This is a genomic window from Blastococcus sp. Marseille-P5729, from assembly GCF_900292035.1.
Lineage (GTDB): Bacteria > Actinomycetota > Actinomycetes > Mycobacteriales > Antricoccaceae > Cumulibacter.
This window is the reverse complement of record NZ_OMPO01000001.1, coordinates 963588-1021258: the sequence shown is the minus strand read 5'-3', so window position 1 is coordinate 1021258 and position 57671 is coordinate 963588. Positions and strand designations below refer to the sequence as shown.

General features: G+C 68.0%; 49 protein-coding genes, 4 tRNA genes and 1 pseudogene (2 of these 54 cut by a window edge). 37 read left to right on the top strand and 17 right to left on the bottom strand.

Annotation, left to right across the window (positions count from 1 at the left end; genetic code table 11):
- The 4 genes in view from nuoL to DAA40_RS05025 are tightly spaced (at most 3 nt apart) and all read left to right on the top strand, a layout consistent with a single transcriptional unit that may run on beyond the window.
- Positions 1 to 932, top strand: the end of a protein-coding gene (gene nuoL / locus DAA40_RS05040; RefSeq protein ID WP_106848564.1) for an NADH-quinone oxidoreductase subunit L. 1003 nt of this gene lie to the left of the window's left edge; only the last 932 of its 1935 coding nucleotides appear in the window; the start codon falls outside the window, past its left edge; the stop codon is at positions 930 to 932.
- Complete coding sequence (locus DAA40_RS05035; RefSeq protein ID WP_106848563.1) at positions 929 to 2668, top strand: NADH-quinone oxidoreductase subunit M; 1740 nt, start codon at positions 929 to 931, stop codon at positions 2666 to 2668. Before nuoL ends, DAA40_RS05035 begins: the two co-directional genes overlap by 4 nt.
- A complete protein-coding gene (nuoN, locus tag DAA40_RS05030) occupies positions 2665 to 4218 on the top strand; it encodes an NADH-quinone oxidoreductase subunit NuoN (protein ID WP_106848562.1) in 1554 nt (517 codons plus the stop codon). The genes DAA40_RS05035 and nuoN overlap by 4 nt, the downstream gene beginning before the upstream one ends.
- Positions 4219 to 4221: 3 nt before the next feature.
- Positions 4222 to 5238: a polyprenyl synthetase family protein gene (locus tag DAA40_RS05025; RefSeq protein WP_106848561.1), complete on the top strand. Its 1017-nt coding sequence runs from the start codon at positions 4222 to 4224 to the stop codon at positions 5236 to 5238.
- A gap of 7 nt (positions 5239 to 5245) precedes the next feature.
- Here the strand turns inward: DAA40_RS05025 and DAA40_RS05020 are convergent, their stop codons facing one another.
- The 3 genes from DAA40_RS05020 to DAA40_RS05010 form a co-directional block, all read right to left on the bottom strand.
- The gene (locus tag DAA40_RS05020; protein WP_106848560.1) at positions 5246 to 5677 is read right to left on the bottom strand and encodes a hypothetical protein; all 432 of its coding nucleotides are present in this window, start codon (positions 5675 to 5677) and stop codon (positions 5246 to 5248) included.
- Between the two features lie 234 nt (positions 5678 to 5911).
- A complete protein-coding gene (locus tag DAA40_RS05015) occupies positions 5912 to 6976 on the bottom strand; it encodes a 2-oxoacid:ferredoxin oxidoreductase subunit beta (protein ID WP_106848559.1) in 1065 nt (354 codons plus the stop codon).
- The gene (locus tag DAA40_RS05010) at positions 6973 to 8832 is read right to left on the bottom strand and encodes a 2-oxoacid:acceptor oxidoreductase subunit alpha (RefSeq protein ID WP_106848558.1); all 1860 of its coding nucleotides are present in this window, start codon (positions 8830 to 8832) and stop codon (positions 6973 to 6975) included. The genes DAA40_RS05015 and DAA40_RS05010 overlap by 4 nt, the downstream gene beginning before the upstream one ends.
- Before the next feature lie 258 nt (positions 8833 to 9090).
- Between DAA40_RS05010 and DAA40_RS05005 the strand changes: the two genes are divergently transcribed.
- The 5 genes from DAA40_RS05005 (at position 9091) to DAA40_RS04985 (ending at position 14670) form a co-directional block, all read left to right on the top strand.
- Positions 9091 to 10482, top strand: a complete 1392-nt coding sequence (locus tag DAA40_RS05005) for an ammonium transporter (RefSeq protein ID WP_199849519.1) — start codon at positions 9091 to 9093, stop codon at positions 10480 to 10482.
- Entirely contained in the window at positions 10479 to 10817 is a 339-nt protein-coding gene (locus tag DAA40_RS05000; RefSeq protein WP_106848556.1) for a P-II family nitrogen regulator, read from the top strand. The genes DAA40_RS05005 and DAA40_RS05000 overlap by 4 nt, the downstream gene beginning before the upstream one ends.
- Before the next feature lie 43 nt (positions 10818 to 10860).
- Positions 10861 to 13122 (top strand): [protein-PII] uridylyltransferase, encoded by a 2262-nt coding sequence (locus DAA40_RS04995; RefSeq protein WP_234356241.1) that lies wholly within the window; start codon positions 10861 to 10863, stop codon positions 13120 to 13122.
- A gap of 284 nt (positions 13123 to 13406) precedes the next feature.
- The gene (locus DAA40_RS04990; protein WP_199849518.1) at positions 13407 to 14048 is read left to right on the top strand and encodes a TetR/AcrR family transcriptional regulator; all 642 of its coding nucleotides are present in this window, start codon (positions 13407 to 13409) and stop codon (positions 14046 to 14048) included.
- 31 nt (positions 14049 to 14079) lie between these two features.
- Positions 14080 to 14670 (top strand): YdhR family protein, encoded by a 591-nt coding sequence (locus DAA40_RS04985; protein ID WP_106848553.1) that lies wholly within the window; start codon positions 14080 to 14082, stop codon positions 14668 to 14670.
- Positions 14671 to 14744: 74 nt separating this feature from the next.
- Here the strand turns inward: DAA40_RS04985 and DAA40_RS04980 are convergent, their stop codons facing one another.
- From DAA40_RS04980 to DAA40_RS04960, 5 genes are all read right to left on the bottom strand, one after another.
- Positions 14745 to 15488: a succinate dehydrogenase/fumarate reductase iron-sulfur subunit gene (locus DAA40_RS04980; protein ID WP_106848552.1), complete on the bottom strand. Its 744-nt coding sequence runs from the start codon at positions 15486 to 15488 to the stop codon at positions 14745 to 14747.
- 70 nt (positions 15489 to 15558) lie between these two features.
- The gene (locus DAA40_RS04975; RefSeq protein ID WP_106848551.1) at positions 15559 to 17700 is read right to left on the bottom strand and encodes a fumarate reductase/succinate dehydrogenase flavoprotein subunit; all 2142 of its coding nucleotides are present in this window, start codon (positions 17698 to 17700) and stop codon (positions 15559 to 15561) included.
- A gap of 21 nt (positions 17701 to 17721) precedes the next feature.
- Entirely contained in the window at positions 17722 to 18384 is a 663-nt protein-coding gene (locus tag DAA40_RS04970; protein ID WP_199849517.1) for a succinate dehydrogenase cytochrome b subunit, read from the bottom strand.
- Between the two features lie 334 nt (positions 18385 to 18718).
- On the bottom strand, positions 18719 to 19603 hold the full coding sequence (gene rfbA, locus DAA40_RS04965; protein WP_106848550.1) for a glucose-1-phosphate thymidylyltransferase RfbA: 885 nt from the start codon (positions 19601 to 19603) through the stop codon (positions 18719 to 18721).
- A 336-nt stretch (positions 19604 to 19939) separates the two neighbouring features.
- On the bottom strand, positions 19940 to 20431 hold the full coding sequence (locus DAA40_RS04960) for a YajQ family cyclic di-GMP-binding protein (RefSeq protein WP_106848549.1): 492 nt from the start codon (positions 20429 to 20431) through the stop codon (positions 19940 to 19942).
- An 80-nt stretch (positions 20432 to 20511) separates the two neighbouring features.
- Here DAA40_RS04960 and DAA40_RS04955 point away from each other — a divergent pair.
- Positions 20512 to 20592 (top strand) — tRNA-Tyr (locus DAA40_RS04955).
- A gap of 56 nt (positions 20593 to 20648) precedes the next feature.
- On the opposite strand, the gene DAA40_RS04950 is transcribed toward DAA40_RS04955, so the two are convergent.
- Positions 20649 to 21935, bottom strand: coding sequence for a hypothetical protein (locus DAA40_RS04950; RefSeq protein ID WP_106848548.1), 1287 nt, complete (start codon positions 21933 to 21935; stop codon positions 20649 to 20651).
- A 288-nt stretch (positions 21936 to 22223) separates the two neighbouring features.
- Here DAA40_RS04950 and DAA40_RS04945 point away from each other — a divergent pair.
- The 5 genes from DAA40_RS04945 to DAA40_RS04925 all read left to right on the top strand — a co-directional run bounded on the left by DAA40_RS04945 (position 22224) and on the right by DAA40_RS04925 (position 23577).
- A tRNA-Thr gene (locus DAA40_RS04945) sits at positions 22224 to 22296 on the top strand.
- Positions 22297 to 22338: 42 nt separating this feature from the next.
- Positions 22339 to 22414 (top strand) — tRNA-Met (locus DAA40_RS04940).
- 38 nt (positions 22415 to 22452) lie between these two features.
- Positions 22453 to 22617, top strand: a complete 165-nt coding sequence (gene rpmG / locus DAA40_RS04935; protein WP_158716244.1) for a 50S ribosomal protein L33 — start codon at positions 22453 to 22455, stop codon at positions 22615 to 22617.
- A gap of 79 nt (positions 22618 to 22696) precedes the next feature.
- Positions 22697 to 23155: a MaoC family dehydratase N-terminal domain-containing protein gene (locus DAA40_RS04930; protein WP_106848546.1), complete on the top strand. Its 459-nt coding sequence runs from the start codon at positions 22697 to 22699 to the stop codon at positions 23153 to 23155.
- On the top strand, positions 23152 to 23577 hold the full coding sequence (locus DAA40_RS04925; RefSeq protein ID WP_106848545.1) for a MaoC family dehydratase: 426 nt from the start codon (positions 23152 to 23154) through the stop codon (positions 23575 to 23577). The genes DAA40_RS04930 and DAA40_RS04925 overlap by 4 nt, the downstream gene beginning before the upstream one ends.
- 16 nt (positions 23578 to 23593) lie before the next feature.
- On the opposite strand, the gene DAA40_RS04920 is transcribed toward DAA40_RS04925, so the two are convergent.
- On the bottom strand, positions 23594 to 24628 hold the full coding sequence (locus DAA40_RS04920) for a PAS domain-containing sensor histidine kinase (RefSeq protein ID WP_158716243.1): 1035 nt from the start codon (positions 24626 to 24628) through the stop codon (positions 23594 to 23596).
- Positions 24629 to 24737: 109 nt separating this feature from the next.
- On the opposite strand from DAA40_RS04920, the gene DAA40_RS04915 reads away from it, so the two are divergent.
- The 13 genes and pseudogenes from DAA40_RS04915 to DAA40_RS04855 all read left to right on the top strand — a co-directional run bounded on the left by DAA40_RS04915 (position 24738) and on the right by DAA40_RS04855 (position 36492).
- Positions 24738 to 26489, top strand: a complete 1752-nt coding sequence (locus DAA40_RS04915) for an acyl-CoA dehydrogenase (protein WP_106848543.1) — start codon at positions 24738 to 24740, stop codon at positions 26487 to 26489.
- A gap of 3 nt (positions 26490 to 26492) precedes the next feature.
- Positions 26493 to 28202 (top strand): AMP-binding protein, encoded by a 1710-nt coding sequence (locus DAA40_RS04910; RefSeq protein ID WP_106848542.1) that lies wholly within the window; start codon positions 26493 to 26495, stop codon positions 28200 to 28202.
- Positions 28199 to 28981, top strand: a complete 783-nt coding sequence (locus tag DAA40_RS04905) for an SDR family oxidoreductase (protein WP_106848541.1) — start codon at positions 28199 to 28201, stop codon at positions 28979 to 28981. The genes DAA40_RS04910 and DAA40_RS04905 overlap by 4 nt, the downstream gene beginning before the upstream one ends.
- A gap of 43 nt (positions 28982 to 29024) precedes the next feature.
- Complete coding sequence (locus DAA40_RS04900; RefSeq protein ID WP_106848540.1) at positions 29025 to 29810, top strand: crotonase/enoyl-CoA hydratase family protein; 786 nt, start codon at positions 29025 to 29027, stop codon at positions 29808 to 29810.
- A 35-nt stretch (positions 29811 to 29845) separates the two neighbouring features.
- Positions 29846 to 30481 (top strand): response regulator transcription factor, encoded by a 636-nt coding sequence (locus tag DAA40_RS04895; RefSeq protein WP_106848539.1) that lies wholly within the window; start codon positions 29846 to 29848, stop codon positions 30479 to 30481.
- A gap of 146 nt (positions 30482 to 30627) precedes the next feature.
- Positions 30628 to 31044: pseudogene (locus tag DAA40_RS04890) on the top strand (integrase core domain-containing protein); the annotation flags it as partial.
- 131 nt (positions 31045 to 31175) lie between these two features.
- Positions 31176 to 31251 (top strand) — tRNA-Trp (locus DAA40_RS04885).
- A gap of 38 nt (positions 31252 to 31289) precedes the next feature.
- On the top strand, positions 31290 to 31853 hold the full coding sequence (gene secE / locus DAA40_RS04880; RefSeq protein WP_106848538.1) for a preprotein translocase subunit SecE: 564 nt from the start codon (positions 31290 to 31292) through the stop codon (positions 31851 to 31853).
- 70 nt (positions 31854 to 31923) lie between these two features.
- Positions 31924 to 32844: a transcription termination/antitermination protein NusG gene (gene nusG / locus DAA40_RS04875; RefSeq protein WP_234356240.1), complete on the top strand. Its 921-nt coding sequence runs from the start codon at positions 31924 to 31926 to the stop codon at positions 32842 to 32844.
- 170 nt (positions 32845 to 33014) lie between these two features.
- A complete protein-coding gene (gene rplK, locus DAA40_RS04870) occupies positions 33015 to 33446 on the top strand; it encodes a 50S ribosomal protein L11 (RefSeq protein ID WP_106848537.1) in 432 nt (143 codons plus the stop codon).
- Between the two features lie 109 nt (positions 33447 to 33555).
- Positions 33556 to 34269: a 50S ribosomal protein L1 gene (gene rplA, locus DAA40_RS04865; RefSeq protein WP_106848536.1), complete on the top strand. Its 714-nt coding sequence runs from the start codon at positions 33556 to 33558 to the stop codon at positions 34267 to 34269.
- Positions 34270 to 34401: 132 nt separating this feature from the next.
- A complete protein-coding gene (locus DAA40_RS04860) occupies positions 34402 to 35796 on the top strand; it encodes a sialidase family protein (RefSeq protein WP_106848535.1) in 1395 nt (464 codons plus the stop codon).
- 9 nt (positions 35797 to 35805) lie between these two features.
- Positions 35806 to 36492 (top strand): CoA pyrophosphatase, encoded by a 687-nt coding sequence (locus tag DAA40_RS04855; RefSeq protein WP_199849516.1) that lies wholly within the window; start codon positions 35806 to 35808, stop codon positions 36490 to 36492.
- Here the strand turns inward: DAA40_RS04855 and DAA40_RS04850 are convergent.
- On the bottom strand, positions 36489 to 38060 hold the full coding sequence (locus DAA40_RS04850) for a long-chain-fatty-acid--CoA ligase (protein ID WP_199849515.1): 1572 nt from the start codon (positions 38058 to 38060) through the stop codon (positions 36489 to 36491). The genes DAA40_RS04855 and DAA40_RS04850 overlap by 4 nt on opposite strands.
- Positions 38061 to 38263: 203 nt before the next feature.
- On the bottom strand, positions 38264 to 38728 hold the full coding sequence (locus DAA40_RS04845; RefSeq protein ID WP_106848533.1) for an SRPBCC family protein: 465 nt from the start codon (positions 38726 to 38728) through the stop codon (positions 38264 to 38266).
- A gap of 60 nt (positions 38729 to 38788) precedes the next feature.
- Between DAA40_RS04845 and DAA40_RS04840 the strand changes: the two genes are divergently transcribed.
- Positions 38789 to 40060, top strand: coding sequence for a CaiB/BaiF CoA-transferase family protein (locus DAA40_RS04840; RefSeq protein ID WP_199849514.1), 1272 nt, complete (start codon positions 38789 to 38791; stop codon positions 40058 to 40060).
- A 43-nt stretch (positions 40061 to 40103) separates the two neighbouring features.
- Here the strand turns inward: DAA40_RS04840 and DAA40_RS04835 are convergent, their stop codons facing one another.
- Positions 40104 to 41510 (bottom strand): M20/M25/M40 family metallo-hydrolase, encoded by a 1407-nt coding sequence (locus DAA40_RS04835; RefSeq protein ID WP_106848532.1) that lies wholly within the window; start codon positions 41508 to 41510, stop codon positions 40104 to 40106.
- A 15-nt stretch (positions 41511 to 41525) separates the two neighbouring features.
- On the bottom strand, positions 41526 to 41756 hold the full coding sequence (locus DAA40_RS04830; RefSeq protein WP_106848531.1) for a hypothetical protein: 231 nt from the start codon (positions 41754 to 41756) through the stop codon (positions 41526 to 41528).
- Positions 41757 to 42109: 353 nt separating this feature from the next.
- Between DAA40_RS04830 and rplJ the strand changes: the two genes are divergently transcribed.
- From rplJ to DAA40_RS04800, 6 genes are all read left to right on the top strand, one after another.
- Complete coding sequence (rplJ, locus tag DAA40_RS04825; protein ID WP_106848530.1) at positions 42110 to 42727, top strand: 50S ribosomal protein L10; 618 nt, start codon at positions 42110 to 42112, stop codon at positions 42725 to 42727.
- Between the two features lie 77 nt (positions 42728 to 42804).
- Complete coding sequence (gene rplL, locus DAA40_RS04820; protein WP_106848529.1) at positions 42805 to 43200, top strand: 50S ribosomal protein L7/L12; 396 nt, start codon at positions 42805 to 42807, stop codon at positions 43198 to 43200.
- Between the two features lie 179 nt (positions 43201 to 43379).
- Positions 43380 to 44306, top strand: coding sequence for a hypothetical protein (locus tag DAA40_RS04815; RefSeq protein ID WP_158716242.1), 927 nt, complete (start codon positions 43380 to 43382; stop codon positions 44304 to 44306).
- Positions 44307 to 44605: 299 nt separating this feature from the next.
- Positions 44606 to 44911, top strand: a complete 306-nt coding sequence (locus DAA40_RS04810) for a CoA transferase (RefSeq protein WP_199849513.1) — start codon at positions 44606 to 44608, stop codon at positions 44909 to 44911.
- Positions 44912 to 45351: 440 nt separating this feature from the next.
- Entirely contained in the window at positions 45352 to 48720 is a 3369-nt protein-coding gene (gene rpoB / locus DAA40_RS04805) for a DNA-directed RNA polymerase subunit beta (RefSeq protein WP_234356239.1), read from the top strand.
- Between the two features lie 35 nt (positions 48721 to 48755).
- Positions 48756 to 52658: a DNA-directed RNA polymerase subunit beta' gene (locus DAA40_RS04800; protein ID WP_106848525.1), complete on the top strand. Its 3903-nt coding sequence runs from the start codon at positions 48756 to 48758 to the stop codon at positions 52656 to 52658.
- Positions 52659 to 52932: 274 nt separating this feature from the next.
- Here the strand turns inward: DAA40_RS04800 and DAA40_RS04795 are convergent, their stop codons facing one another.
- Positions 52933 to 53619 (bottom strand): hypothetical protein, encoded by a 687-nt coding sequence (locus tag DAA40_RS04795; RefSeq protein ID WP_106848524.1) that lies wholly within the window; start codon positions 53617 to 53619, stop codon positions 52933 to 52935.
- A complete protein-coding gene (locus tag DAA40_RS04790) occupies positions 53620 to 54534 on the bottom strand; it encodes a hydroxymethylglutaryl-CoA lyase (protein WP_106849265.1) in 915 nt (304 codons plus the stop codon). It lies immediately after the preceding gene.
- A gap of 173 nt (positions 54535 to 54707) precedes the next feature.
- Here DAA40_RS04790 and DAA40_RS04785 point away from each other — a divergent pair, with 173 nt between their 5' ends.
- Entirely contained in the window at positions 54708 to 56048 is a 1341-nt protein-coding gene (locus DAA40_RS04785) for a PhoH family protein (protein WP_106848523.1), read from the top strand.
- A 23-nt stretch (positions 56049 to 56071) separates the two neighbouring features.
- Here the strand turns inward: DAA40_RS04785 and glpX are convergent, their stop codons facing one another.
- A complete protein-coding gene (gene glpX / locus DAA40_RS04780) occupies positions 56072 to 57088 on the bottom strand; it encodes a class II fructose-bisphosphatase (protein ID WP_106848522.1) in 1017 nt (338 codons plus the stop codon).
- An 86-nt stretch (positions 57089 to 57174) separates the two neighbouring features.
- Between glpX and DAA40_RS04775 the strand changes: the two genes are divergently transcribed.
- Positions 57175 to 57671: the 5' portion of a DUF4245 domain-containing protein gene (locus DAA40_RS04775; RefSeq protein ID WP_158716241.1), read on the top strand. The gene runs 61 nt beyond the window's last position; 497 of the gene's 558 nt are visible here — the first part of the coding sequence; it begins with the start codon at positions 57175 to 57177; the stop codon falls past the right edge of the window.

Below are 57671 nucleotides of genomic sequence, written 5' to 3'. Positions count from 1 at the left end.
CCGGGCTCGGCGCCGGCGTGTACGCGCTGGCGATCGTGCACCTGGTCGCGCACGGCTTCTTCAAGGCCGGGCTGTTCCTCGGCGCCGGATCGGTCATGCACGGCATGAACGACGAGGTCGACATGCGCAAGTTCGGTGGTCTGTGGAAGCACATGAAGATCACCTTCGTCACCTTCCTGCTGGGCTACCTGGCGCTGATCGGCATCCCGCCGCTGTCCGGCTACTTCTCCAAGGACCCGATCATCGAGGCCGCGTTCGCCGAGGGTGGTCTGAAGGGCTGGTTGCTCGGCGGCGCCGCGCTGCTGGCCGCGGGCCTCACCGCCTTCTACATGAGCCGCCTGGTGTTCATGACCTTCTTCGGCAAGCCGCGCTGGGACGAGGACGTGCACCCGCACGAGTCCCCGGCGTCGATGACCGTGCCGATGATCCTGCTGGCGATCGGCTCGATCGGCGGCGGCTGGTTCCTGGCCAACAACCTCCCGGGGTGGCTGGAGCCCTCGCTCGGCGCCGAGATTGACCTGCATCACGCGATGGAGGCCAGCCCTATCCCGGCCGCGGTGCTGGTGGTGCTGACGATCGTCGTCATCCTGCTCGGCGTCGCCGCTGCCTGGTTCTTCGTCGGCCGGCGCGACGTGCCGCGTCAGGCCCCGGCCACGGTCAACCCGATCGTCACGGCCGCCCGCGCCAACCTGTACGGCGACAAGTTCAACGAGACCGTCTTCGAGAAGCCCGGCCTGGCGCTCACCCGCGCATCGCTGTGGCTCGAGGAGCGCGGTGTCGACGGCGCGGTGAACGGCCTGTCGGGCGGCATCATGGCCGGCTCGATACGGGCCCGGCGCGTCCAGAACGGCGCCGTACGTAGTTATGCCCTGTCCATGCTCGGGGGCGTGATCCTGGTGGTCATCGCGCTGCTGGCGGTGAGGTACTCGTGAGTGACTTTCCCTTCCTCTTCCTGCTGATCGTCCTGCCGCTGCTGGGCGCGATCGTCGTGGCCATCATCGGGCGCGACGAGACCGGTCAGGACATCGCCAAGAAGGCCGCAGTGGGCTTCGCGCTGGCCGAGCTGCTGGTAGCGGTGGTCATGCTGGTGGCCTTCGAGCCCGACGGCGAGCGGTTGCAGTTCACCACGAGCGTCAGCTGGATCAAGTCGCTCGGGGTCAGCTTCTCGCTCGGCGCCGACGGCATCGCGCTGCTGATGATCGTGCTGACTGCGCTGCTCGTTCCGATCGTGATGATCGCGTCCTGGCGACGCGAGTCGCTCGGCGATGACATCAACGAGCCCGGCTCCGACGACCCGGACCGTCCCGCCAGCGGATCGCGCGCCCGGTACTTCGCGTGGATCCTGCTGCTCGAGGTCTTCATGATCGGCGTGTTCGCCGCCACCGATGTGTTCTTGTTCTACGTCTTCTTCGAGGCGATGCTGATCCCGACGTACTTCCTGATTGGCGGGTACGGGTCCTCGCGGCGCCGTCCGGCCGCGATGAAGTTCATCATCTACAGCCTCGTCGGCGGCCTGGTCATGCTCGGCAGCGTCATCGGCCTCTACGTCGTCAGCCGCAGCGAGGGCGCCGCCACCTTCTCGTGGGACGCCCTGCGCCAGATGGACATCGACTCCGGCACCCAGACCTGGCTGTTCCTCGGCTTCTTCATCGCGTTCGCGATCAAGGCGCCGCTGGTGCCGCTGCACACCTGGCTGCCCGCCTCCGGTGCCGAGGCACCCATCGGCACCACCGTGCTGCTGGTGGGCGTGCTCGACAAGGTCGGCACCTTCGGGTTCCTGCGCTACTGCCTGCCGCTGTTCCCCGACGCCTCGCGTGATCTGGCACCACTGGTGCTGGTGCTGGCGGTCATCGGCATCATCTACGCGGCCCTGCAGGCGATCGGTGCGGACGACGTCAAGCGGCTGGTCACCTACACCTCGATCGCGCACTTCGGCTACATCGCGCTGGGCATCTTCGCCTTCACCACCCAGGCCGGCGCGGGCGCGGTGCTCTACATGTTCAACCACGGCATCGCCACCGGCCTGCTGTTGCTGACTGTCGGCATGATCATCGCCCGCGGCCGCAGCCGCCGCGTCACCGACTACGGCGGCGTGATCCGAGTGGCGCCGTGGCTGGCCGGGATCACCTTCATCGCCGGCATGGCGGGTCTGGCGTTGCCCGGCACGAACTCGTTCGTCTCAGAGTTCATGGTGCTGCTCGGCTCGTACGGTCGTGAGCCGGTGTTCACGATCATCGCCAGCATCGGCATCGTGTTCGCCGCGCTGTACGTCCTGTGGCTGATCCAGCGCATGCTGATGGGTCCGGCCCGGGGCGTGGTCCCGATGCCCGAGGGCGGTTATGGCGGGCACGCCGACCACTCCAGCAGCACCCACGACGCGGACGCCGACGAGGACGCGGAGGTGCACGGACGAGGCGCGACAGCCGTGAAGCAGCGCGCCGCGACCCGCACCGCACGGTCGGTGCGTGAGCGCGTCTTCGGCGACCTGACCACGCGCGAGGCCGGCGTGCTGGCCCCGCTGGTCGTGCTGGTGTTCGTGCTCGGCTTCTACCCACAACCGGTCCTGGACATCATCAACCCAGCTGTGGAGCAGACATTGCAGATCGATGTCGGAATCGACGATCCGGGCGCACCGGTTGACTCGTCCGCGAACGGAGCCGGCAAGTGAACCACCTCGCTCTTGACGCCCCCTCGATCGCGTACACCTCGCTGTCGCCGATCCTGGTCATCCTGATCGCCGCGTTGATCGGAGTCCTCGTCGAGGCGTTCGTCCCTCGCACCGCGCGATTCCCCTCGCAGGTCGGCCTGTCGGTCGTCGCGATCTTCGGCGCACTGATCGCGGTGTACGCCGAGCGCAACACCCGTGAGATCACCGCCGGCGGCGCGATCACGATCGACGCTCCCGGACTCTTCGCGATGGCCGCGCTGCTGGTGTTCGGTCTGCTGGCCACGATGCTGTACGGCGACCGCAGCCTGGACGCGGTCGGCGGTACGAAGGTCAGCCACTTCGTCGCCGAGGGCGCGCTGCCGGCCGGCTCGCGGGCCGACCGCGCGCTACTGCCCTCGGACCGGGTGCAGACCGAGGTCTTCCCGCTGGCATTGTTCGTGCTCGCGGGCATGATGGTCTTCGTCTCCACGAACAACCTCCTGGTCATGTTCGTGGCGCTCGAGGTCTTCTCCCTGGCGCTGTACGTCATCGTCGGACTGAACCGGCGCCGCCGCCTGCTGTCGCAGGAGGCCGCGCTGAAGTACTTCCTGCTCGGCTCGTTCGGCTCAGGATTCTTCGTCTTCGGCGTCGCGCTGATCTACGGCTTCTCCGGTTCGGTCGACCTCCGTGGCGTGTTCGAGGCCACGACCAGCGAGTTCGCCAACGACTCGCTGATGCTGCTGGGCCTCGGCCTGATCCTGGTGGGCCTATTCTTCAAGGCCGGCATCGCGCCCTTCCACCAGTGGACGCCGGACGTATACCAGGGCTCGCCGACGCCCTTGACCGCGTTCATGGCGGCCGCCACCAAGCTCGCGGCGTTCGTCGCGCTGTTGCGCGTGCTGTACATCGGGTTCACCGCGGTCGGCAGCAGCTGGCAGCCGGTGCTGGCCGGGTTCGCGCTGATCTCGATGGCTACCGGTGCGCTGTACGGCCTGTCGCAGGTCAACCTCAAGCGGATGCTGGCGTACTCGTCGATCGCGCACGCGGGCTTCATCATGGTCGCGGTACTGGCCAACACCCAGCACGGCGTCACCGCGTCACTGTTCTACCTGGTCACCTACGGCCTGAGCACGGTCGCGGCATTCGCCTGCGTGAGCCTGATTCGTCGCCCGGACGGGGAGGCCGCCCGGTTCGAGGACTGGAAGGGGATGGGCCGCCGCAAGCCCGTCCTCGCGGCGATCATGACGATCCTGATGCTGTCGATGACCGGCATCCCGCTGACCGCCGGGTTCATCGGCAAGTTCCAGGCATTCAGCGCCGCCATCGACGCCGGCTACACCTGGGTCGTGGTCATCGCGCTGCTGCTGAGCGCCGTCACGGCCGTCTTCTACCTGCGCCTGGTCGTGCTGATGTACTTCCACGAGCCGGAGGAGGACGCCGCCGACGTCGTCGATCCCGGGACGTCGACCGACGTCGTCATCTGGATCACCACGGCATTGACGGTCTTGTTCGGCATCATTCCCGGACCCCTGCTCGACCTCGTGGCCAAGGCCACCCCGTTCATCGGCTGACGGATGGGACGATTCACCGCCGAGCGGTCACTGCGGGTGGCCGGGATCGACTTCCCTGACGCGCAGATCGCCAGTGACCTGCGGGCCGGGCTCGAGCGGGTCGAGCAGCGGTTGATGGATGCCTGCCACAGCGACGAGCTGACCGTCCGGGATGCTGCCAAGCACCTGGCGCAGGCCGGCGGAAAGCGCTTTCGTCCGTTGCTGGTGCTGCTGGCATCCCACCTGGGCGAGCCCGGGCGGGACGAGGTGGACAAGGCGGCGGTCGTGGTCGAGCTGACCCACCTGGCCACGCTCTACCACGACGACGTGATGGACGAGGCGGAGATCCGCCGCGGCGCCGAGAGCGCGAACTCGCGCTGGACCAACAGCATCGCGATCCTCGCGGGGGACTACCTGTTCGCGGCAGCGTCGTTGCTCGTTGCACAGCTCGGCCCGGAGGCGGTGCGGATCCAGGCTGAGACCTTCCAGCGGCTGGTCACCGGCCAGATCCAGGAGACCGTCGATCCGCCGCCAGGCACCGACCCCGTCGAGCGCTACCTGGAGGTGCTCGCCGGCAAGACCGGCTCGCTGATCGCGACCTCGGGACGGTTCGGCGCGATGTTCGCGGGGGCCGCGCCCGAGGTGATCGCCGCGATGACCGATTTCGGCGAGGCGATCGGCATGGCATTCCAGCTGTCGGACGACCTGATCGACATCACCTCCGAGGAGGAGGATCTGGGCAAGGCCACCGGCACCGATCTGCGCGAGGGCGTACGGACCCTGCCGATGCTCTTCGCGCTGGCCGACGAACAGACCGACCCCCGGCTGCGTGAGCTGCTGGAGGCCGGTCCGTTGACCGACGATGCACAGCACCGCGAGGCGCTGCTGCTGCTACGTCAGTCCACCGGCATGGACCGGGCGCGTGAGGTGCTGGGGCAGTACGTCGACCGCGCCCGTGCGCATCTTGCCGCGCTGCCGAACGGGGCGGCTCGCGAGGCGCTGGATGCCCTCGTGGACTTCATGCAGGTGCGGTCGAGCTGAGCCCGTGCTAGATCGCCTGGGCGATCTGCGAGTCGGTCAGCAGCGGGCGATGCTCCCGTGCCGCGATCGTGGCGTCCTCGTGGACCCCGCGCAGCGAGAAGGCCAGGCCGGCGAGGGCGATGGCGACGAGCGGCCCGGCGACTGGGCTCAGTGCGGCGAGACCGCACAGCGCGGCGATCGCCAGGAAGCCGGCGCGGCCCAGGCGCATGCGGCGCGCGAGGGGCGGGTCGATCGAGCGGTGATCGCGGGCGTACCAGGCGTTGAAGGCGAGGAAGCCGGCGGCTGCCACGATCAGCAGGAAGGCAAGCACGCTGGAGACAGCGGGGCCGGTCAGGCGATCGATCGTCCCGGACGCGTGCATGAGCGCGAGCAGGGCGAGCAGGGCGAAGACGATTGAGCGCACAGGCGCGCGCACGACACGATAGGCGATCGGGTTCATTGGGACTCCTAAGTGGTGAAGCGCTCCCTATTTTCTGAGGGAAATCGGCCGCGAATGGCGGGTTTTCCCTAGCCTACACTCAATTTCGATGAATTGCAGGGAAACGACCGGTTAACGAGATGCAGCGGTGACCGAATTGTGATCCAGGTCGCTGAGGCGTCGCGACCTCAGCGGCCTGGAGAGCGAGAACGGCGGCCACCCCGGGTGGGGCGGCCGCCGTCCGGCTGGAAGGGCCTAGGCGATGGTCCAGGTGTCGTGCCCGCGCAGCAGCGCGTCGACGTCCGACGGGCCCGCCTCGACCTGCTGCTGCAGCTGGGCCTGCGCCGCCGAGTCGTAGGTCGGCCGCTGCACCTGTCGGAAGATGCCCATCGGGGTGTGCGACAGGTCCGAACCCGACAGCCTGGACAGCGCGAACGCGTACGACGGGTCGTCGCAGTGCGCATCATGGGTGAGGATCTCGGACTCCGCGACGCTGGCTGCGTCGACGACCTTCATCGAGAAGCCGTCGCGCACCACGGCGCGGGGCTGCTGCTTGCCGAACACCAGCGGCTGACCGTGCTCGATCGGGATGATCGCCTCATCCCGGGTATCCGGGTTCTTTAGGATGTCGAACGCGCCGTCGTTGAAGATGTTGCAGTTCTGGTAGATCTCCACCAGCGCCGAGCCGTTGTGGGCAGCCGCGGCGGTGAGCACCGAAGTCAGGTGCGCACGGTCGGAGTCCAGCGTCCGGGCGACGAACGACGCCTCGGCGCCCAGGGCCAGCGACACCGGGTTGAAGGGCCGGTCCAGTGAGCCAGCCGGCGTCGACTTGGTGACCTTGCCTATCTCGGACGTCGGAGAGTACTGGCCCTTCGTCAGGCCGTAGATCCGGTTGTTGAACAGCAGGATCTTGATGTTGACGTTGCGGCGCAGGGCGTGGATGAGATGGTTGCCGCCGATCGACAGCGCGTCACCGTCGCCGGTGATGACCCAGACCGACAGGTCGGGACGAGCGGTGGCCAGGCCGGTCGCGATCGCCGGCGCGCGGCCATGGATCGAGTGCATGCCGTAGGTGTCGACGTAGTAGGGGAACCGCGACGAGCAACCGATCCCCGAGACCATCACGACGTTCTCGCGCTTGACGCCCAACTCGGGTAGGAACCCCTGAAAGGCCGCGAGGATGGCGTAGTCGCCACAGCCGGGGCACCAGCGCACCTCGGACGACGAGGTGAACTCCTTGCGCGACAGCGGCGCATCCGCCAGCGGTACGCCGTCCATGCCGCCGACCTTGGGCATTCCGAGCATCACCTGCTCGCTCATGAGCCATCGACCTCCTTCACGATTGCGCCGAGCACGTCGGCGAGCTCCGCGGGGCCGAAGGGCAGGCCGCGGACCTTGTTGTATCCCTCGGCGTCCACCAGGTAGCGCGCGCGGATCAACGTGCGCAGCTGACCGAGGTTCATCTCGGGGATGATGATGCGTTCGTAGCGCTGCAGGATCTCGCCCAGATCCTCCGGCAACGGGTTGACGTGGCGCAGGTGCACCTGGGCGATGCGCGCGCCCTCGGCGCGGACCCGGCGTACTCCAGCGGTGATCGGGCCGTAGGTCGACCCCCAGCCGAGCACCAGGACCTTGGCCGACTCAGAGGGGTCGTCGACCTCGGTCGGGGCGTAGGTGGCCGCGACGCGGTCGATCTTCTCCTGGCGCAGCCGCACCATCAGGTCGTGGTTGTCCGGATCGTAGGAGATGTCACCGGTCTCGTTGGCCTTCTCGATGCCGCCGATGCGGTGCTCGAGCCCGGCGGAGCCGGGGATCGCCCACGCGCGGGCTAGGGTCTGCTCGTCGCGCTTGTACGGCAGGAAGGCGCCGTCCGGCCCGTTCGGCTCGGTGGCGCGGTTGAGCTCGATCGGGTCGATGTCGGCCACCGACGGGACCTTCCACGGCTCGCTGCCGTTGGCGATGTAGCCATCGGACAGCAGGATCACTGGCGTCCGGTAGGTGATCGCGATGCGGGCCGCCTCGATCGCCGTGGTGAAGCAGTCCGACGGTGACTGCGCCGCGATGACCGGGACCGGGGACTCACCGTTGCGTCCGTAGAGCGCCTGCAGCAGGTCGGCCTGCTCTGTCTTGGTCGGCAGGCCGGTCGACGGGCCGCCGCGCTGGACGTCGATGATCAGCAGCGGCAGCTCGAGCGAGACCGCCAGGCCGATGGTCTCGGACTTCAGTGCGACACCGGGCCCGGAGGTGGTCGTGACGCCCAGGTGGCCGCCGAAGGCGGCGCCGAGCGCCGAGGCGATGCCGGCGATCTCGTCCTCGGCCTGGAAGGTCAGCACGCCGAAGGACTTCAGCGCCGACAGCTCGTGCAGGATGTCCGAGGCCGGCGTGATCGGGTAGCTGCCGAGGAACACCGGCAGGCCGGCGCGCTCGCCGGCGGCGACCAGCCCGTACGCGAGAGCCTTGTTGCCGGTGATGGTGCGGTAGACGCCCGGCTGCAGGGTGGCCGGAGCGACCTCGTAGTTGACCGCGAAGGACTCGGTGGTCTCGCCGTACGCCCAGCCTGCCTTGAAGGCGGCGATGTTGGCCTCGGCGATCACCGGGCTCTTGGCGAACTTCTTGCGCAGGAAGTCGTCGGTGCCCTCAGTCGGCCGGTTGTACATCCAGCACAGCAGGCCGAGCGCGAACATGTTCTTGCTGCGCTGAGCCTCCTTCTTGCCGATCTCGAAGTCCTTCAGCGCCTCGACCGTCAGCGAGGTCAGCTGGATGGGGTGCACGCGGACCCGTTCCAGCGAGCCGTCCTCGAGAGGGTTCGAGCCGTAGCCCACCTTCTGCAGGTTGCGCTTGGTGAACTCGTCGGTGTTGACGATGACGTCCTTGCCGTCCGGGACGTCCCGGATGTTGGCCTTCAGGGCGGCGGGGTTCATCGCGACCAGGACGTCGGGGGCATCGCCCGGCGTCACGATGTCGTAGTCGGCGAAGTGCAACTGGAAGCTGGAGACGCCCGCCAGCGTGCCGGCGGGCGCGCGGATCTCGGCGGGAAAGTTGGGGAGGGTCGACAGGTCGTTGCCGAAAGCGGCCGTCTCGGTGGTGAACCGGTCGCCGGTCAGCTGCATTCCGTCTCCTGAGTCTCCGGCGATCCGAATGACTACGCGCTGCAGCTGCTGGGTTTCCTTCGCCATTGGCGAGTGTCCTTCTTCCTGGGGTGTGGCTACGCCGGGCGCGATGACGCGCGATGCTACGGCGTATTTACCATTGTGTCACTTGCCCGGCTCTCCGGGGGTGTGGCCCGCTTGACGCCCACCACCCAAGCCCGTAACCGAATGCTCACACGGCGGCGCCGACGGTTACGTCGTCGAAACACCGAGGGCCGGACGCTGAAACACGCGGTCTGCAGGATGAGGCCATCAACAAACCCATCATTGCGAAGGAGAGGTCGGATGACGCCCTCAATCCTCGCCGCGCCAGCGGACCCCGCGGGATTCGACACCGGGTCGATCGCGTGGGTGCTCGTCAGCGCGGCACTCGTGTTCCTCATGACGCCAGGACTGGCGTTCTTCTACGGCGGGATGGTGCGTGCGAAGCACGTGCTCGCCATGCTCATGCAGAACTTCACGGCGATCGCGATCGGCGCGATCGTGTGGGTCACGGTCGGCTTCTCGCTGGCCTTCGGTGAAGGCAATGCGTTCATCGGAGACCTCAGCTTCGTCGGCCTGACCAGCCCGTCGGAGGCGATCCCAGGTCTGGAGACCCTGGCCGTGCCGCCGATCGTGTTCGTCGTCTTCCAGATGACCTTCGCGATCATCACGCTCGCGCTGGTCACCGGAGCCACGGCGGACCGCTGGAAGTTCGGGGCGTACGTGCTGTTCGGTGTTCTGTGGCTGATCCTCATCTATGCGCCGATGGCGCACTGGGTGTGGTCGGCGTCCGGCTGGATCTTCAACCTGGGCGCGTTGGACTTCGCCGGCGGCACCGTCGTACACATCAACGCTGGCACCGCGGGCCTCGCGATGGCCATGCTGCTCGGCAAGCGGCGCGGCTGGGGCAAGGCTCCGATGCGCGGACACAACATCCCGTTCGTGCTGCTGGGTGCAGGCCTGCTGTGGTTCGGCTGGTTCGGGTTCAATGCGGGATCGGCTCTGGCGCTCAATGACGGCAACACCCAGCTTGCGGCGATCGCGTTCGCCAACACCGCGGTCGCTCCGGCCGCAGCGCTGCTGGGCTGGATCGGCTACGAGAAGATGCGCCACGGAAACTCCACCACCCTGGGTGCGGCGTCCGGTGCGATCGCCGGTCTGGTCGCGATCACCCCGTGCGCCGGCTTCGTGACGCCGCTGGCCGCGATCGCCATCGGACTGGTCGCCGGCGTCCTCTGCGCCGCCTGCCTCGGGCTGAAGGAGAAGGCGCGGATCGATGACGCTCTCGACGTCGTCGCGGTCCACCTGATCGGCGGCATCTGGGGCTCCATCGCGGTCGGCCTGTTCGCCACGTCGTCGATCAACGCGGTCGTCGAGGAGCCGGGGCTGCTGGTCGGTGGTGGCCTGGGGCTGCTGGGCAAGCAGGTCCTCGCGGTCGTCGCGGCCATGGCCTTCTCGTTCATCGGTACATTCATCGTGGGCAAGCTCGTCGGTCTCATCGTGGGCGGCAACCGGGTCGATGTCGAGACCGAGGTCACCGGCCTGGACCAGGCGATGCACAGCGAGACAGCCTATGAGTTCTCGGACTCAGGTTCGGGTGCCCACACTCGCGGCGCCGCCCTCGACGTCGCTGCTGAGTCGATGGTGGAACCCCAGGTTCCCGCCGCAGAACTCAGGAAGGAAGAGAAGGTATGAAGCTCATCACCGCCATCATCAAGCCCTTCATGCTCGGCGACGTGAAGGAGGCACTGGAGTCGCTCGGCGTCACCGGCATGACGATCAGCGAGGTCTCCGGCTACGGCCGACAGAAGGGGCACACGGAGATCTACCGAGGGTCCGAGTACGAGGTGGACCTGGTCCCGAAGATCAAGCTCGAGGTCATCGCCGACGAGATGGACGTCGACGGGATCGTGAACGAGATCGTCCGCGCTGCCAACACCGGGAAGATTGGTGACGGCAAGGTCTGGGTGACCAGCGTGGACGCCGTGGTCAGGGTGCGTACGGGTGAGCGTGACTCCGACGCAGTCTGAGACAGTCCGCGCAGCTCGGGACCGGCTCATTGCTGATGGGTCGATGGTCGGTTCCGAGCTGCGTGCCAGGCTCACCGCTCAGTGTGACCGCTGGCTGGCGAGCCTGATTCCGCAGGACCAATTCATCGCCCTGGTGGCCGTCGGCGGCCTCGGCCGCGAGGAGCCCGCGCCGTACAGCGATCTGGATCTCGTGCTGCTGCACGACCTTTCGCCAAAGAAGGTGCGTGCGGTCGCCGACTCGATCTGGTACCCGATCTGGGACAGCGGGATCGGATTGGACCACTCCGTACGTACCGTTGCGGAAACGGCCAGGCTCGCGGCGTCCGACGTGAAGGTCTCCCTCGGGCTGCTCGATGCGCGGTTCATCGCCGGCAACGAGCAGCTCGCGGGGGAGGCCCGCGCCCGGATCGCGGCGGCATGGCGGGTCAACGCGGCCACGCGCGCCGAGGAGCTGCAGCGCGCGGCGTTCGACCGGGCAGCCGCCTTCGGGCACGTGGCCTACCTGCTGCAGCCCAATCTCAAGCAGTCCTACGGCGGGCTGCGTGATGCGATGGTGCTGCGGGCGCTGGCGCGGGCCCAGCTGATCGACGTCCGACCCGAGGCCCGCGCGGCGATCGAGACGCTGCTCGACGTCCGCGGCGAGGTTCAGCGGCACGCCCGCAGGGCGACCGACGTGCTGCGGGCCCAGGAACGCGCGGCGATCGCCGCGTCCCTCGGGCATGAGGACGGGACGGCGCTGCTGCGCTCGGTCAACGGTGCGGGTCGGACGATCGCCCACGCCGTCGACACCGCCTTCCGGCGCGCCGCGACCCGGCGCGAGGAGGACGGCGGCGGTGGGCTGCGGGCGCGGCTGCGGCGCCCCTCCCGGCTGGGGCCAGTGCGTGAGGGCTTGGCCAAGGACGTCGTGAGGCATGCGGGGTTCGTCGTCCTCGCCCGCAATGCCCAGCCGCAGCATGATCCGGGTCTACTGATGCGCGTCGCGCGGGCGGCGGCGTACGCCGACCTACCCATCTCGTCGTTCACGCTCGATCGCCTGCGGATCGAGACCCCCGAGGAGCTCGACCGGTGGACCGACGAGATGCGGCACGACTTCGGTGCGCTGCTCGCGGCCGGACCGCCACTGCTGCGCGTATGGGAGTCGCTCGATCAGCATGGCTTGCTGACCCGGTTGCTGCCGGAGTGGGACCACGTACGCTCCCTGGCCCAGCACAATGCCATCCATACCTTCACCGTCGACCGGCACCTGCTGCAGACGGCCATCGAGGCGGGGGTCAACGACATCGTCGTCAGCCGCCCCGACCTGCTGCGCGTCGGGGCGCTGCTGCACGACATCGGCAAGGGGCTCGGCGGCGACCACAGCGAGATCGGCGCGGGCATCGCTCGCGGGATCGCCTGTCGCATGGGGTTCCGGGAGGCGGACTGCGATCTCATTGAGCTGCTCGTGCGCCACCACCTGCTACTGCCGGTGACCGCTCAGCGGCGGGATCTGACTGACCCGAGAACCGTGGAGACGGTGATCGAAAAGGTGGGCTCCTCACCGGTGACGATCGATCTGCTGCACGCACTGTCGATCGCCGACTCGAAGGCGACCGGACCGGCGGCGTACTCGCAGTGGAAGGCCGATCTGATTGCCGAGCTCGTCACTCGGGTCCGAGCTGCCCAGGCCGGGGAGACCATCGACGAGCTCGACATGATCGACGATCTGGCCACTGACCTGATCTCTGCCGAGCCCGATGAGATGGTCTCGGTAGCGATCGGCCGAGCCCCGGGCGCGTACCAGCGGCTGCTCGTCGTACTCCGCGACGACATGGCCACCTCACAGGTCGCCGGGACACTCGCGTTGTCGTCCTTGGGCATCCGCCGGGCGCGGTTGGTCGAGGTGGACGGGTGCCGCCTGCTCGACCACATCGTCGAGCCTCGATTTGGCTCCATGCCGGGGGTCGACGAGCTGACCGACTCGTTGAACCGAGTGCATTCCGGTGCTCTGGATCTGCGCGAGCGGCTGAGGCGCAAGGCTGTGTCGTACGACCGCGGTGCGACCGACCTCCCGCGTGTGAGATGGATTGCCGACGCCGCGACGAATGCCTCGGTGCTCGAGGTTCAGGCCGCCGACCGGACTGCGCTGCTCTATCACCTGATGTGTGCCTTTGAGCGTGCCGGTGCGCAGGTGCGCTCGGCGGTGATCGAGTCCTACGGGCCGTCCGTGGTCGACACCTTCTACCTGCAGACTGCGGACGAAACTGTTCTGGGTGCGGACTGCAGGCATGCAGTCGAGATGGAGCTGCAACGGCTGGGCTGGTCGTGATCGACATGGTCCCCGTCGCGCGTGATGGCATCGAGTCATAGGACGCCGTCGGGGGTTACGCACCCATCACCGGAACCCGCCGTCGAACGAGCCAGGCCGTGGCGTCGTTCATCATCCTCTGCGCGTTCATGTGTCTACTCTCAACGATGTGAGCACTGCTCTCGGGCTGCATTTCTGGCACTCGTGTCGACCTATAACAAGAACGGTGCTCTCTATTGATCGAGCTGTGATTGGGGCATGATCGGAGCATGGTGGGAACCGCACGTGCCTTGGCGCGCGAGAGAATGCAGACACAGATCCTCGACATAGCCAAAAAGCAGCTAGCGGATGTCGGGCCCGCTGCGCTCTCTCTCCGCGCCGTCGCTCGTGAGCTCGGTGTCGCTTCGTCGGCCGTCTATCGATACGTCGCCAGTCGAGATGAGCTGCTCACTCGGCTCATCGTCGCGGCGTACGACGAGCTAGGCGAGGCGGCAGAGGCAGCTGAGTCTGCGCGCCGGCGAACCGATCTCAAGGGTCGGCTGCGCGCGGTCTGCAGCTCCGTCCGCGACTGGGCGCGGGACAACCCGCACGACTGGGCGCTCGTCTACGGGTCTCCGGTGCCCGGGTACGCCGCGCCGCAGGAGACGATCGAGCCCGCCGCACGCGTGGTGGCGATCCTGGCCCGCGTGGTCCAGGACGCCGGGGGAGTGCCTGCCGAGCAGGCAGTGCGCCCGGTGGCGTTGCGCACGCAGCTCCAGGGCGTCGCGCAGCAGCTGGAGGTCGATCTCTCACCCGGTGCGGTCGTGGCCATCGCAGAATCCTGGACGCTGCTCGTCGGCGCGGTCTCGATGGAGCTGTTCGGGCATTATGCGCGCACCCTGGATCCCGCCGAAGGCTACTTCGGCTGGCTGACCGAGCGGATCGCGACGCGGCTCGGCATAGGGTGAGGCAACCACCACCGGACACCAGGAGGACGCCATGAACATCCTCGTCATTCGGTTCGAGACCCCGTTGCAGGGCGATGATCGAGTCGCCATCCGAGAAGGCAGCGTGGAGAAGTTCCGGGCACTCGACGGGCTGGAGGAGAAGTACTACCTCGGGGACCTGGAGCAGCCGTCGGCCGGGGGCATCTACCTGTTCGACACGGACGAGCAGCTGCAGGCCTATCTCGACGGCCCGATCGTCTCCGGCATTCAGGGGCGCTATCAGACCGAGCAGCCGCCGTCCGCCGAGCAGCTGACGGTCCGCCGGCGTTTCGATGCCAAAGAGCCTGCCGGGCCGGGGCGCCGGCTTCACGTCGGCAACGTCCGCTTCGACGGAATCCCCGCCGTACCCGCTGACCAGGACGTCGAGGAGTACGCCGAGCGCAGCGGGCTCCAGCAGCTGTTCTGGGTCCACGACACGCACAGCGACCGGTACGGCGTGCTCGGGGTGTGGGCGGACGTCGACGACCTGGACACCGAGTTGCGCGGCGACGAGCTTGCCGCGCTCAGCGGCGCGGCGAATGCCAAGGGCGAGGTCGAGTACCGCGTAGATCCGGTTGCCCGAGTGCTGCGCGAGGACGCCTGAGCGCCTCCCGCGCCGGCCACTGACGCAGAAGGCCCGCGACGTTCCTGGTCGCGGGCCTTCTGTCGTGCTGGTTGCTATGCCTTGCGGCTCAGCGAACGCCGGAGGTCGGCGTTCAATGTCGAGATCACGTCCTGCGGGATGTCCTTCGGGCAGGCGATGGAGCACTCGCCGATGTTGGTGCAGCCGCCGAAGCCGTCGTGGTCGTGCTGGCTGACCATGTCGACCACGCGCGAGTAGCGCTCGGGCTGGCCCTGCGGAAGCTCGCCCAGGTGGGTGACCTTCGCGCCCATGAACAGCATCGCTGAGGCGTTCGGGCAGGCCGCGACGCAGGCGCCGCAGCCGATGCACTCGGCGGCCTCGAAGGCGCGGTCGGCCTTCACCTTGGGGACCGGCACCGAGTGCGCCTCGGGGGCAGCACCGGTGTTGACCGAGATGAAACCGCCGGCCTGGATGATCCGGTCGAACGCCGAACGGTCGACCACAAGATCGCGGATCACCGGGAAGGCCTCCGCGCGCCACGGCTCGATCGTGATCGTCTCGCCGTCGCTGAAGCTGCGCATGTGCAGCTGACAGGTCGTGGTCTTCTCCGGGCCGTGCGCCTCGCCGGAGATCATCAGACCGCACATGCCGCAGATGCCCTCGCGACAGTCCGAGTCGAACGCGATCGGCTCCTCGCCCGCGTCGTTGAGCTGCTCGTTGAGGACGTCCAGCATCTCCAGGAAGGACATGTCGGGCGAGATGTCGGTGACCTTGTAGGTAACCATCTGCCCCTTGGCCTTAGGGCCGTTCTGGCGCCAGATGTTGAGGGTGAGATTCATTGAATAAGTCCCTTTTTGGATGTGGAGCCGAGTAAGGCACGGGGGTCCACGGGGGCGGAGCCCCCGTGCGTCACTTGTAGCTCCGTTGCTTCATCTCGATCGCCTCGTAGACGAGGTCTTCCTTGTGGAGGATCGGGGCGCCGTCGTCGCCGCCCCACTCCCACGCGGCGACGTATGCGAACTCATCGTCGTGACGCAGCGCCTCGCCGTCCTCGGTCTGTGACTCGCCACGGAAGTGACCGCCACAGGACTCGCGACGATGCAGCGCGTCGATACACATCAGCTCGCCGAGCTCGAGGAAGTCGGCCACCCGGCCGGCCTTCTCCAGGCTCTGGTTGAGCTGCTCATTGGCGCCGAGCACGCGCACGTTCTGCCAGAAGTCGGCGCGCAGCTCACGGATCATGTCGATCGCCTTCTTCAGGCCGGCCTCGGTGCGCTCCATGCCGCAGTACTCCCACATGATCGTGCCCAGCTCCTTGTGGTAGCTGTCCACGCTGCGGGTGCCCTGGATCGACAGGAAGCGGCTGATGCGGTCCTGCACGCTCTGCTGTGCCTCGACGACCTCGGGAGCGTCGGAGGAGACCTTCTCGAACGGGCCCTTCGCCAGGTAGTCGCGGATGGTGTTCGGCAGCACGAAGTAGCCGTCGGCCAGGCCCTGCATAAGCGCCGAGGCGCCGAGGCGGTTCGCGCCGTGATCGGAGAAGTTCGCCTCGCCGGTCACGAACAGGCCGGGGATCGTCGACTCGAGATCGTAGTCGACCCACAGGCCGCCCATGGTGTAGTGCACCGCGGGATAGATGCGCATCGGCACCTCGTATGGGTTCTCGCCCGTGATCCGCTGGTACATGTCGAAGAGGTTGCCGTACTTGGCCTCCACCGCAGGCTTTCCGAGGCGCGAGATGGCGTCGGCGAAGTCGAGGTAGACGCCGCGGCGGACCATCTTCGTGGAGCCGTCGGGCTGCCGCTCCTCGACCGCGGGACCCACGCCCTTGCCGTCGTCGCACTGGTACTTCGCGGCGCGCGAGGCGATGTCGCGGGGCACCAGGTTGCCGAAACTGGGGTAGATCCGCTCCAGGTAGTAGTCTCGGGCCTCCTCGGGGATCTGGCGCGGATCCTTGTCGGCGTCCGCGGGATCCTTCGGCACCCAGATGCGGCCGTCGTTGCGCAGCGATTCCGACATCAGGGTCAGTTTCGACTGGTGCCCGCCCGACACCGGGATGCAGGTCGGGTGGATCTGCGTATAGCAGGGGTTGCCGAAGTAGGCGCCCTTGCGGTGCGCACGCCACGAGGCGGTGACGTTCGAGCCCATCGCGTTGGTCGACAGGAAGAACACGTTTCCGTACCCGCCCGAGGCGAGGACGACGGCGTCCGCCATGTGGGTCTGGATCTCTCCGGTGACCATGTCGCGGGCGATGATGCCCCGAGCGCGACCGTCGACGACGATCAGCTCGAGCATCTCGTGGCGAGTGAACGCCTCGACGTTCCCGGCGGCCACCTGACGCTCCAGCGCCTGGTAGGCACCGATCAGCAGCTGCTGGCCGGTCTGGCCGCGCGCGTAGAACGTGCGCGACACCTGCACGCCGCCGAACGAGCGGTTGTCCAGCAGACCGCCGTACTCGCGAGCGAACGGAACGCCCTGGGCGACACACTGGTCGATGATGTTCGCCGACACCTCGGCAAGACGGTAGACATTGGTCTCGCGAGCGCGGTAGTCACCGCCCTTGACCGTGTCGTAGAAGAGGCGGTGTACCGAGTCGCCGTCCTCCTTGTAGTTCTTGGCCGCGTTGATTCCGCCCTGCGCCGCGATGGAGTGCGCCCGGCGCGGGGAGTCCTGGTAGCAGAAGGACTTCACGTGGTAGCCGGCCTCACCGAGGGTCGCGCCGGCGGACGCGCCGGCCAGACCGGTGCCCACGATGATGACGCTCAGCTTGCGGCGGTTGGCCGGGTTGACCAGCGCAGCCTCGAAGGTGCGGGTATCCCACTTCTTGTCGATCGGGCCAGCGGGCGCCTTCGTGTCGGCGATCGGCTCACCCATGATGAAGTAGCCGTCGGCGTCGTTTTCGCCGGCGCTGCGCGAGGGGGCCTCCGGCGTGGGGGACGGCGGGTTGATCTGCTCGGACCCGTCCGCGCGGTCCGGGCTGGGAGAGCGGTCTTCGGCGAATGCCTCTGCCTGGTTCTCCGCGGCCTTCTGGGCCTTGTTCTTGTCAGTCATTTGTCTTCTTTGGTCCCTTGCCTAGAGCAGCCCGGCGATGATGGCGATCGGCGGAATGATGAAGCCGATGGTGACGACGGCGGCGATGACGTTTGCGATCGTCTTCCAGGTGCGTCGGGCGGACGCCGTCTGGGTCCAGCCAAGGGTCTGCGCCATGCTCCACACGCCGTGGAACAGGTGCATCGCCAGCGCGATCATCGCGAGCACGTAGATGAGCACCACCCACCACACCGAGAAGGCGGCGTGCACGAGCTGGTAGGGGTTGTCCTCGACGACGGTGTTCGAGACGTCGCCGTTGACGTTGAACTTCACGATCGTGAACTGCAGCAGATGCCAGATCAGGAACAGCAGTAGCGCCACGCCACCCCAGCGCATCATCTTGGACCTCAGGCCGGCCTTGGCCGCGCGGGCCGCGGCGTACCGGTCCGGGCGCGCGTTGTTGGCGCGGGCCCACAGCCGGAAGGCGCTGTAGATGTGCGCGATCACCGCGACGATCAGCAGCAGCCGGAACAGCCAGAGGAATCCGCCCTCGGGCAGGATCGGCATGAGCAGCGTTCGCAGCGAGTGCGCGTAGTCGTTGAACGGCTCCTCGCCCCACAGGATCTTGAGGTTGCCGTACATGTGCATGAGGACGTAGAACACGAACAGGGCGCCGGACAGTGCCATCAACAGCTTGAGGAACACCGTCGTGCGACTGGCCGAGTTCGGTCGCTGAGAAATCGTTGGAGTGGCCACGAATCCCAACGCTATCGTCCGTGCGCCGCGCACCGAAGGCCCGTGGCGCAAAATGCGTGTGAGATTGCGAACCGATCGTTACCGGCGTGTGACTTCCGACGGTCCGCCGTCGCGTAGCCGGTACGCGCGTGGCTGCCGAACTCCTCGACCTGCCGCATGATGTTCCGGTTCCATCGTCGCCGCTACCGGCGCTGACACGGTGAGCGCCGACAGCGAGCTGACGCCGTCCCGGCGCCGCGCGCTCGAGATCAGCAAATCCTCATCTTCGCCCCGCGCCGGCTCCTCAGGTCGCCCGGGCGCCAAAGGTCTCGGCGACGCGCATGAGGTATTTGCCGTAGTCGGACTTCGCAAGCTCGGTGCCCAGCCGGTAGCAGGTCTGCGCGTCGATGTAGTCCATGCGTAGCGCGACTTCCTCGGGGCAGGCGATCCGCACGCCCGTGCGGTGCTCGAGCACCTGCACGAACTGACCTGCCTCGAGTAGTGAGTCGTGGGTGCCGGTGTCCAGCCAGGCGAACCCACGCCCGAGATCGACCAGGCGGGCGGCGTCCCACTCGAGATACTGCTTGTTGACGTCGGTGATCTCGAGCTCCCCGCGATCGGAGGGCTTCAAGCCCGCAGCGATGTCCAGGACCCGGTTGTCGTAGAAGTACAGGCCGGTGATCGCCCGGTTGGACCTTGGCCGGGCCGGCTTCTCCTCGATCGAGATCAGCTTGCCGGAATCGTCGGCCTCTCCGACGCCGTACCGCTCCGGATCCTTGACCTGGTAGCCGAACAGCGTACAACCGGCGAGGTCTGACGCCTCCCGCTGCAGCATGCTGGAAAAGCCCTGTCCGTAGAAGATGTTGTCGCCGAGGACGAGCGCCACCGAGTCGCCGCCGACGTGCTCGCGGCCCAGGATGAAGGCCTCCGCGAGGCCGTTCGGGTGTGCTTGCTCGGCGTAGGTGAGGTTGATTCCCCACTGCGACCCGTCGCCCAGGAGCCGCTGGAAGCTCGGTAGGTCGGCCGGGGTCGAGATGAGCAGGATGTCGCGGATGTCGGCCAGCATCAGCGCGGACAGCGGGTAGTAGACCATCGGCTTGTCGAAGACCGGCAGTAGCTGCTTGCTGGTGGCCTTGGTGATCGGGTGCAGCCGCGTACCGCTACCGCCCGCCAGGATGATGCCCTTCATCGGTCCCTCTCGGACGATTGATCGCATGGTCGTTCTCGTCCGACTCTAGCGGCCGCCACCTGCCGTGGCCTCTAGCGTTGCGGCCTGCGGATGCTGTTCATGCACGGCGCAGGTGGTTACGAGGAGGACTGCTCGCTCGCCGACGCACTCGGCCCTGGCGGGACGACGACGTCGTTGCGTTCGCGCACCCTGCACTCAATGCTGCAGACCTGCCGTCGGCCACGGTCTGCGGCCACGAGACCGGAGGCCACCAGATGGAGGGCTCGCCGAGACGATCGCCGCCGGCATCCGCTCGTAGCCACCCCACGGCAGGCCCTCGTAGGTGTACCGGCGGGACTAGCGGTAGTTGGTGAACTGCAGGGCGACGCCGAAGTCCTCGTTCTTCAGCAGCGAGATGACCTCCTGCAGGTGGTCCTTCTTCTTGCCCGACACCCGCAGCTGGTCGCCCTGGATCTGCGCCTGGACGCCCTTCAGGCCCGCGTCGCGGATGAACTTGGAGATCTTCTTGGCCTTCTCCGAGTCGATGCCCTCGATGATCTTGCCGGCCAGCTTGTAGCCCTTGCCGGAGGACTGCGGCTCGCCGGCCTCGAACGCCTTCAGGCTGATGCCGCGCTTGACGAGCTTCTCCTTGAAGACCTCGAGGGCAGCCTTGATGCGATCGTCCGTGGAGGAGGTCAGCACGATGGCCTCATTGCCCGACCACTCGATGGTCGTGTCGGTGCCGCGGAAGTCGAAGCGCTGCGAGAGCTCCTTCGATGCCTGCTGGAGGGCGTTGTCGACCTCCTGGTGATCGACCTTGCTCACGACGTCGAACGACGGGTCTGCCATCTTGAAATCGTCTCCTGTACTATTCCTCTTCGGACTGCAAGAGCCAAGTCTACCGAGGTAGACCGCTGGAGCGGGTCCACGGCAGGTTGCCCGAGTGGCCAAAGGGAGCTGACTGTAAATCAGCCGCGCAAGCTTCAGAGGTTCAAATCCTCTACCTGCCACAGCGAAGGGCCCCGATCCATCAGGATCGGGGCCCTTCGAGTTGCGGCGCTGAGGGTTAGGGCTGTCCCTCGACCCACTGGCCGGTCGACGGGTCGACGTACGCCGACTCGATGACGTTGCCCTGACCGTCGGTCAGCACGGCCTGGTCGGCGGTGCCGTCCTCGTCGATGTCCGCCACGACCACGTAGTTTCCGTCGGAGGTCTCCACGACCGCGGTGTCGTTGCTGCCATCGCCGTCCAGGTCATAGTTGGCGTCGAACTCGTAGCTCTTGCCGTTGACCTCGGCAGTGATGGTCTCGCTGCCACCCGAGGTGACCTGGTCGTCGCCGTAGTAGGAGTCCGCGGCACTCGCCGACGACGCGCCGTACGCCGAGCCGGACTCGGCCGCCGAGTCGCCGCCGTAGTACGAGTCCGACGCGCTGGAGTCGTTCGAGGCGTAGTCCGACGAGCTCGAGTCGCCGTACGCGCCGGTGGATCCGGCGTCGTAGTCGTCGTAGCTGGACGAGCTGCTGGCGTCCGACTTGCCGTACTCCGTGGTCGTGGTGGTGGTCGTCGTGGTCGTCTCCTGCTTGTAGTACTCGTCGGAGGCGCTGTCCGACGACGAGGAGGACGTGCCCGAGGCGTGATCGTCGTACTGGCCGTAGCTGCTGCTGGCATCCGAGCCCGAGGACGACGAGGAGTCGGACGCCGAGTCGCCGCCGTAGTAGGAGTCGGCCTGGCCGCTGTACTCCGCGCCGTACGCCTGATCGGAGGTCGCCGCGGCGCTGCCGCCGTAGCTCGAGCTGGCCGCGACGTCACCGCTGCTGCCGGAGTTCGGGTCGAACGACTCGCTGCCGGACGACGAGGGTGCGCTGGTGCTCGTGGTCGAGGGGGAGTCGTCCCACGAGACCGACTGGACCATCGTGTCGACCTCGCCGTCGCCGTCGGTGTCGGTCGGGGTGTTGACGACATCGCCGGAGGCGTAGTCCGAGGAGTCGATCTGCCCGTCGCCGTCGGTGTCGACGCCGTAGCTCATCTCGACCTGGTCGGCGAACCCGTCGCCGTCGGTGTCGTAGGCGTCCATGACGATGACGGTGTCGGCCTGCCCGTCGCCGTCGGTGTCGGCATTGACGGTGATCGTGGCGTGGTCGTCCTGGCCGTCGCCGTCCAGGTCGCTGTAGGTGACCTCCGCCTGACCGTCGGCGATGCCGTCGCCGTCGAGGTCGACCGACTGGCCGTCCTCGACGCCGGCGTCGAAGCCGCCCTCGGCGGTGTACGTCGTGCTGTCGGTGTAGTCGTTGGTGTCGGGCGCGTCGTAGCTGTCGCCGCTGTCGAAGTCGGTATTCGGCTCGAAGGTGTCCATGGTGCTGTCCTTTGCAAAAGAAATTCGATGTTGAGTAGTCAGCCGGTCGAGGACCGGGTTCATGCCGGTGCCGAGCACCGACAGCAGTACGACGTAGGCCGGGCGGGGGCGGATCCGTGGGCGGCGGAGAATTCCGCCGTCCGACGCCCCCATCCTGGCAAACCGGGCCCCTCCCGTCGAGGGCTGGACATAACGGGGATCACAGCCGGCTCAGGTGTTGCGCTGCAAGGACTTCCGTGTAACCTCTTAGGGTCTGCCTCGCCCCGGAAGGTGCGGGGTCAGGGCAAGGCCCCTTTAGCTCAGTCGGCAGAGCGTCTCCATGGTAAGGAGAAGGTCTACGGTTCGATTCCGTAAAGGGGCTCGGGCATAACCCGATCTGCCAGGCGCCTGCGCCCGGTGTCGCGGCCGTGTAGCTCAGTTGGTAGAGCGCACGACTCATAATCGTGTGGTCACCGGTTCAAGTCCGGTCACGGCTACCACAACCTCGCAACGACTTCTGTATGAAAGAGGCACTGACGTGGCTTCCACCGACGTACGACCGAAGATCACCCTGGCTTGCCAGGAGTGCAAGAACCGCAACTACATCACCAACAAGAACCGCCGGAACGATCCCGATCGTCTCGAGTTGAAGAAGTACTGCAACACCTGCCGCAAGCAGCAGGTACACCGCGAGACCCGCTAGTCTCGCCCACTGCCCACGCGAGGGGCCGCACGCCGATGAGGTGTGCGGCCCCTCGTCGCATGTGTCCTAGGCTGGATGGATGCCCTTAGATGCCAGCTTCATCGGCCGTGAGTATCCGCCCATGCCGGCGTACGAGGTCGGTCGCGAGAAAATCCGCGAGTTCGCCGACGCGATCGGCGATGACAACCCCGCCTACCGTGATCCCGAGGCTGCGCGTGCCCTCGGCCACCGCGACGTGATCGCGCCGCCGACCTTCGCGATCGTCGTCTCGATGCCGGTGATCAACCAGGCCGCCTTCGATCCTGAGCTCGGCCTGGACTACACCAAGGTCGTGCACGGCGAGCAGAAGTTCGCCTACTCGCGCCCGATCCACCCTGGCGACCGGCTGGTCGGCGTCCTGCACATCGACAACATCCGCGCCGCGGCCGGCAACGACATCCTCACCGTGCGGGCCGAGCTCAGCACCGAGGACGGCGAGCACGTCGTCACCGCGACCGGGATGCTCGTGGCGCGCGGCACCGCTGGGTCAGCGGCATGAGCGCGCCGAGGTATGAGGAGATCGAGGCCGGCCACCAGCTGCCCGACCAGGACGTCGCGATCACCCGGGCCGATCTGGTCCGTTACGCCGGCGCCTCTGGCGACTTCAACATCATCCACTGGAACGAGCGGACGGCCCGCGAGGTCGGCCTTCCCGACGTCATCGCCCACGGCATGCTCACCATGGCCAAGGGCGCGAATCTCGTCGTCGCGTGGGTCGGCGATCCCGCTCGGGTGGAGGAGTACGGCGTCCGCTTCGCCAAGCCGGTGCCGGTCCCGGACGACGCCGACGGCGCGACCGTCCGCTTCTCGGCGAAGGTGGCCAAGAAGCTCGAGGACGGCCGGGTACGCATCGACGTCGAGGCTCGCTGCGACGGTGAGAAGGTGCTGTCGATGGCGCGCGCGGTCGTTCGCTTGGATTAGCGCCCGCGCCGCGCAGTCACTCGCCGGGCCACGACACTCGCCCCTCGGCCAGCAGCCCGCCCCCGGGGGCCGGCGAGGTCTCGAAGGTCCCGCCGTTGCGGCGGGCCCGCTCGGCGATCCCGAACAGCCCGAAGCCCTCGCCCGGCTCGTCCGGCAGGCCGCGACCGTCGTCGCTCACCCGCAGCCGCAGCTGCTGCCCGTCGCGGTCGAGCTGGACCCGCACCCGGGTCGCCGCCGCGTGCCGCGCCACATTGGTCAGCAGCTCCTGGGTCATACGGAAGAGGTCACGCGTCATCGTGTCGTCGAGCGCGTCGGGGACCTCGCCGATCCGTACCGTGACCGGCACGCCGTAGCGCGCCTCGTGCGCGCGACCGAGTTCGCGCAGCGCCTCGGCGAGCCCGAGATGGATGAGCCCTGTCGGGCTGAGGTCGTTGGAGATCCGCCGGGTCGCGTCGATGGCCTGCTGCACCAGCGCGACGGTGTCCGCAGCCAGCCCCGCGAGCTCGGTGCCCCGCTCGTCCGCGCTGGCGATGCGCGCCAGCCGGCTGAGGTCGAACTTGATGGCGGGGAGGGTCCCGCCGAGGTCATCGTGCAGTTCCATGGCGATGCGCTGCCGCTCGCGGTCCTGGATCGTTTCGACCACCTCGTTGAGCGCGCGCAATCGCTCGGTCGCCTGCTCGCGGATCGTCACGTCGACGCCCATGCCGACCACCGCCGGCCGCCCGTCGTACTCGACCCTGGAGCCATGGATCTCGATGATCCGCTCGCTGCCGCGCACCTTCGTGCGGATCTGGAAGCGTGAGTGCGGGTCGCTGCCGCTGATCCGGCGGTCGTACTGCGCGAGCAGTGACTCGCGCTGCTCGAGCGGCGCGACCTCCGCGAGCGGACGGCCGACGAGCCGCTCCGGGACGGTGCCGAAGAGCTCCGCGTAGGTCGCGTTGACATAGCTCAGGACGCCGTCCTGGATCAGGTAGATCCCGGCCACCGACTGCTCGACGATGCCGTGGAAGAGGCGGGCGAGGCCCTCGGCGTCGCCGTCCGAGATCGCCAAGAGCGCCTCCTCGTGTCGGACGAGTCCTACGCTACGTCGTCCTGTTGTCCGACAGATCTGCGGGGGCTCGCTGGCTAGCGTCGAGGGTACGCAACAGCAAGGAGCTGACATGGCCTACCGGGCACCCCTCGAGGACATCACATTCGCTGCGCACGACGTGCTCGACATCACCGGTGACCTGTCGCGCGCAGGGGTCGTGATCGACGCCGAGACGATCGACGAGGTCATCAGCGGGCTCGCCGGCTTCTGCACCGGCGTTGCCGCACCGCTGAACGCGATCGGCGACCGCGAGGGCTGCAGCGTCGTGGACGGCGCCGTCCGGACGCCGTCCGGCTTCGTCGACGCGGCCCGCTCCTATGTCGCCGACGGCTGGCCGGCGCTGACCGCCGCGGAGGAGCACGGCGGGGCGGGTCTGCCGCACGTCGTGGGCACGATCGCCGGTGAGATCCTCGCTGCGACCAATCCCGCGTGGTCGCTGTACTTCGGGCTGACCGGCGGCGCGTACCGGCTGCTCAAGGCCCGCGGCAATGCCGACCAGCAGGCCCGCTTCCTCCCGCAGCTCGCCGCCGGGCGGTGGACCGGGACGATGTGCCTCACCGAGCCGCATTGCGGCACCGACCTCGGCCTGCTCACCACGAAGGCCACGCGACAGGACGACGGCACCTACCGCATCGACGGCACCAAGATGTTCATCTCCGGTGGCGACAACGACTTCGCCGAGAATGTCGTGCACCTCGTGCTCGCTCGCATCGAGGGCGCACCGGCTGGTACCGCCGGCATCAGCCTGTTCATCGTGCCGCGCAACCGGATCGCCGACGACGGGACCGTCGTGGAGAACAACGGCGTCCAGGTCGACTCGATCGAGCACAAGATGGGCATGCGCGGCAACGCGACCTGCGTGCTGCGCTTCGAGGACGCGATCGGCGAGATCGTCGGCGAGGAGAACCGCGGCCTGGCCGCCATGTTCGTGATGATGAACGGCGCCCGCCTGGGCAGCGCCTCGCAGGCGCTCGGCATCATCGAGAACGCTCAGCAGCAGGCCACGGCGTACGCCCGGGATCGTGTGCAGTCACGCGCGCCGGGCACCCTGCACGACCCGAACCGCGCCGCTGACCCGATCATCGACCAGCCCGACGTCCGCCGGATGCTGCTGACCCAGAAGACCTGGGCAGCCGGATTTCGGATGCTGCTGATCTGGCTCGCCTCGCGGATCGACGTCGAGGCGCACTCGCAGGACGCCGACGAGGCCAAGCGCGCCGGCGACCTGCTGGCGCTGCTCACCCCGGTGGCCAAGGCCTTCGTGACCGACCGGGCCGTGGAGTCCAGCACGCTCGCCATGCAGACCTTCGGCGGCGCGGGCTACATCGTCGAGTCCGGCATCGAGCAGACCTACCGCGACGGCCGCATCCTGGCCATCTACGAAGGTACGAACGGCGTGCAGGCCTTCGATTTGCTCGCCCGCAAGACGCTTTCCGACGACGGGGCTCGGCTGCGGACCTTCACCGGCATGGTGCGCGAGCTCGACTCCGAGCCGCACGGCGCCCGGCTCGCGGCGCTCGCCGACCGCATCGAAGCAGTCGTGCCGGTCATCGCCGAGGACCGCACCGACGACCCGGCGCGCGTGGGCGCCAGCGCCTTCGACTTCCTGGTGAGCGTCGGTCATCTGGCCGTCGGCTACTTCCTGGCTCGCGCCGCCGCGGTCGCCGATGCCGCGGGCGAGGAGGCCTCCGCGGTCGCCCGCAAGCACCGGGCCCTGGCGGCCTACTTCTTCGATCGGCTACTGCCGGACGCCGAGGCGGCGCTCGCCCGTAGCGAGTGCGGCACCGGCAGCCTCATGGACCCCGCCGCGCTCGGAGCCTGAGCGATGACCGCCCGCGCCCCGTACTGGATCGAGGCGGACCTAAGCTCCGCGGTGGCCATCGGCGAGTTCGAGTGCGTCCCGTTGGGCGACCGCGGCCTGCCGGCGGACACCACGACGATGCTTCGCGATGCCGCGGCCACCGATCCGAGCGGGCCCGCGATCGTCTACCTACCGGAGGTCGACGGCGATCCCACAGTGTTGAGCAAGGCCGAGCTGCTCGAACGGGTGGTCGCGCTCGGTGGCTACCTGCACGCCAATGGAGTGGGCGTCGACGACCGGGTCGCGCTCCTGATGCCGACCGTCCCGGAGGCCTATTTCGCCACCTGGGGCGTGCAGGCGGCCGCGATCGCGCTCCCGGTCAACTGGATGCTCGAGCCGTTCGCCGTCGCCGAGTTGCTGCGCGCCGCAGGCGTCAGCGTCGTCATCGCCCATGCCGGCCCCGAGGAGCCGCAGATCGCCGCGACGACGGTCGCGGCGATCCGGGAGGTGCCCGGCGTCCGCCTGGTGCTCACAGTCGGCGGCACCCTCGACGACCTGCCGGAGGGCGTCGAGCAGGTCGCGTTCGAGGAGGCGCTCGCGGCCGGGCACGACCGGCTGCCGCCGAGCGACCCCGCCCGCATCGCCGCGCTGCTCATGACCGGTGGCACCACCGGCCTGCCCAAGCTTGCCAGGCACACGCACGCCGGCTGGGTCTTCAGCGCGTGGAGCAGCGCGCTGATGGTCGGCTTTGGGCCCGGTGACGTCCGGCTGTGCGCCACGCCGACCTTCCATGTCCTCGGCATCCTCAACGGCCCGTTCGCGAGCATCGCCGCCGGTGGCAGCATCGTGCTGCCCTCGGCCCACGGCTGGCGGGGCCGCGGCGTGATCGAGGGTGTGTTCCGGCTCGTCGAACGGCACCGCATCACCCACCTGCCGCTGCTGCCGACGATCATCGGGCAGGTCGCAGCCGGTGCCCGCCCGGACGCCGATCTCGCCGTCCTGCGCGTGGTGTCGTCGGGCTCGGCGCCGCTGTCGGTAGCCGTGGCGAAGCGCTTCGAGGACCTGGTCGGCGCTCCCGTCGTCGAGGGCTACGGGCTGACCGAGACCTACGGCGTGACGACGATGAATCCCTACGACGGCATCGTCAAGCACGGCTCGGTCGGCATCCGCTTCCCGTACCAGCAGGTTCGCGTGCTGCGCGACCGGACCGACCCAGCCTCGCCCGCGGTTCCGGGTGAGACCGGCGAGATCGTCTTCCGGGGACCGGGTGTCTTCGACGGCTACGACGGCCGCGCGAGCGACACGCTGCCCGGGGACTGGATCGCGACAGGCGACCTCGGATCCCTCGACGACGACGGCTACCTGTGGATCACCGGCCGCAGCAAGGACCTCATCATCCGCGGAGGGCACAACATCGACCCCGCGCCGATCGAGGAGGCCTTCCACACGCACCCGCAGGTCATCGCCGCCGCGGTCGTCGGGCAGCCGGACCCCTACGCCGGCGAGCTCCCGGTCGCGTTCGTGCAGCTGGCCGAGCCGGTCGGTGTCGACGAGCTGCTCGCCCACGTGGCGGCACGCACGCCCGAGCGGGCCGCGATCCCCAAGGCCATCTACGTCGTCGACGAGATCCCGCGCTCAAGCGTCGGGAAGATGCGCAAGGACCAGCTGCGCGCCCGCGCAGCCGAGATAGCGACCGAATCGGCGTCCCACCGTAGCCCCAAGGAGAACTCGTGAGCACCGTTCCTGAGCTGTTCGACCTCACCGGCCGCACGGCCTTCGTCACCGGCGGCTCCCGCGGGCTCGGGCTGCAGATCGCCACCGCCCTCGGCGAGCAGGGCGCGCGCGTCTTCCTCACCTCTCGCAAGGAGGCCGACCTCAAGGAGGCGGTCGACTTCCTCGCCGGGCGCGGCATCGACGCCGGGCACATCGCCGCCGACTTCGCCGACGATGCGCAGATCGTGCGCGCCTCCGAGGCCGCGCTCGAGGCGCTCGGCAACGTCGACATCCTCGTCAACAACGCGGGCGCGACCTGGGGCGCGAACGCCGAGGATCACCCCGCCGAGGCCTGGGACAAGGTCATGAACCTCAACACCCGGGCGATCTTCCGGACCTGCCAGGAGATCGGACGGCGCTCGATGATCCCGGCGTCGTACGGCAGGATCATCAACGTGGCCTCCATCGCCGGTCTCCGTGGCAACAAGCTCGACGCCACCAAGACGATCGCCTACAACACGAGCAAGGCGGCGGTCATCAACTTCACCCGCGCGCTCGGCGCCGAGTGGGGCCGGCACAGCATCACCGTCAACGCCATCGCGCCGGGCTTCTTCCCGTCGAAGATGACGGCCGGAACCATCGCCGCGCGCGGCGAGCAGGCGATGGCGGCAGGGACGCCGCTCGGGCGCATCGGCTCGGGCGACGACCTCAAGGGCGCGGCCGTGCTGTTCGCCTCGGCCGCCGGGGCACATCTCACCGGCCAGACGCTGGCCATCGACGGCGGCTCCAGCATCATCTAGACCACCGGCAAGGCACCATCCCACCACTGGAAAGAGGAGCACCATGAGCGATCAGCCAGCAGGCGAGGTCACGATGGAGATCGACGGCCACATCGCCGTCATCACCGTGCGCAATGAGGCCAAGAAGAATTCCTACAACCCCGAGATGGTCGAGCAGCTGGTCGATCACCTCACCCGCGTGGACGACGACCCGGAGATCTGGGCAGCCGTCTTCTGCTCCGCCGGCGAGCACACGACCGCCGGTCTCGACATGCCGAAGTTCTTCGGCCCCAAGGCCACCGCGAAGCCGCGCGACCCGAACAAGGTCGATCCCTTCGGCCTCGGACGACGCTGCATGAAGCCGGTCGTCGCCGCCGTCCAGGGCATCACCTTCACCGTCGGCATCGAGTTCATGCTGGCCTGCGACATCGTCGTCGCTGCCGACACCGCGGTCTTCCAGCAGCTGGAGTCCAAGCGAGGCATCGCTCCGCTGGGTGGCGCGCACTTCCGGTACCTGACCCGCACCGGCTGGGGCAACGCGATGTACCACCTGTTCCTGTGCGACAAGTTCGACGCGCAGCGGGCGCTGCAGCTCGGCTTCGTGCAGGAGGTCGTGCCGGCGGGACAGCAGATCGACCGCGCGATCGAGCTGGCCAAGGAGATCTGCAAGAACGCGCCGCTGGGCATCCAGGCCACCAAGGAGGCCGCGCTCACCTACATCGAGCACGGCGAGCGGGCAGCAGTCGATGCGATCGGGCAGATCCGTGACAAGGTGATGAGCAGCGAGGACATGAAGGAAGGCATCCAGTCCTTCGTCGAGCGCCGCGAGGCCAACTTCCAGGGCCGCTGAGCGAGGGCCGGGTGCAGGCCGCAAGGGAGACGAGCGTGGACGGCCACGAGCTGCTGCTGGTCGACGACCACACGATCTTCCGCGCCGGCCTGATCCGGCTGCTGCAGCACGAGAGCGATCTGCGGGTGGTGGCCGAGGCGGCCACCGCCGCAGACGCGCTGGAGCTGCTCGAGCAGCGGCGCTTCGACGCCGTCCTGCTCGACATCAACCTGCCCGTCCGCAGCGGGCTCGACCTGCTGCGCACCATGCAGCGGCGCTGGCCCGAGCTACCGGTGGTCGTGCTCAGCATGTACCCGGCGCGGCAGTACGCCGTCCGCGCCTTCGAGGCCGGCGCGCGCGGCTATGTATCGAAGGACATGGATGCCCAAGAGCTCGTCATGTCGGTGCGGCGCGTCGCCAACGGAGGCCGCTACATCACCGGTGAGGTCGCCGGCGAGTTGATCGGCGCCGGCCGCGAAAGCAGCGAGGACCTGCACCTCGACCTCTCGCCGCGGGAGTTCGAGGTGCTCGTCGCGCTCGCGCGAGGCGACCGGGTCACCGACATCGCCGACGCGGGCCATCTGAGCGTGAAGACCGTCAGCACCTACCGCAGCAGGCTGCTGGCCAAGCTCGGGCTCAGCTCGACGGCCGACCTGGTCCGCTATGCCATCGACCACGGGCTCGTCGACTAACTGTGATGTCCAGGGAGGTTGTACCGCCCGGCATCGGTGAGTTTGTGTGACAGACGAAGGCCTCCGGTTGTGAAGTGGAGCTGTCTAGTTCACCGCTTCACTGACCGGAGGTCTTCGTGTCCCACGCTAATGCTGCCCTGCCCCCGGACCACTCCCGGATGGCCTATGCCGAGATCTGCACCGATGAGAAGGCCCAGACCGCTATCGGCGTCTTGCGGCGAGCGGTGGCGTGGTTGGCCGAGCACGGTGTCACTGTCGAGCGAGTACTGTCCGACAATGGCAGCTGCTACCGCTCATTCGCTTGGCGCGACGCGTGCAACGACCTCAGCATCGTCCACAAACGAACCCGACCGTACCGGCCGCAGACCAACGGCAAGATCGAGCGCTTCCACCGAACACTGGCCGACGGTTGGGCCTTCGCCCGGCTGTACGAGTCAACCCAGGACCGCAACGCCGCACTGCCCGCTTGGCTCCACTTCTACAATCACCACCGCGCCCACTCCGCAATCGGCGGCCGGCCCCCGATCACCCGGCTGACCAATGTCCCTGGACATCACAACTAGCCCGCGAGGGCGTGCGAGGCCGGCGCGCTGCGGAACCCGTTGCACGCCGGGGGCCCGGCGTGGGTACACTGGCAGGCCGGGAGTCGAGATTGGCTCCTGACCTGGCGTGCCCGAAGGGGCGCAGCAGGCATAGGGGTGTGGCTCAATTGGTAGAGCAGCGGTCTCCAAAACCGCAGGTTGCAGGTTCGAGTCCTGTCACCCCTGCCAGCAAGGCAGTGCACAGTCGGTCAACGGAAGGCTAGCGAGTGGCCAAGCGATCCAAGCGCGATTCGTCGTCGGATGACGAGCGCGAGCTGGACGACGTCGTGGCAGGCCGCGACGAGATCGCAGATGACCCCGACGAGTCCGCCGCCGAGGAGGATGTCGATCTCTACGAGGACGACGAGGATCTCGAGGGCGACGCCGGCGACGCGGACCTCGACGACGAGGATGACGACCTCGCGGACGAAGACCGGGACGACGAGGACCTTGAGGACCTTGACGAGGATGACGCCGCAGAGGTAGCGGCGGGCGCGACTGCCGCCGGCAAGGGCAAGCCGAAGAAGAAGGCCGCTGCCAAGGAGTCCCGCAAGGGTACGAAGACCGCGAAGCGGCCGGCGAAGGCCGAGCAGCGGAGCACGGTGCCCGGTGCGGCGCCGGGGAACTTCCTGCAGCAGGTTGGCTCCGAGCTGCAGAAGGTCGTCTGGCCGACCCGCAAGCAGATGATCACCTACACGTCGGTCGTGATCGTGTTCGTGGTGATCCTCGTGACCGCCGTCTGGGGCTTCGACCTCGGTCTGGGCAAGCTGATGGAGTGGGTCTTCGCCTAGCCGGCGAGCACGATCCACCAGCGACATACGCCGCCCACGAGGCGGCCGAAGACAAGGAAGTGAGCTACCCGTGGTGAACGAAGACCTCCAGCCCCAGGAGACCGGCGAGCAGCCGGAGCCCGAGGTGACCGTCGACGGCACCAGCGCCGACGAGGTGGAGCCCGCCGAGCTGTCCCAGGGATCGGTCGCCGCCGCGGAGGCCGCCGAGGAGCGCGCCGTCCTCGAGGGCATCGCCGACGAGCCCGAGGTCGAGCGCGTCGAGGGCGACGGCCAGCAGCTGGGCGAGGACGAGCAGCAGGCCGTGGAAGCCGCGGAGAAGGCGCAGTCCGAGCCGCCGCTGCCCGCCCAGCCGGCCGAGGCCGCCATCGACGCGCCGGTCGATGAGGAAGCCGAGCTGCGCGAGCGCTCGAAGATCGGCGACTGGTACGTCGTCCACTCCTACGCCGGCTACGAGAACCGGGTGAAGACGAACATCGAGTCGCGCCTGGAGACCTTCGACATGGAGGACTACATCTTCGAGGTGGCGGTGCCCTCCGAGGAGGTCACCGAGATCAAGAACGGCAAGAAGGTCAAGGTCAACCGCAAGCCGTACCCCGGCTACGTGCTCGTGCGGATGGATCTCACCGACGAGTCCTGGAACGTCGTCCGCAACACGCCGAACGTGACCGGCTTCGTCGGCGGCATGTCCCGCCCCTCGCCGGTCCCGGTGGACGACGTCGTGAAGATGATCATCCGTACGCCGGCGCAGCCGGCCGCGCCCGCGACCGCGAGCTCGGTGGGCGAGGCGGCTCTGACCGGTCAGCCGGCCCCGACGATCGAGGTCGACTTCGAGATCGGCGAGTCGGTGACCGTCATGGACGGACCGTTCGCGACCCTCCCGGCATCGATCAGCGAGGTTATGCCCGAGCAGCAGAAGCTCAAGGTGCTTGTGTCGATCTTCGGCCGCGAGACGCCCGTCGAGCTGGGCTTCAACCAGGTCTCGAAGATCTAGCGCCTGTGATCTTCCCGGCGGGGGCTCGCCCGCGTCGGGGTGCAGCGCGTAGTCTTAGAAGGTTGCCGTGCGCCTACCGGCGCACGTCTCGGCCGAACCCTTCCCGACGTGCCGTCCCAGGTCGGGCTTCGGCCACCACCACACCACCAACACCAGAGGACTGGAAAGACATGCCTCCCAAGAAGAAGGTCGCTGGTCTGATCAAGCTTCAGATCCAGGCCGGCCAGGCAAACCCGGCGCCGCCGGTCGGCCCCGCGCTCGGCCAGCACGGCGTCAACATCATGGAGTTCTGCAAGGCGTACAACGCCGCGACCGAGTCGCAGCGCGGCAACGTCATCCCCGTCGAGATCACCGTCTACGAGGATCGCTCCTTCACCTTCATCACCAAGACGCCGCCAGCTGCGAAGTTGCTGTTGAAGGCCGCGGGCGTGCAGAAGGGCTCGGGCGAGCCGCACACCAACAAGGTCGCGAAGGTCACCCGCGACCAGGTTCGCGAGATCGCTGAGATGAAGATGGCCGACCTGAACGCCAACGACGTCGACCAGGCCGAGAAGATCATCGCGGGCACCGCCCGCTCGATGGGCATCGAGGTCAAGGGCTAGGCCGCTGCCTACCCCTCCGTGGGAGAGCCACGCGCTGGCTCGCTGACCACACCTACAAGCGACGTCCGGTCCCGCCGGCGTCGACATCACACACACGCTTGGAGAAGAAATGAAGCGCAGCAAGGCTTACCGCAGCGCAGCGGAGAAGGTCGATCGCTCGAAGCTCTACAGCCCGCTTGAGGCAGCGGGTCTGGCCAAGGAGACCTCGACGACGAAGTACGACGCAACGGTCGAGGTCGCCATGGTCCTCGGCGTCGACCCGCGCAAGGCCGACCAGATGGTCCGCGGAACGGTCAACCTGCCGCACGGCACCGGCAAGACCGCCCGCGTCATCGTGTTCGCCGTCGGTGAGAAGGCCGCCGAGGCCGAGGCCGCCGGCGCGGACGTCGTCGGCTCGGACGACCTGATCGAGAAGATCAACGGCGGGTTCCTGGACTTCGACGCCGCCATCGCCACGCCCGATCAGATGGCCAAGGTCGGCCGCGTCGCCCGCGTGCTGGGCCCCCGCGGCCTGATGCCGAACCCGAAGACCGGCACCGTCACCCCGGACGTCGCCAAGGCCGTCGCCGACATCAAGGGCGGCAAGGTCAACTTCCGTATCGACAAGCAGGCCAACCTGCACCTGGTCATCGGCAAGTCGTCCTTCGAGCAGAACCAGCTGGTCGAGAACTACGGCGCCGTCCTCGACGAGGTGCTGCGCGCCAAGCCGTCGGCCGCCAAGGGTCGCTACATCAAGAAGATCGCGATGTCGACCACGATGGGCCCGGGCATCCCGGTCGATCCGGCTCGCACCCGCAACCTCACCGAGGACCCGGTCGCGTAGGCTGCGCTGACTCTCGCACGAAAGGACCCCGCCCTTGGGTGGGGTCCTTTCGTCGTCTGGGGAACCGCCCTGAGACCGCTTCTCGTCGTAGCGGCCATTCGATCCGTCGACGCCGGTCTGAAGGAGAGAGCGATGCCGAGTCGCGTGGCAACTGCGCTGGTGATCGCCGTGATCGCGCTGATCTCTGGCTGCGGCACTGGAAAGTCCGGTGCGGGGAGCGGAACGGTCGGGCCGTACGATGTCGAGCAGCTCGAGCTCGACCACGGGGACTTCACGATCGAGGGGGTTGCCGGGCTGGACGGCGGCGTGGCCGTGGCGCTGGTCTCCAGCGAGAACGGCGGAGCAGACCTCGCGGTGGTCTCCCACGATGCGGGCGTGACCTGGCAGAGCGTCGAGACCGGCCTCGGAAGCCACGATCCGCCGGAGACCTATACCGACTACTGGCCGACACTGCTGCACGCGGGGGACTGGCTGATCGCCGTCAAACCGGTACGTGCGGACGACGAATCGAGCGATCAGGACACGATGGGCGAATCGTCGGCTCCGCCGACTGCACAGTCGTTTTCCGCAGACGGAGGGCTGACCTGGCATCCCCTCGTCCTGGATGCTGCATCAGCGGTGACCGGCGTACTCAGCGCGACGACAACTCCTTCGGGCGAGCTGCTCGTCGGTGGCTATCGTGCGGACAGCTCGACGGGGCAGTACGACGCCGCCTTCTGGCGCGGGAGTCCCGGTGAACCGCTCACGCCCGTTGCGTTGGGGACGACGTCGGGCCTGGCCGAGAACCAGATGATCATCCATCTGGCCAGCACCGATGACCGGATCATCGCCACGGGCCGGGATGGCCGACTGCCTGGAGAGAGCGGGCTCACTGGCCGAGATCGGCTGGTCACGACGGCGAGTACGGATGACGGCGAGAACTGGATCGCGGTGGATGGAGTACCGGACATCGCCGACATCGGCGAGCTGACCGTCCGTGGTGCGACTGTCTATCTGGAGGCCTTCTACGCCGAGCTGAGTCTCGCTCCCGGGGAGTCTGCGTGGAGCGAGGTTCCAGAGATCGACTTCAGCGGCGAGCCCGGTAGTGGCGCATATCGTGAAGCGAGCGCCGTCGTCCTGCCGACCGGAGACCGAGTTGCGACGTGGGTCGATGATGATGCCTGCGACTGCTCGGTTGCCTATGCCGGAATCATGAAGGCGGCGTCGGCGTCCGCCCAGGAGCTGAAGTTCGAGACCTGTGCGGACACCTCCCTTCGAGGAGAAAAGTCCGTGGGCCCACCGGTGCTGCTGGGATCCGACGTGCTGGCAGTGGGTACCTGCGTGCATCATGATGACACGGTGGTCGCCATCGCGTGGACCGAGGACGGTGGCCGGTCGTGGGCCACTGTGCGCCTGGGTGCGGTCGACGGCCTGCAGGACGTAGTGGCCTCGCACAGACCCGCGTACGGAACCATCGCCTTCAGTGATTCCGTTGCCATCATCGGCACCCGAGACGACAAGCTCGTAGTCACCAGGCTGACCGCGTAAGGTCCAGGGGTGACTCCCGAATGGCTGACCTCGATGCGCTCGCGGCTGCAGGCGGATCCGCCGCTGTGGTTCAGCGAGCACCCTGTCCCGGCCTCACCCCGGCGTTCGTCGGCGGTGCTGGTGCTGTTCGGTCCGGGCGCTGACGGCCGCCCTGAGTTGGTGCTCACTGAACGCGCGCACCACCTGCGCTCGCACGGCGCGCAGGTGGTCTTCCCCGGTGGGCATCTGGAGCCGGGCGAGACGCCGGTGCAGGCCGCCCTGCGCGAAAGCAACGAGGAGATCGGCCTCGACCAGAGCAGCGTCGAGATCGTCGACGTGCTGCCCGCGGTCTATCTGACACCCCAGAGCATGGCCTACGTCCCCGTGCTCGGGTGGTGGCGCGAGCCGCACCCGGTCGACGTCGTCGACCCCGACGAGGTACGCCGGATCGTCATCCCCGCGGCCGAGGATCTCGCCGCGCCGGAGAACCGGTTCACCGCGACCGCCCCCGGAGGCTATCGCGGCCCCGGGTTCTTCGCCGACGATCTGATCGTGTGGGGAGTCACCGCGAACCTCCTCGCCTCCGTGCTCGAGCTGGCCGGCATGGCCAGGCCGTGGGACGAGTCCGTCACCCACCCGCTGCCGCACCGGCTGCTCGCGCCGTACGGCTGGGAGGCGGTGACTCCCGACACCGACGAGACTCAGACCAGACGCTAGGCCTTCGACTGCTCGCGCAGTGGACCCTTCAGCACCTTGCCGGAGGCATTGCGCGGCAACTCGCCGATCAGATGGATCCGCGTGGGCTTCTTGTAGGAGGCCAGCCGGTCCTTGAGGAACTCCAGGATCTCTGCCGCGCTCGGCGGGTCGTTCTCATCGCGCGGGACGACGTACGCGACCGGCGTCTCGACCCACTTCTCGTGTGGCGCGCCGACGACCGCCACCTCATGCACCTTCGGGTGCTCGGAGATGGCGTTCTCGACCTCCGACGAGTAGATGTTCTCGCCGCCGGAGATGATCATGTCCTTGACGCGGTCGACGACGTACAGGAAGCCCTCCTCGTCCATGCGCACCAGATCGCCGGAGTGGAACCAGCCGCCGCGGAAGGCGTCCTCGGTCGCCTCGGGGTTGTTCCAGTAGCCGCTCATGGTGCCCGGTCCGCGGTAGACGATCTCGCCGACCTCGCCAGGGGCGACGTCGTTCATCCCCGGGTCTACGATGCGCATCGCGACCAGCGGGACTGCCTTGCCGACCGACCCGAGCTTGCGGACGGCGTCCCGCCCCGGCAGCACCGTCGTCACCGGCGACATCTCGGTCTGCCCGAACGTGCAGATGTTCTTCGCGTTCGGGAAGGTCTCGGCCATCGCCCGCAGGATCGCCGGTGTCGCGGGGGAGGCGCCCCACGAGATCGAGGTCAGCCGCAGGTCACGATCGGCGATGCCGGGGACGGCGCACACGGCCTGCCACTGAGTCGGCACCAGGAACACGCTGGTGATCCGCTCCTGCTCGAGCACGTCGAGGATCTGCACCGGGTCGAACAGCCCCGTCGGCATGATCACGCACGGAGAGCCCGCCAGCACGCTCGGCAGCACGTTGGCGATGCCGGCGATGTGGAACAGCGGGGGAGTGATGAGCTTGATGTCCTCCTCCACCATCTCGTCCGCGACCAACGCCATCGTGAACGCCTGCGCGGCGATGTTGCGATAGGTCAGCATCGAGCCCTTCGGCCGCCCGGTGGTGCCCGAGGTGTACATGATCAGCGCGAGCTCGCCCTCGTCCTGGGGGCCGTCCTCGGTGCTCGGCTCATGCCGCTGCAGCTCGTCCTCGTAGGATCGCGCGCCGTCCCCGGCCGCGCTCGCGTCGTCGCCGACCACCAGGACGGCGAGGTCCTCGCCGGCGGACTCGCGGACGGTCGCGATCAGCGGGGCGAGCGCCTGCTCGACCACGAGCGCCATCGAGCCGGAGTCCTGCACCAGGAACTCGACCTCGCGGGCGACCAGCCGGAAGTTGATCGGTACCGCCACCGCGCCCAGCACGTTCGTGGCGATGACCGCCTCCAGGAACTCGGGCCGGTTGGTGATCATGATGATCACCCGGTCGCCGCGCTCGACGCCCGCGTCGGCGAGCGCGGAGGCCAGGCGACGCGAGCGGTCCGCGAGCTGCGCCCAGCTCGTCGTCTCACCCCGGAACCGCAGTGCGACGCCATCCGGGTTCATGTAGGCGTGTCGGTCGAGTTGATGCACCCAGTCCAGCCCGGTACTGGGCATGGTCATGATCGGCTCTGGCATGAACCTGGCTCCTGTCGATCGCAACGTGACGTACATGTCATGTCTACCGGCCGACGACAGACAAGGGAACAGGCTGAGGCGCATGGCTGCTCATCTGCGCCCGCTACGCGGTCGTCGACCGGCAGGTACCTGCTCGTCGATGCCTGGAGTAGGGCACCTACCAGGAGGCCACCTTCGTCCGCGAACGACTCTTCGCAAGACGACTATCTCGACTCGGCGTCCGCCTTGATCTTGCGCAGCGTCTCGTTCATGCCGCGCAGCAGGGTCTTATCGAACTCCGGCTTGCCGCCGAAGATCTTGGCTACGAGGAAGTCGGAGAGCCTGGTGGTGCCGGCGCTCGTGTCGCGGCGCTGGGTGAGCCGCGTGCCGGCGCCGTCCGGCTCGAGGTGGAAGGACCACACGGCGTTGTTCTCCCGCACCCGGATGGCGTACTCGCGCGGAGGGTCGAAGGTGATGATCTTGGACCGGGTCGGCCACACCTTCGCGCCGTCGCGATTGATGTTGAGCGCCGTAGCCCCCTTCTGGATGGCGCCGCGCAGGATCACCTTGGCCACGTGTGGGCTCCACCGCGCCATGTTGCGCGGGTTTGCCACGAGCGCCCACACGCGAGCGGGGGAGGCGTCGATGCCGATCGAGGTCTCGAGCAGGGTGTCGGTGCGCTTGTCCATGCGCCTACTCTGCCAGGCGCGCGCTACGGTGCTCTGACACACCCGACGAGAGGGGACGCCGTGCTGGAGAAGGCGCTCGAAGGCATCAAGGTCATGGACATGTCGCGGATCCTGGCCGGACCATGGTGCACCCAGAACCTGGCCGATCTCGGGGCCGACGTCATCAAGGTCGAGCATCCGGTCGGTGGCGACGACACCCGGTCGTGGGGACCGCCCTACCCGAAGGGCACCGGCGCCGAGCACGGCTTCTCGCCGTACTTCGCTGCTGCGAACCGTGGCAAGCGCTCGCTCGCGGTGTCCTTCGCGACCGAGGAGGGTCGGGAGGTCCTCACCCGGCTGGCGGAGCAGTGCGACGTCCTCGTCGAGAACTACAAGGCCGGCACGCTCGGGCGGTACGGCCTCGGCTATGACGACCTGAAAAAGGTCAACCCGCGGCTGATCTACTGCTCCATCACCGGGTACGGACAGACCGGGCCGATGGCGCACAAGCCCGGGTACGACTTCGTGTTCCAGGGCACCGGTGGGCTGATGAGCTACACCGGCCAGCCCGACGGACGGCCCGGGGCCGAGCCGCTGCGTGCCGGCATCTCGCTGATGGATCTCTCCTCGGGGCTCTACTCGACCTCGGCGATCCTGGCCGCGGTGATCCAGCGTGGCCGCACCGGGGAGGGGCAGTACATCGACATGGCGCTGCTGGATGCCTCGGTCGCGATGAACGCCAACATGGCCCAGCTGTACCTGACGACCGGACAGCCGCCCCAGCGCTTCGGCAACGCGCACCCGACGATCGCGCCGTACGAGGTGTTCGCGACCTCCGACGGATTCCTGATTCTCGCGGTCGGGAACGACTCTCAGTTCGCGAAGTTCTGTCAGGTGGTCGGGCGACCGGAGATCGCCGAGGACGAGCGGTACCGGACGAACGCCGCACGGGTGGCCAACCGGGACACATTGCGCGAGATCGTCGCCGGGCTGTTGCTCACCCGCGAGCGCGACGCGTGGGGCGCCGACCTGGAGGCGGCGGGAGTGCCGTGGGGTCCGATCAACAACCTGGACGATGTCTTCGCCGATGAGCAGGTCCAGCATCGCGGGATGCTGCAGGAGGTCGTGCACCCGGTCACCGGACCGCTGCAGCAGGTGCGCAACCCGATGCTCTACGACGTCTCGATGGACGGGGTCGCGGCGCCGCCACTCAACGGCGAGCACACGATCGAGCTCCTGCAGGACCTGGGCTACGACGACGCGCGGATCGCCGAGCTCCGGACCGCCGGCGTGGTCGGGGTCTGGCAGGCACCGCAGGAGCCCGAGCATCCCGGCACCATCAGCGTCGTCTGAGCCAGGCTGCCGGCCAAGGAAAGCCGATTAAGCGGGTCACATGCTAGTCGGCGTCCGGGCCGGCGAGTGCGTCGACGACGTGCGCGATCGCCTCGAGATTGATCTGCAGGGCCTCGATGCTGATGTTGTCGATGTCGTCGCCGGCGGTGTGATACCCCGCGTCGTACGACTCGCCGGAGGTTCCGCCGAACAGCTCGACGTCCTCGTCGTCCTTGGTCTCTAATGAACCGGTGTAGAGCCCGGTCACCGGGACGCCCTGGTCCTGGAAGGGCGCATGGTCCGAGGCGCCGGCGATGTCGACGCTCACCCAGGGCTGGCCGTGGGCGTCGAGGTAGGACGTGAGCACCCCGGACGCCTCGCCCGCATAGACCCCGATCATGTAGTTGGGCGAGGCCACCATGTCCACGTTGAGGTACATGGCGAGCGCGTCCAGCTCGGCCGGTTGCAGGCCCTCGACGTAGTGGGTGGAGCCGATCAGGCCGAGCTCCTCGGCTCCCCAGAAGGCGAAGCGGACCGTCCGGGTCGGCGGCTCGGGCCGGTCCGCGAGCTGGACGGCGACCTCGAGGAGGGCGGCCACCCCGCTCGCATTGTCGTTGATGCCTGGCCCGGCCGGCGTGCTGTCGAGATGTGCGCCGAGCATGACGACGTCCTCCGGGTCCCCTCCGGTCGTCTCGGCGAGGACGCTGAAGCTCTCCCGCTCCTCGGTCCCGTGCTGGACGTCGTACGCGAGCGTCACCGGCCCAGAGCCCAGCTCGGTGAGCAGGATCTCGCCGTCGGCCTGGGTGATCCCGGTGGTCGGGATGTACCCGTCGCCGTCCTCGTCCAGTCCGCCGTGCAGGGGACCGTCCTCGTTGTTGTAGACCACGAGGGCGATGGCGCCCGCTTCGCCGGCGGCAACGGACTTCTCGGCGAACGGGCAGTCCCCGCGAGCCACCAGGGCGATCTTCCCATCGCTTCCCGCCGGGTAGCTGGCCGCCGTGCATCCGGTCGGGTCTGCTGGCGCGACGACCTCGCCGCTCAGCCCACCAGCCGCGGTGGACGGCGACTCCGCCATCGGTTCGTGCGCGAAGGACCGGGGTGTCGGTGAAAGCTGGTCCAGCCTCGCTCCCCAGGCCAGGTCGTACTCGAAGGTGAAATGCTCCAGGGTTGTCTCGTAACCGGCCTCGTGGAGGGTCTGTTCGACGTACTCCGTGGATGCCTCGAAGCCAGGGGTTCCGGCCGCCCGGTTGCCACCGTGAGCGTCGGCGAGGTCCTGGAAGGCGTGCAGGTGCTCAATCGCGGCGTCCGCGGTGACGGTGCCGGCGAGCGGACCGGGCTCTCCTCGCCACGGCGCGGTCGGCGGGGGCAGCTGCCTGCCGTCGTCTGTGGCGACGACGGTCACCGCCAGGCCAACGGCGCTCAGGATCGAGACGATCAGCGCGGCAACCCGCACCCGCAGCGCACCGGTCATCACTCGTCCGCCGGCTCAGCCCGACAGAGCGGCATCGGGGTTGAGCTCGTCCACCGCCAGGTTCGCATCCGCCGGTCCGTCGTGCTCGGCGAGATAGCCGAATAGGGTGCACGCGTCGCTGCCGGTGAACTCGTCGTCCTGCAGCGTGTCGGTGAACCGGTCGATCTCAGCCGCGTGCTCGCGCGCCTGCCCGGTGCCGGCGGCCAGCGCGCGGACGACGAGACGGTGGGTGGGAGTGCGCATCACCCCCGCAGCCTACCTACCTCAGGGGCGACAGCACCTCGTCAGCGAACGCGGCGGTGCCCAGCAGAGCGAGAGGAGCGTCTTGCGAACCGCGCATGAATTGGTCATGCGAGAGCGAGGTCACCGGGCATCGGGTTGGCGGCCGGGCCGACGCTCGCGTACAGTGGTTCAGGTTCTACCGAAGACCGCTGGTCATCCTCAGGAGCGATCCCGAGGATTGAAAGTCCCTGACAGGGCGGCCCGCGCAGGCGAACGGAAGCTCCGCACAGCGCTCATGCTGTGCCCGCCCCGTGCGCACTGCGCCGGGGCTCTCTTGTTTCCGGGCTGATCAGCCCGACGCACAAGAGAGGAGGGACATGGCAAACGCAGAGAAGACTGCCGCGGTCAAGGAGATCGCCGATCAGTTCACCGAGTCGACCGCCGCCGTGCTCACCGAGTACCGCGGACTGTCGGTCGCCAAGATGACTGAGCTGCGCAAGGCGCTGGGCGCCGACACGACCTACACGGTCGTGAAGAACACCCTCACCAAGCTCGCGGCCAAGGACGCCGGACTCGACATCGAGGACGAGCTGCTCAACGGGCCGACCGCCGTCGCGTTCATCCGCGGCGACATCGCCACTGCGGCCAAGGGCCTGAAGGAGTTCGCGAAGGACAACCCGCTCCTGGTCATCAAGGGCGGTGTCCTCGAGGGCAAGACCATCTCCGTCGACCAGGTCAAGCAGATCGCCGACCTGGAGCCGCGCGAGGTGCTGCTCGCGAAGCTGGCCGGCGCGATGAAGGGCAACCTGACCAAGGCCGCGATCGTGTTCAACGCCCTGCCCACCAAGATGGCCCAGCTTGCCGAGGCCCTCAAGGAGAAGAAGCCCGCCGACGCAGCGCCGGCTGCCGAGGCACCCGCGGAGGCTGCCGCCGACGCGCCCGCCGAGGCCCCGGCCGAGGCATCCGAGCCCGCCGCCGAGACTGCCGAGAGCTAGTCGACGCACTCGCACCGCGTGCTGCGTGGTGCATCACCAAACTCCCGCCGTACGGCGGATCTAGAAAGGAAGCCACTATGGCGAAGCTGTCGTCCGAAGAGCTGCTGTCGCAGTTCGAGGAAATGACCCTGCTCGAGCTCTCGGAGTTCGTGAAGGCATTCGAGGAGAAGTTCGACGTCACCGCTGCCGCTCCGGTCGCCGTTGCCGGTGCCGCTGTTGCCGGTGGTGCTGGCGGCGACGCCGGTGCCGCTGCCGAGGAGAAGGATGAGTTCGACGTCATCCTCGAGTCGGCCGGCGACAAGAAGATCCAGGTCATCAAGGAGGTCCGCACCCTGACCTCGCTCGGCCTGAAGGAGGCCAAGGACCTGGTCGACGGCGCTCCCAAGCCCGTCCTGGAGAAGGTCAACAAGGAGGCCGCGGACAAGGCCAAGGAGGCGCTCGAGGGCGCCGGCGCCACCGTCTCGGTCAAGTAGTACCCCGCGGCGTACGCCGCACCCACGAGGGGCCGCCCGATCAACGGGCGGTCCTTCGTCGTTTCCGTGGTCGTGGCCGGTCGCAGCGCGCCGGTGGCGCCGGGAACCGACCGCTGACCTGGGCAATCGTAGGATCACCGCACCGAAGGAAAGGCGCAGCGATGATCCAGACACAGCGAATGACCAGCCATCGGACCTCGGCCGCACTAGCGACAGCCTTCGTCCTCGCCCTGACCGGGTGCAGCTCCTCGGACGCCGACGGGCCTCAGGTCTCGCCGACGACGTCCGTCCCGGACGACTCACTGTTCGTCTGCTCCTCTGTGACGCCGGTCGACGAGGCGCTGGACGAGCTCGTCTCCTGCGTCGCAGTCGACTCCGGCATCGTCGCATATCTGAACCTGGGGCGAGCCGATGGGGAGTTGCTCCGAGCTTCATTGCGCTCTTCAGCATCCGATGGCACCGGAGCTCAGGCTGACGCCTTCCACGCGCTCATCAGCGAAACGCTGGAGATGATCGGCGTCGATGATGCCCCGTCGCTGTCGCAGCTGCTGCCTGACAAGAAGCCGGTCGCGTCCGGCGATGTCGTCAAGGTGACGTCGGGAGGTCTGGACTACAAGACCTTGATTCTCCCGCCCGATGAAGCAGGTGAGCCGATCCAGAGAATCGAGCTAGACGTCACGCCGGCCGGCGCCGATCGGAAGCAGGACTTGACCGGCTCGGTGCCCGGTGTCGAGATCGACCTGTCCGAGGCCGCAGCGGCGCTTGATCCGGCGCTGGGCTGCGAGCTGAGCTCCCCGAAGACGTTGCGGTGCGAGATCGGCGAGCTCGGAGCGTCGGAGCGGCTACGCCTCACCATCAGTGCCGTGGCCACCGGTGAGTTCACTCAGCTGGTCGTCGATGTGCGCGGAGCCGCCCATGTGAGCACGGCTGAACAGATTCTGGGCGATCTCGCCGAACACGGCAACGATCGGTTTGCTGAGCTCATCTCGGCGGCGATCGAGGCGCTTCACGGTGATGATCGCAAAGCGATGCGCATCGCGGGGATCCCTGCCATGGTAGAGCCGGTGAACGAGTCCGGGGCAGGGCTCCTCATCGGTACTTGGTAACACCGAGCGGTCTCAGCCGGCCCAGGCCCCACCCAGGTCTGCTAGCGCGGCGGCCGGCATGAGAGCCGCAGTGGCGTGTGTATGTGTAGTCAGAGTGAATCATGAGCCCGCGATGCTACGTGACGTTCGGCTCGTCGCACCCCGACCGGCAGCCCGCGCGCATAGACTTCGATAGATCGGTCCGCCTCGTCTTGCTGCGGACCGCCCGGTGATCGGACGACGTTCTAGTTCGTCCGCTGGCCGCGCCGCACCGCCATGAGGGCGGAGACTGCTCGAGCGCGCCGTGCAAGACACCGAATGTGATTGGTTCCGAGCTCACCGCCGTCATCGAGCAGGTCACGCTTCGGCTGGACGCCGACGAGGTTGTACGCCGGCTGGACGGCGCCCAGATCGCCAATGCGCGGTTACGCACCATGCGCGGTCTGGTCGAGCATCCGCAGCTGGCGGCGCGCGACCGCTGGCGCGAGGTCGGGTCTCCGGTCGGCCCGCTGCAGGCGCTGTTGCCGCCGGCCACGTTCGTCGGCGCCGAGCCGCCGGTCATGACACCGATCCCGGACGTCGGCGAGCACACCGAGGCGATCCGCCGTGAGCTCTTCGGCGAGTGACAACTGAGTTGTGCACAGTGCGCCGCGGCAACTTGACGTTTGGCCCGCGAAGGGGCATCGTGTGCTCACGCGTGAGGCGTGAGCGGCCCCGGCAGCGCAACTACCGGCCGCCCCGAGCGCGAGCAGCACGTCGGCTGTGGCCGACGACTCACGACGGAGCCACCGTCGCGACCTGGACACGTCCCCTTTTCTGTGTCTAGAATTACTGTTTGCGCTGCCTTCCTTCTGGCATCTCGTAAAACCTCAGCCGACCACGCGAATCTGCATGCGTGCGAGCCGCTGCGGTGACGCGCCAGAGGTGACGAGGAGCGTGGTCAGAAAATTGCAGACGCCCGTCCTCGGAAGGACCCACCTTGGCAGGCTCCCGCCCCGATTCGACCGTCCGCTCGTCCGCCACTGCCGGTGCCAACGGCCTCCCCATCCCCGGAGCCCCGAAGCGCGTGTCGTTCGCGAAGATTCGCGAGCCGCTCGCAGTGCCCGACCTGCTCGCCCTGCAGACCTCCAGTTTCGACTGGCTGGTCGGCAACGACGCATGGCGCGCCCGCATAGGCGACGACCAGACCGCCATCAGCGGCCTGGAGGAAATCCTCAACGAGATCTCCCCGATCGAGGACTTCTCGGACACCATGTCCCTCACCTTCTCCAACCCACGTTTCGAGGATGTCAAGGCCGACATCGAGACGTGCAAGGAAAAGGACATGACGTACTGCGCCCCGCTGTTCGTCACCGCCGAGTTCATGAACAACACCACCGGTGAGATCAAGTCGCAGACCGTGTTCATGGGCGACTTCCCGATCATGACCCCCGGCGGCACCTTCGTCATCAACGGCACCGAGCGCGTCGTCGTCTCGCAGCTGGTCCGTTCCCCGGGCGTCTACTTCGACCGGTCGCTGGACAAGACCACCGACAAGGACGTCTACGGCTGCAAGGTGATCCCCAGCCGCGGCGCGTGGCTGGAGTTCGACGTCGACAAGCGTGACACCGTCGGCGTGCGCATCGACCGCAAGCGCCGCCAGCCGGTCACCGTGCTGTTGAAGGCCCTCGGCTGGAGCGAGGACCGCATCCGCGAGCACTTCGGCTGGTCCGAGACCATGATGGCCACCCTCGAGAAGGACAACATCAAGACCGAGGACGAGGCCCTCCTCGACATCTATCGCAAGCTGCGCCCGGGTGAGCCGCCGACCCGCGACTCGGCCAAGACGCTGCTGAACAACCTGTTCTTCAACGCCAAGCGCTACGACCTGGCCAAGGTCGGCCGCTACAAGGTCAACAAGAAGCTCGAGCTGGAGATCCCGACCGCCGAGTCGGTACTCACCGAAGAGGACATCGTCGCCTCGATCGAGTACATCGTCCACCTGCACGCCGGCGACGAGGGCTACGACCTCGACGACATCGACCACTTCGGCAACCGCCGCCTGCGGACCGTCGGCGAGCTGATCCAGAACCAGATCCGGGTCGGTCTGTCCCGCATGGAGCGCGTCGTCCGCGAGCGGATGACCACTCAGGACGTCGAGGCGATCACGCCGCAGACCCTGATCAACATCCGCCCGGTGTCGGCCTCCATCAAGGAGTTCTTCGGCACCTCGCAGCTCTCGCAGTTCATGGACCAGACCAACCCGCTCGCGGGCCTGACCCACAAGCGCCGGCTGTCGGCGCTGGGCCCGGGCGGCCTGTCGCGTGAGCGCGCCAGCATGGAGGTCCGCGACGTCCACCCGTCGCACTACGGCCGCATGTGCCCGATCGAGACCCCAGAAGGCCCCAACATCGGCCTGATCGGCTCGCTGGCCTCGTTCGCGCGGGTCAATCCCTTCGGCTTCATCGAGTCGCCGTACCGCAAGGTTGAGAACGGCGTGGTTACCGACCAGGTCGACTACCTGTCCGCCGACGAGGAGGACCGGCACGTCATCGCCCAGGCGAACTCGCCGGTCGATGGCGAGGGCCGGTTCGTCGACGAGCGCGTGCTGGTGCGCGTCAAGGGCGGGGAGACCGTCGAGGTCGACCCGGACGCCGTGGACTACATGGACGTCTCGCCGCGTCAGATGAACTCGGTCGCGACTGCGATGATCCCGTTCCTCGAGCACGACGATGCCAACCGCGCGCTCATGGGCGCCAACATGCAGCGGCAGTCCGTGCCGCTGCTGCGCAGCGAGGCCCCGCTGGTCGGGACCGGCATGGAGTTGCGCGCGGCGATCGACGCCGGCGACGTGCTCACCGCCACGAAGGGCGGCGTGGTCGAGGAGGTCGCCGCCGACTACATCACGATCATGGCGGACGACGGCACCCGCCAGACCTTCGGTCTGCACAAGTTCAACCGCTCGAACCAGGGCACCTGCGTCAACCAGAAGGTCCTGGTCGACGAAGGACAGCGGGTTGAGGTCGGGCAGATCATCGCCGACGGCCCGTGCACCGAGAACGGCGAGCTCGCGCTCGGACGCAACCTGCTGGTTGCGTTCATGCCGTGGGAGGGCCACAACTTCGAGGACGCGATCATCCTGTCCCAGCGACTGGTGCGCGACGACGTCCTCTCCTCGATCCACATCGAGGAGTTCGAGGTCGACGCCCGCGACACCAAGCTGGGCCCGGAGGAGATCACCCGCGACATCCCCAACGTCTCCGAGGAGGCGCTGGCGGATCTCGACGAGCGCGGCATCATCCGCATCGGCGCCGAGGTCGTGGCCGGCGACGTCCTGGTCGGCAAGGTCACCCCGAAGGGCGAGACCGAGCTGACCCCCGAGGAGCGGCTGCTGCGCGCGATCTTCGGCGAGAAGGCGCGCGAGGTGCGCGACACCTCGCTGAAGGTCAAGCACGGTGAGTCCGGCAAGGTCATCGGCGTGCAGGTGTTCTCCCGCGAGGAGGGCGACGAGCTGGCGCCGGGCGTGAACGAGCTGATCCGCGTGTACGTCGCGCAGATGCGCAAGATCACCGACGGCGACAAGCTCGCCGGCCGTCACGGCAACAAGGGCGTCATCTCCAAGATCCTCCCCGAGGAGGACATGCCCTTCCTGCCAGACGGGACCCCGGTGGACGTCATCCTCAACCCGCTCGGTGTGCCGTCCCGCATGAACGTGGGACAGATCCTCGAGACGCACCTGGGCTGGATCGCCAAGCAGGGCTGGGAGGTTGAGGGCAACCCCGACTGGGCGCAGCTGCTGCCCGAGGACGCCCGCAGCTCCGAACCAGGCACCAACACCGCGACCCCGATCTTCGACGGCGCTCGCGAGGAGGAGGTCATCGGGCTGCTCGGCTCGACGACCCCGAACCGCGACGGCCAGCGGATGGTCGGCAGCAACGGCAAGGCGCAGCTTTTCGACGGCCGCTCCGGTGAGCCCTTCCCGACTCCGATCACGGTCGGCTACATCTACATCCTGAAGCTGCTGCACCTGGTCGACGACAAGATCCACGCGCGCTCGACCGGCCCGTACTCGATGATCACCCAGCAGCCGCTGGGCGGTAAGGCGCAGTTCGGTGGTCAGCGCTTCGGCGAGATGGAGTGCTGGGCGATGCAGGCCTACGGCGCGGCGTACGCGCTGCAGGAGCTGCTGACGATCAAGTCCGACGACATCGTCGGCCGCGTGAAGGTCTACGAGGCGATCGTGAAGGGCGAGAACGTCCCCGAGCCGGGCATCCCCGAGTCGTTCAAGGTGCTTCTGAAGGAGCTCCAGTCGCTGTGCCTGAACGTCCAGGTGCTCTCCAGCGATGGCCACGCCATCGAGCTGCGGGACGCCGACGACGAGGCCGGGCGCACGGCTGACGAGCTTGGAATCGACCTGTCCCGGCGCGAGCCGAGCATCGTCGACCTCGAGGGCTAAGCCCTCCCGATACGAACTAACAAGGGACTACATACGTGTTCGACGTAAACGTCTTCGATCAGCTCAAGATCGGGCTGGCGACTGCCGACGACATCCGCGCTTGGTCGTACGGCGAGGTCAAGAAGCCTGAGACCATCAACTACCGCACCCTCCGCCCGGAGAAGGACGGCCTCTTCTGCGAGAAGATCTTCGGCCCGACCCGCGACTGGGAATGCTACTGCGGCAAGTACAAGCGAGTGCGCTTCAAGGGCATCATCTGCGAGCGCTGCGGCGTCGAGGTCACGCGCGCCAAGGTGCGTCGTGAGCGCATGGGCCACATCGAGCTGGCCGCTCCGGTGACCCACATCTGGTACTTCAAGGGCGTGCCGTCGCGCTTGGGCTACCTGCTGGACATCGCGCCGAAGGATCTTGAGAAGATCATCTACTTCGCCGCCTACCTCATCACCTCGGTGGACGCCGATGCTCGTCATCGCGACCTGTCCACCGTGGAGGCCGAGGTGGCCGCGGAAAAGAAGCAGCTCGAGAACAAGCGCGACGCCGACGTCGAGGCCCGGGCCAAGAAGCTCGAGACCGACCTGGCCGAGCTCGAGGCCGAGGGCGCCAAGGCCGACGTGCGCCGCAAGGTGCGTGACGGCGGAGAGCGGGAGATGCGTCAGCTGCGTGACCGTGCGCAGCGCGAGATCGACCGCATCGACGAGGTGCTCGACACCTTCCGCAAGCTCGCGGTCGGCGACCTGATCGTCGACGAGATGCTCTACCGGGAGCTGGTCGACCGGTTCGGTGAGTACTTCGAGGGCGGCATGGGCGCTGCGGCGCTGCAGAAGCTGCTGCAGGACTTCGACCTCGCCGCCGAGGCCGAGAAGCTGCGCGAGATCATCGCCGAGGGCAAGGGCCAGAAGAAGATCCGCGCCCTCAAGCGCCTGAAGGTGGTCGCGCACTTCCAGCAGACCGGCAACTCGCCGGCTGGCATGGTGCTGGACGCCGTCCCGGTCGTTCCGCCGGAGCTGCGCCCGATGGTGCAGCTTGACGGTGGCCGCTTCGCCACCTCCGACCTGAACGACCTGTACCGCCGCGTCATCAACCGCAACAACCGCTTGAAGCGACTGCTCGATCTCGGCGCCCCCGAGATCATCATCAGCAACGAGAAGCGGATGCTGCAGGAGTCGGTCGACGCGCTGTTCGACAACGGCCGCCGCGGCCGTCCGGTCACCGGCCCGGGCAACCGCCCGCTGAAGTCGCTGTCCGATCTGCTCAAGGGCAAGCAGGGCCGGTTCCGCCAGAACCTCCTCGGTAAGCGCGTCGACTATTCCGGCCGCTCGGTCATCGTCGTCGGCCCGCAGCTGAAGCTGCACCAGTGCGGTCTGCCGAAGCTGATGGCGCTCGAGCTGTTCAAGCCGTTCGTGATGAAGCGCCTGGTCGACCTCGGCCACGCGCAGAACATCAAGTCCGCGAAGCGGATGGTGGAGCGGGCTCGCCCGCAGGTGTGGGACGTCCTCGAAGAGGTCATCACCGAGCACCCGGTGCTGCTCAACCGCGCACCGACGCTGCACCGACTGGGCATCCAGGCCTTCGAGCCGCAGCTGGTCGAGGGCAAGGCCATTCAGATCCATCCGCTGGTGTGCGCGGCGTTCAACGCCGACTTCGACGGCGACCAGATGGCGGTGCACCTGCCGCTGTCCGCCGAGTCGCAGGCCGAGGCCCGGATCCTGATGCTGTCGAGCAACAACATCCTCTCGCCGGCGTCCGGCCGCCCGATCACCGCACCGTCGCACGAGATGATCATCGGCCTGTACTTCCTGTCGAACCTGATCGCCGGCGGCGCCGGCGAGGGCGACGTGTACTCCTCGCACGCCGAGGCACTGATGGCCTTCGACCGCGGCAAGCTCGCGATCGACGCGAAGTGCAAGATCCGGCTGCGTGGCTTCCACAGCGTCGACAACGGTGACGCCGAGCCGTGGGAGGCACCCGAGGGCTGGGAGCCGGGCGAGCCGTTCGTGCTCGAGACGAGCCTCGGCCGCGTCATCCTCAACGAGGCGCTGCCGGAGGATTACCGCTTCATCAACTACCCGGTCTCGAAGAAGGAGCTGGGCCAGATCGTCAACGATCTCGCCGAGCGCTACCCGAAGGTGCAGGTCGCGGCCTCGCTGGATGCGCTGAAGTCGGCCGGATTCTACTGGGCGACCCGCGCCGGCATCACGATCGGCATCGAGGACGTCTCGACGCCCCCGCAGAAGCCCGAGATCATCTCGCGCTACGAGGCGGACGCCGACAAGATCGAGAAGCAGTACCAGCGCGGCGTCATCACCGGTGACGAGCGGCGCCAGGAGTTGATCGAGGTCTGGACCCGTGCCACCGAGGAGGTCGCCAAGGCCACCGAGGCGAACTTTGAGGAGACCAACCCGGTCTACGTCATGATCGACTCGGGCGCCCGCGGCAACTGGCTGCAGCTGCGTCAGATCGCCGGCATGCGTGGCCTGGTGGCCAACCCGAAGGGCGAGATCATCCCGCGCCCGATCAAGTCCTCCTACCGCGAGGGCCTGTCGGTGCTGGAGTTCTTCATCGCCACCCACGGTGCCCGCAAGGGTCTGGCCGACACGGCGCTGCGGACCGCCGACTCGGGCTATCTGACCCGTCGTCTGGTGGACGTCTCGCAGGACGTCATCATCCGCGAGGAGGACTGCGGCACCGAGCGCGCCGTCGTCATGCCGATCGCTGCGGAGGGCACCGATGGCTCGCTGATCAAGGACCAGCACGCCGAGACCTCGTCGTACGCGCGGATGCTCGCCGAGGACGTCAAGGTCGGCAGCAAGGTCATCGCGGAGAAGGGCACCGACCTCGGTGACACCGTCATCGACGCGCTGATCGACGCCGGCATCAAGGAGGTCCGGGTCCGCTGCGTGCTCACCTGTGAGTCCGCGGTCGGCACCTGCGCGGCCTGCTACGGCCGGTCGCTGGCCACCGGCAAGACCGTGGACGTCGGCGAGGCCGTCGGCATCATCGCGGCCCAGTCGATCGGTGAGCCCGGTACCCAGCTGACGATGCGTACCTTCCACACCGGTGGCGCGGTCTCCGACTCCGGCGACATCACGCACGGCCTGCCGCGCGTGGTCGAGCTGTTCGAGGCCCGGGTGCCCAAGGGCAAGGCGCCGATCGCCGAGACCTCCGGCCGGATCCAGATCGAGGATCAGGACAAGCAGCGCAAGATCACGATCATCCCGGACGACGGCAGCGACGAGGTCGTGTACGACAAGATCTCCAAGCGTGTCCGGCTGCGCGTCGAAGACGGCTCGCACGTCACCATCGGTCAGCAGCTGACCGACGGTGCGGTGGATCCGCATGAGGTGCTGCGCATCATGGGTCCGCGTGAGGTGCAGCTGCACCTGGTGCGCGAGGTTCAGGAGGTCTACCGCTCGCAGGGCGTGCAGATCCACGACAAGCACATCGAGGTCATCGTCCGCCAGATGCTCAAGCGGATCACCGTCATCGACTCCGGATCGACCGAGTTCCTGCCGGGCTCGCTGCCGGAGAACGCCCAGTTCCTCGCGGAGAACCGCCGCGTGGTGGGTGAGGGTGGCGAGCCGGCGTCCGGTCGTCCGGTGCTCATGGGCATCACGAAGGCCTCGCTGGCGACCGAGTCGTGGCTGTCGGCGGCCTCCTTCCAGGAGACCACCCGCGTGCTCACCGACGCCGCCATCCAGGGCAAGAGCGACTCGCTGGTCGGCCTGAAGGAGAACGTGATCATCGGTCAGCTGATCCCGGCCGGCACCGGCATCTCGCGGTACCGCAACATCAAGGTCGAGCCGACCGAGGAGGCCCGCGCGTCGATCTACTCGATGGCGTCCTTCGAGGAGGGCGGCTACTACGACGACAGCGTGTTCGGCCAGGGCTCTGGCCAGGCCGTCCCGCTGGACACCTTCGACGACGGCTACTACAGCTAGCTCGATTGAGCGAAGAAGCCCCCGCAGGTACTTCCTGCGGGGGCTTCTGGCGTTCCCGGGTGTCGGCTAGCTATTCGGGCAGCATCTGGGTAGCGGATGGAGGAAGGCCAGCTCGGTACCCCGGCGCCACGTGTAGCTGCCCGTCCGGCTTGCTGACGGCGCTGGCGACCTCGGCGAGGACCCTCGCCGCGCGCTCGAGGTGCTGGTGCTCGAGGCCGGTGACTCGATCAGCTACGGGGGCCGGGCTCCTTCGCTCGAGGAGCGTTCGGGTCAGCTAGTGCTGGACGTCGATGACCACCCGCGGCGGGTTCGCCAGCGAGAACACCCGGAAGGGCTTCTTGCCATCCACGCCCAGGACCACGTGGGTCACGCCTTCGAAGGTGCCGTCGTTGAACACGCCCTTGATCACGCTCGTTCCGGCCGGGGAGATCTGGCCCGCGGGGACCGTGGCGGCGCCGGGCTCCGGGATCGCCGAGCCGTTGACCCGGATATCCAGGATCGCGTTGCCGCCGGGATCGATCGGATCGCCCTGGCCCTGCCGGGACGCGGCGTCGGTGTATTGCGCCTCCCACCCGGGGGCACCCGGGCCGCTGAACTCCAGCACGACGCGGTCGAAGCCGTCCTGCGTGCCGGTACGCACCGACGTCAGCACGAGCGAGGCGTCCGCGGACGCGGTCCCGGTATCGGGGCTGGTGTCAGCTGCGAACGGGGCCTCGCTGGGCTCGGGGCTGGCCGAGGCGTCGGCGGATGACGATGCGGCCGCGGTGTCGCTCGGCTGCGCGTCGCCGCTGGAGGGCGCGGCGGACGACGACTCGTCGCCCGGGTCGGTGGCGGACTCGCTCGCCGACGGGGTGGCCGAGGAGGACGCGGGTGCGCCGTCCGATTCGGGCTCGGCTGCGCAGCCGGCCAGTAGGACAAGCCCGGTCGCGGCGGCGGCAATGGCGGTGATGGATCGACGCATTCAGCGTGCTCCGTCCGGGGTCGGGAAGCCGCCGGCCTTGCCCAGCAGCGCGGGTGTGTCGTGGTGCAGCTCGCCGGCTAGGAACGCGGAGATCGGCGTGATCTTCTCCAGGTCGACGCCGGTCCGGTAGCCCATCCGGTGCACCAGGTACAGCAGGTCCTCGGTGGCGATGTTGCCGGTCGCGGCGGGCGCGAAGGGGCAACCACCGATGCCGCCCGCGCTCGCGTCCAGCACGCGCACCCCCGCCTCCAGGGCCGCGTACGCGTTCGCGTACCCGGTGTTGCGGGTGTTGTGGAAGTGCCCGCGCAGCCGGACGCCGTCACCCACCTCGGCCCGTATCGCATTGAACAAGCTCGATACCTGGGTGGGGACGGCGACGCCGATCGTGTCACCGAGCGCGATCTCGTCGACGCCCGCCCTCGCCGCCCGGGCGGCCAGCCCCACCGTCACGTCCGGGTCGACCTCGCCGTCGAAGGGGCAGCCGAACACCGTCGTGATCGTGATGGAGACCGGCATTCCGGCCTGCTTGACGTCTGCGATCACCTGCTCGGCCTCGCTGATGATCGCCTCAACGGAGGAGTTCTGGTTGCGCTGCGCGAAGCCCTCGGACGCGCTCGCGACCACGTTGACCTCGTCGACCCCGGCAGCCTGGGCCCGCGCCCCCCCGCGCGAGTTGAGCACCAGGCCGATGTAGGAGACGTCGCCCCGCCGAGGGACCGCTTCCATCACCGCCTCGGAGTCAGCCATCGCCGGGACCAGCTTCGGGTGGACGAACGACGCGGCCTCGATACGGCGTACGCCGGCCTCCACCAGCTGCTCGATGAGCGAGACCTTCGCAGCCGTGGTCAGCAGGGTCTTCTCGTTCTGCAGGCCGTCGCGCGGGGCGACCTCGACGATGGAGAGCTCGTGGGACATGCCCTGATCGTAATGGGAGCGCATCGCGGGATTTAACCTCCTGGCCACGATGCATTGGCGTGTCCGCCGCCTCCGCCGTCGCGCCCTGGCATAGGTTCACCGGTAGCAGCACCACAACTGAAACAGCAGTCCATGCAGTCGACAACGCCTCCTCGTCACTAGGAGAACTACACATGGCACCACGCGCGCGCTCCCACTCCACCTCGAGCCAGCAGGGGGGTGGCCGGCGCCGGTGTTATGTCCTCGACACCAGCGTGCTGCTGTCTGACCCCACCTCGCTGCGGCGCTTCGGTGAGCACGAGATCGTGCTGCCAATCGTCGTCATCGGCGAGCTGGAGGCCAAGCGGCACCACCCCGAACTCGGCTGGTTCGCGCGTGAGTCGCTGCGCACCCTCGATGATCTGCGCGCTGCGCACGGCCGGCTCGACGGTCCGGTCCCGATCGGCGATGAGGGCGGCACGATCCGGGTCGAGCTCAACCACGTCGATGCTACGGTGCTGCCCAACGGCTTCCGTGACGGCGGCAACGACGCCCGCATTCTTGCCGTGGCGTTGAATCTTCGCGCTGAGGGCGAGGACGTCGTCCTGGTCACCAAGGACATGCCGCTGCGGGTGAAGGCCGCCGCCGTCGGGCTGCCGGCGGAGGAGTACCGGGCGATCGGAGCCGTCGAGACCGGCTGGACCGGCATGCGCGAGATCGACATGAGCGTTGAGCAGCTCGATGAGCTCTACGAGTCGACCGTCATCGACCATGATGAGGCCCGCGATCTGCCCTGCCACACCGGACTGGTGCTGCATGCCGCGGGCAGCAGCGCCCTGGGCCGGGTGACCCCTGAGAAGCAGATCCGGCTGATCCGGGCCAGCGCGGAGGCATTCGGCATCCGCGGCCGCTCGGCCGAGCAACGGATCGCCCTCGACGTCCTGCTCGACGAGAGCGTCGGCATCGTGTCCCTGGGCGGCCGGGCGGGGACCGGCAAGTCCGCCCTTGCGCTGTGCGCCGGTCTCGAGGCCGTGCTTGAGCGGCGGGTGCACAAGAAGGTCATCGTGTTCCGTCCGCTGTACGCCGTCGGTGGCCAGGAGCTCGGCTATCTCCCCGGCACCGAGGGGGAGAAGATGAACCCGTGGGCGCAGGCGGTCTTCGACACCCTCGGCGCGGTCACCTCCCGGCAGGTCATCGACGAGGTGCTGCAGCGCGACCTGCTCGAGGTGCTGCCGCTGACGCACATCCGCGGTCGGTCGCTGCACGATGCGTTCGTGATCGTCGATGAGGCACAGTCGCTGGAGCGCAACGTGCTGCTGACCGTGCTGAGCCGGATGGGACAGAACTCCCGCGTCGTCCTCACGCACGACGTCGCGCAGCGCGACAACCTTCGCGTCGGGCGGCACGACGGCATCAACGCCGTCATCGAGTCGATGAAGGGGCACCCGCTGTTCGCGCACTACACGCTCAGCAGAAGCGAGCGCTCGCCGATCGCGGCGCTCGTCACGAGCCTCCTGGAGGACTACCCGCTCTGACGTACCCGTTGCTGAGCGGGTCGTTAGCCCTGCGCGTCGTAGTAGCTGTGCACCTTCTCCAGCGCGTGCCGTGAGTCGATCTGGCGGATCGTGCCGGAGGAGTTGCGCATCACCAGGGAGGACGTCGTCGCCGAGCGGCCCTCGTAGCGCACGCCCTTCAGCAGCTCGCCGTCGGTGATGCCGGTGGCGCTGAAGAACACGTTCTCGCCGCTAACCAGGTCCTGGATGCTCAGCACGCGGTCGAGGTCGTGCCCGGCATCGAGGGCCTTCTGCCGCTCGGCGTCGTCCTGCGGCCATAGCTTGCCCTGAATCTCACCGCCCATGCACTTCAGCGCGCATGCCGCGATGATGCCCTCCGGGGTGCCGCCGATGCCCATGAGGACGTCGACCGCCGCGCCGCGCTGGGCGGCCGCGATCGCGCCGGCGACGTCGCCGTCCGAGATGAACTTGATGCGCGCGCCAGCCTGGCGGATGTCGCGGACCAGCTGCTCGTGACGCGGCCGATCCAGCACGCATACCGTGAGGTCATTGACCGGGCGCCCCTTGGCCTTGGCGATGCTGGCCAGGTTGTCGGCCACCGAGGCGTTGATGTCGATCGAGCCTACGGCGTCCGGGCCGACGGCGATCTTCTCCATGTAGAAGACCGCTGACGGGTCGAACATCGAGCCGCGGTCGGCCAGCGCCATGACCGCGATGGCGTTCGGCATGCCCTTCGCCATCAGGGTGGTGCCGTCGATCGGGTCCACCGCCACGTCGTACCGCGGGCCGGTGCCGGTGCCGACCTCCTCGCCGTTGAACAGCATCGGGGCCTCGTCCTTCTCACCCTCGCCGATCACCACGACGCCTTGCATCTCGACGGTCGAGATCAGCGAGCGCATCGCGTCGACCGCCGCGCCGTCGCCATCGTTCTTGCTGCCGCGGCCGACCCATCGGGAGGCGGCGAGCGCCGCAGCCTCGGTGACACGGACGAGCTCGAGGGCGATGTTGCGGTCTGGCGCGATCACTGAGCGCTTGGGCGTGGTCTCGTTCTCACCGGGCACGGCTGGCTCCTTCTATCTGGCTGCTGATCCATCCTATGGGTTGGCCCCGCCCCGTCCGCGCCGTGCCGCTGCGGCATCATGGACCGGTGGCCGACACCCAGCCCTACCGCCCTCGCAAGCGCGGATACGAGTCCGCCAAGGACATGTTGTGGTCGCTGATCCCCATCGTTATCGCGGTCGTCGCGTTCGTGTACTTCTGCGGCCCGGGCGAGGACCAGGTGACGACGGTCGACCCGCAGGGCGACATCTCCAGCGCCGCCCGGGAGGTCGACTATCCACTGGTGGCGCCGGCCGTACTGGGTGACCAGTGGCAGGCGACCTCGGCGGTGCTGCTGCGCGATGACGACGACCGGGTCACCGGCCTGTCGATCGGCTACCTCACACCGGACGGTGCGACCGGCCGGTATGTCATCAGCTCCGGGGACCGTGACGCGGTGCTGGACCGCGCGCTGGCCAACGCGGAGATCGTCAACGACCCGGACGGCGAGCCGGTCCAGCTGGGCGGGCTGACGTGGGTGCCCGTGAGCAGCAGCGGCGGCCGCGCGATGGTCGCCGAGGGCGAGGGTTTTGTCGCCGTCGTGTC

Excerpts from the sequence above, each read along its gene's own strand:
- DAA40_RS05025 (WP_106848561.1), top strand. The coding sequence starts at position 4,222 with ATGGGACGATTCACCGCCGAGCGGTCACTGCGGGTGGCCGGGATCGAC.
- DAA40_RS05020 (WP_106848560.1), bottom strand. The coding sequence starts at position 5,677 with ATGAACCCGATCGCCTATCGTGTCGTGCGCGCGCCTGTGCGCTCAATC.
- DAA40_RS05015 (WP_106848559.1), bottom strand. The coding sequence starts at position 6,976 with ATGAGCGAGCAGGTGATGCTCGGAATGCCCAAGGTCGGCGGCATGGAC.
- DAA40_RS05010 (WP_106848558.1), bottom strand. The coding sequence starts at position 8,832 with ATGGCGAAGGAAACCCAGCAGCTGCAGCGCGTAGTCATTCGGATCGCC.
- DAA40_RS05005 (WP_199849519.1), top strand. The coding sequence starts at position 9,091 with ATGACGCCCTCAATCCTCGCCGCGCCAGCGGACCCCGCGGGATTCGAC.
- DAA40_RS05000 (WP_106848556.1), top strand. The coding sequence starts at position 10,479 with ATGAAGCTCATCACCGCCATCATCAAGCCCTTCATGCTCGGCGACGTG.
- DAA40_RS04995 (WP_234356241.1), top strand. The coding sequence starts at position 10,861 with ATGGTCGGTTCCGAGCTGCGTGCCAGGCTCACCGCTCAGTGTGACCGC.
- DAA40_RS04990 (WP_199849518.1), top strand. The coding sequence starts at position 13,407 with ATGCAGACACAGATCCTCGACATAGCCAAAAAGCAGCTAGCGGATGTC.
- DAA40_RS04985 (WP_106848553.1), top strand. The coding sequence starts at position 14,080 with ATGAACATCCTCGTCATTCGGTTCGAGACCCCGTTGCAGGGCGATGAT.
- DAA40_RS04980 (WP_106848552.1), bottom strand. The coding sequence starts at position 15,488 with ATGAATCTCACCCTCAACATCTGGCGCCAGAACGGCCCTAAGGCCAAG.
- DAA40_RS04975 (WP_106848551.1), bottom strand. The coding sequence starts at position 17,700 with ATGACTGACAAGAACAAGGCCCAGAAGGCCGCGGAGAACCAGGCAGAG.
- rfbA (WP_106848550.1), bottom strand. The coding sequence starts at position 19,603 with ATGAAGGGCATCATCCTGGCGGGCGGTAGCGGTACGCGGCTGCACCCG.
- DAA40_RS04960 (WP_106848549.1), bottom strand. The coding sequence starts at position 20,431 with ATGGCAGACCCGTCGTTCGACGTCGTGAGCAAGGTCGATCACCAGGAG.
- DAA40_RS04950 (WP_106848548.1), bottom strand. The coding sequence starts at position 21,935 with ATGGACACCTTCGAGCCGAATACCGACTTCGACAGCGGCGACAGCTAC.
- DAA40_RS04930 (WP_106848546.1), top strand. The coding sequence starts at position 22,697 with ATGCCCTTAGATGCCAGCTTCATCGGCCGTGAGTATCCGCCCATGCCG.
- DAA40_RS04925 (WP_106848545.1), top strand. The coding sequence starts at position 23,152 with ATGAGCGCGCCGAGGTATGAGGAGATCGAGGCCGGCCACCAGCTGCCC.
- DAA40_RS04915 (WP_106848543.1), top strand. The coding sequence starts at position 24,738 with ATGGCCTACCGGGCACCCCTCGAGGACATCACATTCGCTGCGCACGAC.
- DAA40_RS04910 (WP_106848542.1), top strand. The coding sequence starts at position 26,493 with ATGACCGCCCGCGCCCCGTACTGGATCGAGGCGGACCTAAGCTCCGCG.
- DAA40_RS04900 (WP_106848540.1), top strand. The coding sequence starts at position 29,025 with ATGAGCGATCAGCCAGCAGGCGAGGTCACGATGGAGATCGACGGCCAC.
- rplK (WP_106848537.1), top strand. The coding sequence starts at position 33,015 with ATGCCTCCCAAGAAGAAGGTCGCTGGTCTGATCAAGCTTCAGATCCAG.
- rplA (WP_106848536.1), top strand. The coding sequence starts at position 33,556 with ATGAAGCGCAGCAAGGCTTACCGCAGCGCAGCGGAGAAGGTCGATCGC.
- DAA40_RS04860 (WP_106848535.1), top strand. The coding sequence starts at position 34,402 with ATGCCGAGTCGCGTGGCAACTGCGCTGGTGATCGCCGTGATCGCGCTG.
- DAA40_RS04850 (WP_199849515.1), bottom strand. The coding sequence starts at position 38,060 with ATGCCAGAGCCGATCATGACCATGCCCAGTACCGGGCTGGACTGGGTG.
- DAA40_RS04845 (WP_106848533.1), bottom strand. The coding sequence starts at position 38,728 with ATGGACAAGCGCACCGACACCCTGCTCGAGACCTCGATCGGCATCGAC.
- DAA40_RS04835 (WP_106848532.1), bottom strand. The coding sequence starts at position 41,510 with ATGACCGGTGCGCTGCGGGTGCGGGTTGCCGCGCTGATCGTCTCGATC.
- rplJ (WP_106848530.1), top strand. The coding sequence starts at position 42,110 with ATGGCAAACGCAGAGAAGACTGCCGCGGTCAAGGAGATCGCCGATCAG.
- rplL (WP_106848529.1), top strand. The coding sequence starts at position 42,805 with ATGGCGAAGCTGTCGTCCGAAGAGCTGCTGTCGCAGTTCGAGGAAATG.
- DAA40_RS04815 (WP_158716242.1), top strand. The coding sequence starts at position 43,380 with ATGACCAGCCATCGGACCTCGGCCGCACTAGCGACAGCCTTCGTCCTC.
- DAA40_RS04795 (WP_106848524.1), bottom strand. The coding sequence starts at position 53,619 with ATGCGTCGATCCATCACCGCCATTGCCGCCGCCGCGACCGGGCTTGTC.
- DAA40_RS04790 (WP_106849265.1), bottom strand. The coding sequence starts at position 54,534 with ATGTCCCACGAGCTCTCCATCGTCGAGGTCGCCCCGCGCGACGGCCTG.
- DAA40_RS04785 (WP_106848523.1), top strand. The coding sequence starts at position 54,708 with ATGGCACCACGCGCGCGCTCCCACTCCACCTCGAGCCAGCAGGGGGGT.